Origin of the sequence: Reyranella sp. (assembly GCF_017305915.1) — a bacterium.
In the GTDB taxonomy this organism is placed as follows: domain Bacteria; phylum Pseudomonadota; class Alphaproteobacteria; order Reyranellales; family Reyranellaceae; genus Reyranella.
Genome location: NZ_JAFKJN010000014.1, coordinates 169,644 through 210,429, shown reverse-complemented (window position 1 = coordinate 210,429; position 40,786 = coordinate 169,644). Strand labels below are relative to the sequence as shown.

Sequence of the window (40,786 nt, the reverse complement as noted above, 5' to 3'; positions counted from 1 at the left end):
CGCGATTGCCCTCCGCACCGCCATCCCGCGGCCAACGGCGCACGGCCAAAACCAGCTTCCGACAGACGCCTTCGGCACGCCTGCTCAACCTCCGCATACCGCTCTCGCGCCGCCTGCCAATCTACCTCTCGGTGAGAAATGCAGGCTAGAGCGATTTCCGGGCAGATGGAACCGCCCGCGGTTCCATCTGCCCGGTAATGCGCGCACGGGCGTTGTTGTTGCAGCAGGCATATTCCGTTCGGCTGATTCCAGCCGAACGGAATATGCTCTAGGGAATCAGGGGCGCGAATCGCATTCCATTGCCCAGAATGAGCTTCGCCCGCACGGGCTTATCCACAGCCGAACAGGCTACTCGGGCTTGATCCCGCGCTCGCGGATGATCCGGCCCCAGCGCTCATGCTCGCCGCGCATGAAAGCGACGAACTCGGCAGGCGAGTTGCCGACCGGCTCGGCGCCGAGCTCGGCGAGCTGCGCCTTGAGCTCCGGCGTGGCGATGATGCCGACCAGCGCGTCGTGCAGCTTGTCGACGATGCGCGGCGCCGTGCCGGTCGCGACGAAGACGCCGTTCCAGCCGATCATCTCGTAACCCGCGACACCCGCCTCGCCCATCGTCGGCAGGTCGGGCACCAGCGGCGAGCGATGGCGGCTGGTGATCGCCAGCGCCTTCAGCCGGCCGTCGCGCACCAGCGGCACGCTGCCCGGCACGTTCTCGATCATCACCGAGACCTGGCCGGCCGCCAGGTCGGCGAGCGCCAGCGCGCCGCCGCGGTACGGCACGTGCACGAGGTCGATGCCGGTCATCGACTTGAACAGCTCGGTGGCGAGGAACGGCGTGCTGCCGATGCCGGCCGAGCCGTAGTTCAGCATGCCCGGGTTGGCCTTGGCGTAGGCGATCAGCTCCTGCACAGTGCTCACCGGCACCGAGGGATGGGCCACCAGGATCAGCGGCGCCGAGTTGACCTGGGTCACCGGCAAGAGGTCGGACATCGGCTTGTAGCCCAGCCGCGCATAGAGATGGTCGGCCACCGCCAGCGAGCTGTTGCACATCAGCAGCGTATGGCCGTCGGCCGGCGCGTGGGCGACGAACTCGGCACCGACATTGTTGGCGGCTCCCGGCTTGTTCTCGACCACGACCTGCTGGCCGAGCTTGCGCGCGAGGTGCTGGGCGAGCAGGCGGCCGATGATGTCGAGGATGCCGGCTCCCGGTGCTGCCGGCACCACGAAGCGCAGCGGCCGGTTCGGCCAGGCCTGCCCCAGGGTCTGCGGCGGCAGCAGCGCCAGCGGGCTCGCCTGCAGCAGGTGGCGCCGGGTCAGGGTCGTCGTATTCATTTGTTTATGGTTCCCCGAGGCGGACTATGACGAACCAGCAACCAGGGTGCCACTGCCGATGACAGCCATGCGGCCGCTGATGCAAGCCGGCCTGCTCACGATCGTCGCCGGCATGGCCGACGCGGTGGGCTACGTCGCCATGGGCGGCGTGTTCGCGGCCAACATGACCGGCAACACCGTGCTGGCCGGCATGGCGCTGGGCCAGGGCGACGTCGCGCTGGCGGCCAAGCGCATGGCGCCGCTCGGCACCTTCTTCCTGGGCGCGATGCTGGCGCGCCTGCTGCTCCGGCTGGGGCGCAGGCAAGCGGTGCCGCTGCTGCTCGAGGCGGTCGTGCTGGCGGTCGTCGACTTCCTGCCGATCGGCCGCGAGCCCGCGCTGCTGCTGGTCGCGCTGGCGATGGGCCTGCAGGCCTCGGCGATCACCCACTTCGCCGGGACCGCCGTCAGCACCGTGGTGGTCACCAGCACGCTCGCCCGCATCGCCGAGGCGACGCTCGATCGCGCCTGGCCGGCCCGCCACCCGCCGCCCTCGGTCGTCATGGGGCCGCGGCTGCTGGCGCTGACCTGGACCGGCTACCTGGTCGGCGCGGTCGCGGGCGTGCTGCTGATTGCGGTGCTGCCCTGGCCCTTGATCGTGCCGGCGGCGCTGCTGCTGATGGTTGTTGCGACCCTGTGACAACAGAAACCCGAAATCGGGTGCAGCGCAGCAAGCGCCTCCTATAGTTTCATCCTCAGAGGCGACATGAGGAGCGGCGGCCAAACATCGGAACCGACCCACGATCTTGTGAACGCAACAAACTGCACCACTGTGTAAAAAACAACCTCGAATGGAGAACGGCAGCAAGATGCGCCATCTGATGTGGATCCTCACCTGGATCGCCGTCGGTATCGGCGGCGCCCTCGGGGCGGCGAGCGTCATCATGCTGAGCGCCTCCCGGTCCACCCCGCCGGCGCAGACACCCGAGGTTGTGGCACCCGCAAAGGACCAGGATCCCGTCCTGGTCACCAAGCCCCGGCCCGGCAGCCCCGGCCGCAGCCTGATCCGCTACCGGCCCGGCCACGATCTGGCCGACTAATCTAGGCTTCCGGCGCGATCGCCTTCTCGACGAACATCTTGCGATCGAAATCCTCGGCGACCTGGCCGTCCTTGGCGAGCTGCTCGCCGACATCGATCCGGGCGTAGTCCATCACCCCCATCTCGGCGAAGGCCTTCTGCACCCGGGGACCCCACAAGCCAATATCCTTGACCGTCGGCACGACGCGGCTGAACAGCCGGCCGCGGAACGAGTTCATCTGCTTGGAATTGTAGTGGATCTCGTCGAGCACCTGGGCCGGCAGGCCGAGCCGCTCCCACACTTCCGACTGGTTGAAGCGGTCGCGCATGAAATGCAGCGCCTCGACCGTGAACTCCTCGCGCTCGTCGCGCTCGGCATCGCTGAGCTGCGGATAGAACTCGCGCAGCGCCAGCCGGCCGAACGACACATGGCGCGATTCGTCCTGCATCACATAGGCGTTCACCGCCGAGGCGAGCGTATTGCCCGCCTTGTCGCGGATCGACTGGAAGGCAGCCAGCGCCAGCCCCTCGATCAGCACCTGCATGCCGAGATAGGTCATGTCCCAGCGCCGGTCGGTCAGCGTCTGCTCGAGCAGCGTCTTCAGCGCCTGGTTGATCGGGTACGCGACCTTGAACTTCTCGTGCAGCAGCCGCTTGTAGCTCTCGACGTGGCGCGCCTCGTCCATCACCTGGGTCGCGGCATAGAACTTGGCGTTGATGTCGGGCACGGTGGCGACGATCTTGGCGGTCGCGATCAGCGCGCCCTGCTCGCCGTGCATGAACTGGCTGATCGAGTTGGCCTGAAGCTCGCGACGCAGCCAAGCCCGCTCCTTCTCGCTCATCTTGCGCCAGACGTCGGTGTCGTGGATCGACAAGGCCTCGTCCTTGAGCTGCATCGGATTGTCTTCGTCGAGCTCGAGCGACCAGTCGAGCCGCGTGCTGGCGTCCCACTGCTGCTTCTTGCCCTTCTCGTAGAGCTCGAGCAGCGCATCCGAGCCGTCGTCGTATTCCCAGTTGAAGTGGATGTCGGTCTGGCCGTCGAACTTCCAGTCGGTGATGTCGACGGGGAGCGAGTAGATGCGCTGGGTGGACATTTACCGAGGCCCTATGGTTGCAGCCGGTAGCCGCCGCGATCGGTGATCAGGATCGCGGCGCTGGTGGGATCCTTCTCGATCTTCTGGCGCAGGCGATAGATGTGGGTCTCGAGCGTGTGCGTCGTGACGCCGGCGTTGTAGCCCCACACCTCGTTCAGCAGCACGTCGCGCGCCACCGGCCGGTCGCCGGCGCGGAACAGGTATTTCAGGATCGAGGCCTCTTTATCGGTCAGGCGGATTTTCTTCTTGCCGCCTTTCTCCACCAGCATCTTGCCGGCCGGATGGAACTCGTAGGGCCCGATGGTCATCACCGCGTCCTCGCTGCGCTCGTGCTGGCGCAGATGGGCGCGCAGCCGGGCCAGCAGCACGTTGATGCGGAACGGCTTGGTGACGTAGTCGTTGGCGCCCGACTCCAGCCCGAGGATGGTGTCGGCATCGGAATCGGCGGCGGTCAGCATGATCACCGGCGCGCGCACGCCCTGGCGGCGCATCAGCTTGCACAGCTCGCGGCCGTCCATGTCCGGCAGGCCGATGTCGAGCAGGACGGCGTCGTAATGGGCGAGCTTGGCCTTCTCGAGCCCCTCGGCGGCGGTCCCGACCTGGATGGTCGTGAAGCCGTCATAGAGGTCGAGTTGCTCGGCCAGCACGGTGCGCAAAGCCTGGTCGTCGTCGACCAGGAGGATCTTCTTGCCGCGATTGTTGCCGGTCATGCCGCTGCCCGATGCATCCATGAGTTCAGTGTATCCGGTACGCTCGCCCTGCAAAAGCGGTTCACTTTCAACCGGATGGCCCGCTCCGTGCTAGACTTATATAAGGAGCCCCGATAGGACCTATGGCCGCCGCCCCCAACTCATCCCGCACTGCCACTGCGCAAGCCGCCGTCGAGCGCGCCATGGCGGAATTGCGCCGGGGCGGCATCGTCGTCCTGCGCGACGCGCAGGGCCATGGCGGGCTGGTCATCGCCGCTGAATCCTGCGGCCCGCAGGCCCTGCAGCACCTGCAGGGCCTGGCCCAGGACGCCCCCGTCCTGGTCACCACCCGCCGCCGGGCCGAGGCGATCGGCATGGAGATCCCGCCGCACATCGCGGGCGGCATGGGCGACCGCAACAAGCCGATCACCATCGACCTGCCGCAGGGCGTGCCGGTCGACATCATCCTGCGGCCGCACGAGAGCGAGACCGCCGGCCGCCACATCGCGCTCAGCCACCTCTCCCGCCCCGTGGCCAGCCACGCGCCGCAGGTCGCCGAGGCGGCGATCGAGCTCGCCAAGCTGTCGCGCCTGCTGCCGGCGGTGGTGCTGGGGCCGCTGACCAGCGACCGCGGCGACAAGCGGCGCGACTGGGCGCGCGAGCAGGACCTGGTCTATGTCGACGCCGAAGACGTCCGCGCCTACGAGGAGACGGCGGCGCGCAACCTGCAGCAGGTGGCGCAGGCGCACGTGCCGCTGGAGGGCGCGGAGAACGCCCGCATACTCGCGTGGCGGCCGAGCGACGGCGGCAAGGAGCACCTCGCCATCGTGGTCGGCGAGATCGACCCGACCGAGCCGGTGCTGATCCGGCTCCATTCCGAATGCTTCACCGGCGACCTGCTGGGCTCGCTGCGCTGCGATTGCGGCGTGCAGCTCCGGGGCGCCATCGAGCAGATCGCCAAGCAGGGCTCGGGCGTGCTGCTCTATCTCGCGCAGGAGGGTCGCGGCATCGGCCTGGTCAACAAGCTGCGCGCCTACGAATTGCAGGATGACGGCTTCGACACGATCGACGCCAACGAGCAGCTGGGCTTCGACGCCGACGAGCGCCTCTACGCCCCGGCCGCGACCATGCTCCAGCGCATGGGCATCAAGCGGGTGCGGCTGATGACCAACAACCCCGAGAAGATCGCCCAGCTCGCGCGCTACGGCATCGAGGTCGCCGAGCGCGTGGCGCACGCCTTCCCGTCGAACGGCCACAACGAGAATTATCTCCGCACCAAGGCCGAGCGCGCGGGGCACCTGCTGTAGGCATCCGCGGAATGCGCACCCCTCACCCTGAGGAGGGCGCGAAGCGCCCGTCTCGAAGGGCGAGCCCCCGCACCTTGCCTGTTGCCCACCCTTCGAGACGCGGCCCGACGGGCCGCTCCTCAGGGCGAGGTAATGGACTTGCGCGCCGCAGCTACCCACAGACCTGACCAACGCAGTTACGCGTGCTGGCGGCGCTTCAGGGAGCGCAGGTCGATGATCTCCGACAGGGTGCGCGGATCGGTCCCGGCCGGGTAGATGCTGTGCTTCTGGATCTTCTGCGTGCCCGTCGTGGGCAGGCTTTGCACGATGTGGATCCAGCCCGGCGGCTTGTAGTAGGCGAGGCGCTCGTTGCAATGGTGAAACAGCGCCGTCGCCGCCTCCTTCTCCGCCATCGCGCGCTTGAGCACCACGCAGGCCAGCACCTCCTCGTCACGAAGCTCGTCCTTCACCGCCATCACGGCCACCTGCTGCACATCTGGATGGGTGAGCAGCACGGCCTCGACCTCGGCCGCCGCGATGTTCTCGCCCGAGCGGCGGATGATGTTCTTCTTGCGCTCGACGAAATGCAGCATGCCGTCCGGCCCGCGCCACACCACGTCGCCGGTATGGAACCAGCCGCCCTGCCAGGCGGTCTCGGTGGCCGCCTCGTCCTTGAGATAGCCGGAGAAGCAGCCGCGGCGCGGCGTCTCCGACGAGTGGCGCACCAGCATCTCGCCGGGCTGGCCATCGGCGACGTCGCGATCGGCATCGTCGACGACGCGAACCTCGACGCCCGGCACGGCCCGTCCGAACGCGCGGGTGCCCACCTGGCGGGGCTCGGCGGTGTCGCCCAGCACGCGGACCATCTCCGTCATTCCCCAGAGCTCGATCATGGGAAAGCCGAAGCGCTGCTCGAACGCCGCGTGCAGCTCGGGCTCGATGCCGGCGCCGATGCCGAACCGGACCTTGTGGCGGCGTTCGTGCTCGCCAGGCGCCAGCTTCAGCAGCACCGGCGCGATCACCCCGAGATAGTGGACGACGGTGGCGCCGGTCTCGGCCACCTCCCGCCACCAGCGCTGCGGATGGAAGCGATCGGGCTGGATCTGGCAGTTGCCCGTCACGATGGCGCCCATCAGCGAGACCACGCCGGCGTTGGCGTGATAGAGCGGCAGCGGATTGTAGATGCGATCTTCGGCCCGGCGCAGGCCGGCCATCCCGCCGAGCGAGGCGTACCAGGCGCCGGACGCCATCACATAGCCATGGGACAACACGCAGCCCTTGGGCCGGCCGGTCGTGCCGGAGGTATACAGGATGCTGGCCGGCGTCTCGGGGACGGGCCGCGTGTCGCGTGCCGCGTGCGACACCTTCTCCAGCGATCCCGGGAACGACTCCGATACGACCACGCGGGGCCGGTGCGCCGCCTGCGCCAGGGCTTCGGCGATCGACGCCTGCCGCTCGCCGAGGGTCAGGACGAGGTCGGGTTCGCTGTGGTCGATGAGATAGGCGATCTCGGCGGCGCGGTAGTCCGGATTGATCGGCACGCAGCACACGCCGATGCTGTTGAGGGCCAGCGTGTGAAGCACATGCTCGGGCCGGTTCTCCAGCAGCGTCGCGACGCGATGGCCGATGCCGTAGCCCGCCTGCCGGTAGAGTCCCGCCAGCTCCTCGACGCGCTGCCCGGCCTCGCCGTACGACATCTCGAAGCCCGCCGGCAGATAGGCGCGGTCCTGATTGGCGGGCACGGCCAGGAACGGGCGACCGGCATGCGCGGAGACCGCAGCCGCAAACGCTGCAGCGATGGTCGTATCGTCCATGATCTCGGGCATGACTTCCTCGTTGCAGCGCGGGCGCGCGCGTCGCCGCATAGTAGAGCACGTTCCGCTTCGGCAAAATCCACCTCACCCTGAGGAGGCGCGAAGCGCCGTCTCGCTTCGTGCGGCTCGCTCATACCGTCAAGAACTGTTGCACGATGCTCTTGTCGGCCTGCAAGTTGGCGGGTGTGCCGGTGAAGCGCACCTCGCCCTTCTCCAGGATGTAGACGCGGTCGGCGAGCGCCATGACGAACTGCAGGTTCTGCTCCGCCAGCACGATCGACAGCCCGGTCGCCTTGAGCTCAGCCACACGCTGGCGGAGCTGCTCGACGATCAGCGGCGCCAGTCCCTCCGACGGCTCGTCGAGCAGCAGCAGCTCGGGATTGCCCATCAGGGTGCGCGCGATGGTGAGCATCTGCTGCTGCCCGCCCGACAGCACGCCGCCGCGGCGGTCGCGGATCTCCTTGAGGTCGGGGAACAGCGCGAACACCTGCTCCTCGCGCCAGGTCGTCCGGCCGTCCGGGCCGGCGCGCCGCGCGATGTCGAGGTTCTCCCAGACCGTGAGCTCGGGAAAGATGCGCCGGTCCTCGGGCACGAAGCCGATGCCCAGGCGGCAGATGCGGTGCGGCCCGAGCCGGGCGATGTCCCGCCCCTTCCACATCACCCGGCCGCTGGCCGGCGGCGTCAGGCCGATGATCGAGCGCATGGTCGTGGTCTTGCCGACGCCGTTGCGGCCGATCAGGGCGATGCACTCGCCGGCATGGACCTCGAGCGACACGCCGAACAGGACGCGGCTCAGCCCGTAGGCGGTGTGGATGGCCTCGACCTGGAGGTCAGCCCCCTGACCGGCCCCCCGATTAGCCATGACCGCCGTGCTCCCCGAGATAGACCCGCCTGACCTCGGCATCGTTGCGCACGGTATCCGGTTCGCCGGAGGCGATGATCTCGCCGTGATGCAACACCGAGATGCGCTCGGCGATGCCGAACACCACGGCCATGTCGTGCTCGGTGAACAGCAAGGTGAGGCCGCGTGCCTTCACGATGTCGCGCACCGAGGCGATGGTCGCGGCCGTCTCCTGCGGCGACATGCCGGCGGTCGGCTCGTCGAGCAGCAGCAGGCGCGGCTGGGAGGCGAGCGCGATCGCCAGCTCGAGCTGCTTCTGCTTGCCGTAGCTCAGCTCGCCCGCGGTCTCCGCCGCCTCGGCCGCGAGGCCCACGAGCTCCAGCAGCTCGGCCGTTCCCTCGCGGTGCAGCGAGCGGCCGGGGCGGAACAGGTTCCATTGCTGGCCCTCGTGCGCGATCAGCGCCACCTGCACGTTCTCGAACACGGTGAGCCTGGGATAGATGTTGATGCGCTGGAACGAGCGGGCGATGCCCAGCCGCACGATCTTCTGCGGCGGCAGGCCGATCAGGTCGCGGCCCTCGAACGACACCGCGCCCTTGTCGGGGCGCAAGTGACCGGTGATGAGATTGAAGAAGGTCGTCTTGCCCGCGCCGTTGGGCCCGATCACGGCGTGCAGCTCGCCCGCCGCGAGGTCGAGCGACACGTCGCGCGTGGCGACGAAGCCGGCGAACGACTTCCACAGGCCCGCGATGCTCAGCATGGCGGTCATGTCCTGCCTCGACGGGCCCCTCGATGGGCCTTGAAGCGAGCCGCCAGGCCGATCAGCCCGTCGGGCAGCACCAGCACGATCACCAGCAGGATCAGCCCCAGCACGGTCGGCCAGTAGGGCGTATACTGGTTGGTGAAGGTCTGCAGCAGATGAAGCGCGGCGGCGCCGAAGATCGGGCCGACGAAGGAGTAGATGCCGCCCAGCAGCACCATGATCAGCACGTTGGCCGATTCGGTCCAGAAGGCGTTCTCGATGTACATGCCGCGGTGGTACATGCCGAACAGCGCGCCGGCGAGGCCGCCGAACGTGCCGGCGACGGTGAAGGCGGCCCAGCGCATGCGCCGCGTGTCGACGCCGATGAAGCCCGCCCGCACGGCGTTCTCGCGCACCGCCACCAAGGTCAGCCCGAACGCCGAATGACAGATCACCCAGAGCGCCGCCACGCCCGCGGCGACCACGGCCAGCGTGAAGTAGAAGTAGCCGACATGATGGGCCAGCATTGCCGGCAGCTTGATGCCGGTGAAGCCGTCGTCGCCGCCGGTGACTTCCTTCCACTTGAAGGCGACGCCCCACACCAGCATGGCGAAGGCGAGAGTCAGCATGGCGAAATAGATCTGCGTCAGCCGCACGCAGAAGTAGCCCACCGCCGCGGCCACCAGCCCGGCCAGCACCACCGCCGCCGGCAGGCTCACCGCCAGCGGCCAGTCGTAGGTGGTGAGCAGGATGGCGCAGGCATAGCCGCCGATGGCGAAATAGGCGGCATGGCCGAACGAGATGTTGCCGGTGAAGCCGATGACGACGTTGAGGCTCAACGCGAACAGGGCATAGATCAGGACCTCGGTCGCGAGATCGACGGCGTAGCGGCTGCCGCTGAGCGGCAGCAGCGCCAGCAGCAGCACGACGATCGCGGAGGCGACCAGGGTGCGACGCTGCGGCATGCTCAGCACCTCGCCCCGCTCAATTGGTCTCTGGCCGGCCAAGCAGCCCCCACGGCCGGATGAGCAGCACCACCAGCATCAGCAGGTAGGGCAGCACGTCCTGCCAGTTGGGCGCCAGCACCGTGCCGAACTGCACGACGAAGCCGAAGGCCAGCGCACCCAGGAAGCTGCCCCACAGGTTGCCCAGCCCGCCGATGATGACGATGATGAAGCACTCGTTGATGACGGTGGCATCCATGCCCGGCACCAGCGCGATCCGGGGCGCGGCGAGCGCGCCGCCGACGCCGGCCAGCGCCGAGCCGATGGTGAACACCGCAGCATAGACCATCGGCACGTTGACGCCGAGCGCCGACAGCATCTCTCGGTCCTGGGTCGCCGCCCGAACGACGCGGCCCCAGCGCGTGCGGTCGACCAGCAACCACATGGCGACGGCGATCAATGGCCCGACCGCGCAGAGGAAGAGCTGGTACTGCGGCAGGGCAACGAAGCCCAGGTTCACCGCGCCGCCCAGCCCCGGCGGATAGCCGACCGAGTACTGGTCGGTGCCCCAGATCATCTTCGCCGCATCGCTCATCAGCAGCACCAGCGCGAAGGTGAACAGGAGCTGCATCAGGTGCTCCTTGTCGTAGAGGTGGCGCAGCAGCAGCCGCTCAATCGCGAAAGCGATGACGCCAAGTGCCGCCGCCGCCGCCAGCACGCCCACGAAGAACGGCGCGCCCCAGCTCTTGGCCACGGTGAAGGTGATGTAGGCGCCGAACATGTAGAACATGCCGTGCGCGAAATTGATCACCCGCAGCACGCCGAAGATCAGGTTGAGGCCGGAGGCGATGATGAACATGTTCATCGCCAGCGCGAGGCCATAGAACGCGTTCAGCGTGAACATGGTGAGGGTCATTCGGTCGGTCTCTCCCCTACCGTCGTCCCGAGCGTAGTCGAGGACCTGTTCTTGCCGGCCTGGCGACAAGAAGAGATCCTGCGGCTTCGCTCGGGATGACGACGGCGCGTCGCTCCGTCGTCACTTCGGCTGGATGTATTCCGCCGGCTCCATCATGCGGTAGGCACGATCGGGCTTCTTGACCATCGGTCCCCAGAACTGGCCGATATTGGCCTGGTGGGTCTTGGCGTCGATGGTGAGCTTGCCGACCGGTGTGCCGATCGACAGCCCCTCGAGGGCTTCCGCGACCTTGTCGGCCTCGGTCGACTTGGCCTTCTCCATCGCCGCCGCGGTGTACATCACGCCGATATAGCCCAGCGCCGCCCATTGCGGCGTTTCCTGGGTGTTGAGCTTCTTGGCGAGCTTGGCCTGGAAGGCCGCGTGCGAGGGATCGTTGCCGTGGTACCAGAGCTCGTAGGTGTTGGAGATGACGTTGTCGGGATACTCGCCCTTCAGCTCGCCGGCGATCTCGTGGCTGCCGACCTCGCCGCCGGAGATCCACTTGATCTTGTTGAAGAAGCCGAGCGGAGCGGCCTGCTTGACCCACGACACGAAGTGCGGCCCCCACAGGCCCGAGAGCACGCCGTCGCAGCCGGCGGCCATGACCTGCGGGATGAACGGATTGAAGTCGGTGGCGCCGAGCTTGGGCTTCAGCGTCAGCACGATCTTGGCGTCGGGCGCGTACTTCGGCATCGCCTTCAGGATGCCGACCTCGAGGTCGTTGCCGTAGGCATAGTCGAGCTCGAGATGGCAGATCTTGCCGAGCTTGTTCCTGCCGGCCAGCATCGCCATCGTGTCGCCTTCCTGGTCGGTGTTCGCCGAGGTCCGGAAGACGTACTTGTGCAGCTTGTCCGTGGTGATCTGGATGCTCTTGGGGACGGTCGAGATGTAGACGACCTTCTCCTGCTTCGACACTTCCGACATCGCCAACCCGACCGACGAGGCCAGCCCGCCCAGCACGATGTCGACTTTGTCCTTGGTGATCAGCTCCTTCATCGTCGAGGAGGCCGTCGCCGGATTCAATTTGTCGTCGCGCTCGATCGATTCGATCTTGCGGCCCATGATACCGCCCTTGGCGTTCAATTCCTCGATGGCGAGCTGGTGCCCGGCCAGCGCCGGCACGCCATAGACGGCGCCGCCGCCGGTGAGAGGATAGAGGACGCCGATCTTGATCGGCGGCTGCTGGGCAACCGCCGATCCGGCGCCGAGGACGCCCAGGGCGGCAAGAATCACGCTGTATTTCATGTTTTGTTTCCTCCCGGTTCGAGCACACGCGACTACGCGGGACGCAACAAACGGTAATCTGCACAGTGGAACCGGCATATTGCAAGTCGTGTCGACGGCGGCCGGCATCGAAGACGCCCCCGCGCGGCGGCATGAAATCAAATCGGGCCCGCCCCAACCGTCCGCCCTGTTAGGCTCGCTCGCAAAGGAGTGCGGCCATGCGCGTCGGTGTGCCCAAGGAGATCAAGGACCACGAAGACCGCGTCGGCCTGGTGCCCTCCTCGGTCGCCGAGCTGGTGCGGCACGGGCACGAGGTGACGATCCAGGCGGGCGCGGGCGTCGGCGCCGGGCTGGAAGACGCGCTCTACGTCGCCGCCGGCGCGCGCATCGTGGCCGATGCCGAGACGATCTTCCGCGACGCCGAGCTGATCGTGAAGGTGAAGGAGCCGCTGGCCCCCGAGCGCAAGCGGCTCAAGCCCGGCCAGGTGCTGTTCACCTATCTCCATCTCGCGCCCGATCGCGAGCAGACCCGGGACCTGCTGAAGAGCGGCGTCACCGCCATCGCCTACGAGACCGTGACCTCGCCGATCGGCACCCTGCCGCTGCTGACGCCGATGTCGGAGATCGCCGGCCGCCTCGCGCCGCAGGTCGGCGCGCGCTATCTCGAGAGCACCTCGGGCGGCCGCGGCGTGCTGCTGGGCGGCGTGCCGAGCGTACCGCCGGGCGAGGTCGTGGTGCTGGGCGGCGGCGTCTCGGGCACGCACGCCGCCACCATCGCGCTCGGCATGGGCGCCACCGTCACCGTGGTCGACCGCTCGGCCGAGGTGCTGCGCCGCATCGCCGTGCAGCTCCCCGGCGCGCGCACCATCTTCTCGACCCACGATGCGCTGGTCCAGGTGGTGCGCCGCGCCGACCTGCTGATCGGCGCCGTGCTGGTGCCGGGCGCCGCCGCGCCCAAGCTGATCACCAAGGAGATGGTGAGCACGATGAAGACCGGCAGCGTGCTGGTCGACATCGCCATCGACCAGGGCGGCTGCAGCGAGACCTCCAAGCCGACCAGCCATTCCGATCCGGTCTATGTCGTCGACGGCGTGACGCATTTCTGCGTCACCAACATGCCGGGCGCGGTGTCGCGCACCTCGACCTTCGCGCTCAACAACGCGACGCTGCCGTTCGTGCTGGCGCTCGCCGACAAGGGCTGGCGGCGCGCCATCGCCGAGGACCCGCACCTGCGCAACGGGCTGAACGTCCATGCTGGCAAGCTGACCTGCAAGCCGGTCGCCGAGGCGCAGGGCTTCGCCTTCACGCCGCCGGAGCAGCTCGCGGCTTGACAAAAGTGCCCCGCCGACGTTGAGAGTGCGAACCATTCTCAATTGATCGCCATCAGGCGAGGGCCGGATAATCATTACCCCGTTGGCCATTCTCGGCCTCGCCCATCGGCTCACCGGATTCGCCGTGTCGTTGTGGCTGCTGCTGCTCGGCGCGACCGGGAGCCTGCTGGCCTTGCAGGAAGACTGGCTGCCGCTCGTGCAGCCGGCGATCACCGGTCCGTTGCCTGGCGCCGGAGACGAGTCTGCGGCTGGTCTCGCCCGTCGCGTTCGTGCCGCCGAAGCCGGCTTCGGCAAGGATCGCGTGTGGGCGCTGGTGCTGGCGGGCCCCTCGAACGCGCTCGATCAGATCTACCTGCGCGACCAGACGGGCGGTGGCTTCCTCGACCCACACAGCGGTGCCGTGATCGCGCGCTGGCGGGGCAACGAGCGTTTCGTGGATGTGCTGTTCGAGCTGCACCGCTCGCTGCTCCTCGGGCAAGGCGCGAAGAAGGCCGTCGGCATCGTCGGCTTGGCGGGACTCGTGCTGGTGCTGTCGGGCCTGGTCCTGGCCTGGCCCGCGATCCGGCGATGGCGGGGGGCGGCGTGGCCGAGGAGCGCGACGCGGGCGGCGATGGTTGTTGCCCACCGCGAACTCGGGCTCATCGTGGCGCTGCCTCTGCTGGTGACAATGACGACCGGAGTGGCCGTCGTCTTTCCCGCGACGACCAAGGCCCTGCTGCGCGCCGTCTCGGGACTGCCGGCTCCCTCGGCATCGATCTCAAAGCCAGTGGACGCAGCGGCAGACATCGCCTGGCAAGCCGTGTTCACGGCGGCCCTCGAGCGCTTTCCCGACGCGTCGCCCCGCGTCGTCATATTGCCCGCCGCGCCCGGATCGCCCATCGCGGTGTGGCTGCGCCAGCCGGCGGAATGGCATCCCAACGGACGAACGACCGTCGACGCGACGGCGGACGGCACGGTGATCCAGACGCGCGATGCCGTGGCCGTGCCGTTGACCGACCGGCTGGTCAGCGAAGCCTACGCCGTCCATGCCGCCAAGGTCGGCGGGCCGATCTACCGGTTCGCCCTCGCCCTGACGGGCTTGGCGCTCGCCCTGCTCGCGTCGTACGGCGCGATTGCCTACGCCCGCCGCCTGTTCGGCCGTCGGTAGCGCCAACAGTTCTCTTCCGAAGTGCAATTAATAATCATTTTCATCACCTTGGATCGCAGCTATGTCACTTCCCGCGATTGCGAATCACTTGCACTTGAGTTGACGTTGGGGAGTTGGGGTCTTGGCCTACAAAACAAAGGAAAGCCGTGGATCGCGTTGGCTGCGCGCGGTTCTGACGGCAGCAGCGTTCGCCCCCTTGGCAGCCCCGCAAGCCGGCGCCGAACCCGAGGCCGCACAGGCGACCGGCGGCGACCCCGCCGCCCCGACGATGACGCCGGTGCAGGTCTTCGGCCGGCGGACGAACCCGAATGCGACCATCGACAACCTGCCGCCGGAATATGCCGGCGGCCAGGTGGCGCGCGGCGGCCGCCTCGGCGTGCTCGGCAATCGCGACATCATGGATGCGCCGTTCAGCATCACCAGCTTCACCTCGAAGAAGATCGAGGACCAGCAGGCGGTCACCGCCGCCGACGTGGCGAGGAACGATCCGTCGGTGAAGTTCTCCGCCCAGACCGGCGGCACGCTCGATGCCTTCTTCATCCGCGGCTTTCCCGTCGCCGAGGGCAACTCCGGCGAGGTCGCCTTCGACGGCATCTTCGGCGTCGCGCCGAACTACCGCGTGTTCACCGACTACGCCGAGCGCATCGAGATCCTCAAGGGCCCGTCCGCCTTCCTCTACGGCATGTCGCCCAATGGCAGCATCGGCGGCACCATCAATGTCGTGCCCAAGCGCGCCGAGGCCGATCTCGCGCGCTTCACCGCCGAGTACACGTCGAACCTTCAGGCCGGCGGCCACGTCGACTGGAGCCGGCGGTTCGGCGACCAGCGCGAGTTCGGCGTCCGCCTCAATGCCAGCTATGGCGGCGGCAACACGCCGATCGACAAGCAGTCGCGCGGCGCTTTCGTCGGCTCGCTGGCGTTCGACTATCGCGGCGAGCGTTTCCGCGCCTCGATCGACGCAATCGCCCAGGAGGAGAACATCATCGCGCCGTCGCGGCCCTTCCTGGTCTCGGCCGGTGTCGCCGTGCCGGCGGCGCCCGACGGCCATCGCAACGTCACGCAGTCCTGGGAGAACTCGAAGATCGGCGACCAGGGCGGGCTGCTGCGCGCGGAGTACGACCTCGCTGACGGCCTGACGATCTTCGGCGACCTGGGCGGCGCCCACACCCGCGTCGACCGCGTGTTCGGCACACCGACCATCGTCAATGCCAACGGCGACACGACCAACACGCCGGCGAGCTTCATCTTCGACATCAACCGCTTCACCTACGACGGCGGCCTGCGCGCCTCGTTCGCGACGTCGGCGATCCGGCACATGATCACCTTCCAGGCGCTCAGCTATCGCGAGGATCTGTCGCGCGGCTCGACCAACGGCACGGCGATGACATCCAACATCTACACACCGATCGACCGGACGGCGCAACGGATCGCCACGCCGCTGTCGGTGCCGAAGATCTCGCAGACCAGCCTCGTGGGCTTCGCGCTGTCCGACACGCTGTCGGCGTTCGACGAGCGCCTGCAGCTGATGCTTGGCGGCCGCCAGCAGCGGATCGTGTCGGATAATTTCAGCCCCGCCGGCCTGACGACGTCGTCGTACGACAAGAGCGCGCTCACGCCGATGGTCGGTCTGGTCGTGAAGCCGCTGAGCAACGTGTCGGTGTACGGAAACTACATCCAGGGCCTGAGCAAGGGCGACATCGCGCCCGGCACGGCGTCGAATGCCGGCGAGGTGCTGGCACCCTACGTCGCCAAGCAGTACGAGGTCGGCATCAAGGCCGACTTCGGCAAGATCGCCGCCACGCTCGCGGCTTTCCAGATCGAGAAGCCGTTCGGCCAGCTCGTCGGCAACGTGTTCAGCGCCGGCGGCGAGCAGCGCAATCGCGGCCTCGAGTTCGCGGTGTTTGGCGAGATCGTGCCCGAGCTGCGGGTGCTCTCGGGCCTCACCCTGCTCGACGCCGTGATGACCCAGACCAACTCGCCGGCGACGGTCGGCAACCGGCCGATCGGTGTCGCCGCCGTCCAGGCCAATCTCGGCCTCGAGTGGGACACGCCGTTCCTGACCGGGCTGACGCTGGGCGGCAACGTCGCCTATTCGGGCCATGCGTATGTCGATGTCGGCAACACGCAGAGCATCCCCGCGTGGACACGCTTCGATGTCAGCGCGCGCTACCGGACGACGATCGCCGATCGCCCGGTCAGCCTGCGCGCTGCCGTGCAGAACGTGTTCGACCTCAACTACTGGAGTGCGGTGGCGAGCTACGGCGCGCTGATGCAGGGCGCACCACGCACTGTGCAATTGTCGCTCTCGACCGACTTCTAGGGCTCGCGGCGTGACCGCGTTCAACGGCAGTCGGGGCGCCGCGCCGAGCTGCGCACCCGGAGAGTCCAGTCTTCGTCACTCCGCATGGGGATGCATTCCGCCTGCTCGGCGGCGCTGACGAAGCGCAACCGGCGTTCTCTTCCCGGCAGCGACTCATAGTCGAAGGCGCCGAGATAGATCCAACCGTCCGCTGCCGTGCCCGTAATCGATTGGCTCTTCAGGGGATCGAGCGATGTCAGATAGTCATCGTCCATGGGGCCCAGCACGGCGATTTCACGTCGAGGCGTGAGATAGAGGCTCGCACGACCGTTATGCGCCCAATCGAAAGCGGTCATCGCCATCCGGATCGTCGCCTTCGGCGTCGTCACCTGGCGATATCGGCCGGAGTCGATGTTTTCGTCCCATGTGTAATAGAAGCGAAGCGCAAGGATCACAGGCATATCCGTTAGCGTCACACCGGCTGAATAGACCGGCACGAACGTGCCCCAAACGATCAAGGCAGCGATAGGAGTCAGCGGGATCGCAACGACAATCGCCGTAAACAGACTCAGTGAGTGGCGCAGAGACCGCATAGCGCTCTGCTATGGGCCGACGACGTTGAAAATTCGTGGAGACGCGCGACAATTCCCGACGATCCCGTTGAAACGGGACGCGCAGGAGGAAACGCCATGTCCAGGATCACCCGCCGCGGCGTCGTGGGCGGCACTGCCGCCGCTTTCGCGTTCGCCCCCGCCATCGTCGGCGCGCAGAAGAAGTACGATCCGGGCGTCACCGACAAGGAGATCAGGCTCGGCCACACCAATCCCTATTCGGGGCCGCTCTCGGCCTACGGCGTGATCGGCAAGGGCATCGCCGCCTACTGGCAGATGGTCAACGATGCGGGCGGCATCAACGGCCGCAAGATCAACTTCATCACCTACGACGACGGCTTCCAGCCGCCCAAGACGGTCGAGATGGTGCGCAAGCTGGTCGAGGACGACCAGGTCTTCGCGATCTACCAGCTGCTCGGCACGCCGACCAACACGGTGGTGCAGAAGTACCTGAACCAGAAGAAGGTGCCGCAGCTGTTCGTCGCCACCGGCGCGTCGAAGTGGGGCAACCCCAAGGAGTTCCCGTGGACGATGGGCTGGCAGCCCGACTACGCCACCGAGGCGGCGATCTACGCCAAGCACATCATGGCCAACCATCCCGACGGCAAGGTGGCCATGCTCTACCAGAACGACGATTCGGGTAAGGACTACCTCAACGGCTTCATCGCGGGCTTCGGGACCGCGAAGGACAAGTACCTGATCAAGACCGCGAGCTACGAGGTCAGCGATCCGACGGTCGACAGCCAGATCATCCAGCTCAAGGACTCCGGCGCCGACGTGCTGTTCAACGATGCTGCGCCCAAGGCGGCGGCGCAGGCGATCCGCAAGGTCGCCGATCTCGGCTGGAAGCCGGCGCACTATCTCGCCAACGTCGCGGCCTCCGTCGCCTCGACGTTGAAGCCGGCCGGGCTGGAGAACAGCAAGGACATCATCACCGCGGCCTACCTCAAGGATCCGACCGACCCGCAATGGGCCAACGCACCGGACTTCCTCGAATGGAAGGCGTTCATGGCCAAGTACATCCCGCAGGGCAACCTGGCCGATGCGTCGTACACCTACGGCTATGCCGTGTCGTCGACCATGCGCCACGTGCTGACGCAATGCGGCGACACCCTCACGCGCGCCAACCTGATGAAGCAGGCGGCGAGCATGCAAAAGCTGGTGGTGCCGCTGCTGCTGCCCGGCATCAGCATCAACACCAGCGCGAGCGATTTCTATCCGATCCAGGCGGTCCAGCTCGCCCGCTTCGACGGCGAGACCTGGAAGCTGTTCGGCGACGTGCTCAGCAACGAAGGCAGCTGAGCCTCTTGCCGCCTCCCTAGAAGCCGAACACGGCGAAGCGGATCAGCACCGCGGTCACGCCGACCGCCAGCAAGCCGATGCCCAGCCCGACCGGCGAGCCCCAGCCGTGCCAGCTCATCACCGCCTGCTCCATGGCGGGATCGCGTTCGTCGAGGCGGGGAAGAGAGGCGGATGGGGTCATGGACGGCTCCTGTGGCGGGTGGCATCATCTCCAAGACTAATTATCTTGGTAAAAGAGATATATGGCCACGAAGAGACCGAGTCAAGCCGGCAAGGGCTCCGTCGCCGAGCGGCTGATGCTGGCGCTGCGCCGGGCTTCGGCAGCGGGCGTGCTGCACGGCCAGACGATCGCGCGCCGGGCCGGCCTCAACCCGACCGACATGGAGTGCCTCGACCTGATCCTGATGAGCGGGCCCTCGACCGCAGGCGAGATAGCGCGCCACACCGGGCTGTCGAGCGGCGCCGTCACCGGCCTGATCGACCGGCTGGAGAAGCTGGGCCTGGTCGAGCGCGCGGCCGATCCGAACGACCGGCGCAAGGTCCTGGTAGAGGTGCGCCAGGACCGCATCAGCCCGCTGGCATCAGCCTTCCGGCCGCTGGAGAAGCGGATGCAGGCCCTGCTGGCGCGCTACAGCGAGGCCGAGCTGAAGCTGCTGCTCGATTTCAGCGAACGGTCGGGAGAGATCATGCTGGCCCGGGTCGCCGAGCTCGAGCGGGAGTAAGGCAGGTCAGGCCGCGACGGCGCGCGTAGGCTTGGTCGGCGCGGGCTTGGCCGGCCGGTCGGGCAATGTCTCGGGGCGCTGGCTGGCGTGGCGCTTCATCCGGGCGCGCAACGAATTGGTGCGCAGGCCCTTGCTCATCAGCTTGAGCTGCCGCAGCTCATCCGAGATCCGCTGCCGCTGCTTGCCGTCGTTACCGTATACCTTCTGCGCTTTCATCACCCCTCCGTCTTTCCCAACGCTGGATGAACGACCCATCTTTCGATTCGGTTCCAAAAAATGTCACAGCTCGGCCTTTTCGCATCCCAACTGTCCGCAACCGCACCCGCGGGCTTTGCGTATCGTGCCGACGCCTTCACCCCGGCCGAGGAGCGCGCGTGGCTCGCGCCGCTACAGGCCCTGCCGTTCAAGCCCTTCGAATTCCACGGCCATCTCGGCAAGCGCCGGATCGTGTCGTTCGGCTGGCGCTACGACTATGCCGGCCGGCGTCTGCGCGAGAGCGAACCGATGCCGGCGTTCTTGTTGCCGTTGCGTGAACGCGCGGCAGCCATCGCGGGCCTCGATGCCGCGAACCTGGCTGCGGCTGCGCCGCCGGCGCGGCGAGGGCTGGCAGCGCTGGGCGGCGGAGGTCGCGCCGCGCTCGCTGTATCGCCTGAGCCGCGCCGCGCGCCACGCGTGGGAGCACAGCATCCCGCCGGTCGAGACCAAGCGCTACTCGGTCACCTTCCGAACCTTCGTCTGTGATTTGGGCGTCGAGGCCTTGAGCTCGATCCACACCGGCGCGTGATCGCTGGTCTTGTCCCAGCCGCGCACCTCGCGGTCGACGCCGGCCGCGACCAGCCGCCTGGCGACGGCCGGGTTGAGCAGGAAATGGTCGATGCGCAGGCCGGCGTTCCGCGGCCAGGCGTTCCGGAAATAGTCCCAGAAGGTGTAGACGCGCTCGTCCGGATGCAGCTTGCGCACCGCGTCGACCCAGCCCTGCTTCACCAGCTTCGCGAACGCCGCCCGCGAGTCAGGAAGGAACAGCGCGTCCTTGGCCCAGCTCTCGGGCTTGTAGACGTCGAACTCGGTCGGGATGACGTTGTAGTCGCCCGCCAGCACCACCGGCGTCTTGCTCTTCTGCAGCCTGGCCGCGTGCCTGGTCAGGCGCGCGAACCATTTGAGCTTGTAGTCGAACTTCGGCCCCGGTGCGGGATTGCCGTTGGGCAGATAGAGGCAGCCGATCGTGACGCCGCTCGCCGTCGCCTCGAGATAGCGGCTGTGCAGGTCGGCCGGATCGCCCGGCAGGCCCCGCCGCGTCTCGACCGGCGCGCCGCCCCTCGCCAGGATCGCAACGCCGTTCCAGCTCTTCTGGCCGTGCCAGATCGCGCCGTAGCCGGCGTCGCGCAGCGCCAACGCGGGAAACTTCTCCTGCGGCGCCTTCAGCTCCTGCAGGCACACCACGTCCGGCTGCGCCTGCTCCAGCCAGCGCAGCAGCACCGGCAGGCGGCCATTGATGCCGTTGACGTTGTAGGTCGCGATCTTCATGCGGCGGGGACCCGCACCCAACCCTCCATGAGCCGCCGCGCCGAGCGGCTCATCATCACCTTCTTGACCGCCCACCGGCCCGCTTCCTCGCGAGCCTCGGCGCCGACGCTCAGAATGCCAGAGGGATGGCCGAAGCGGACGCGGCCGTCGGCGCCCATCGGCGCCAGGCGACTGACCACCGTGCCCGGGATCGCCACGGCCGCGGCGATCGCCACCGCGCCGGTGCCGGTCATCGCATGGTGCAGAACGCCCATCGAGAAGATGCGTGCCAGCAAGTCGATCGACTCGGGCGTCACGCTCTTGCCGTCCGACGCGGTGTAAGCCGCGGGCTTCGCCACGAACGCGAGCTTGGGCGTGTGCTGGCGCTTCTCGGTCGCCTCCTGTGGAGTCTTCACCAGGCCCATGGCGACGGCGCCGTGCGATCGCACCGCCTCGGCGAGCGCCAGGATCTTCGGATTGCCGTTGATGTCCTTCTGCAGCTCCGCGCCGATGAGTCCGAGCCGCGCGGCATCGACGAACACCGTCGGGTTGCCGGCATTGATCAGCGTCGCCTCGATGGCGCCGACGCCCGGTACGTCGAGCGTGTCGATGCGGTTGCCGCTCGGGAACATCGCGCCGCCTTCTCCACCCTCTTCGTCCGCCGCCGGATCGAGGAACTCGAGCCTGACCTCGGCCGCGGGGAAGGCCACGCCGTCGAGCCCGAAGTCGCCCAACTCCTGCACCGCGCCGTCCTTCATCGGCACATGGGAGACGATCCGCTTCTGGATGTTGGCCTGCCAGATGCGCACCACGGCCGTGCCGTCGGCCGGCGCTGCGACGTAGCCGGCATCGATCGCGAACGGCCCGACGGCCGTCGTTAGGTTTCCGCAATTGCCCGACCAATCGATCACCGGCGCATCGATCGCTACCTGGCCGAACAGATAGTCGACGTCGCTGTCGGGCCGCGTCGACTTCGACAGGATCACGATCTTGCTGGTGCTCGAGGTGGCGCCGCCCATGCCGTCGGTGTGCTTGCCGTAGCGGTCGGGGCTGCCGATCACCCGCAGCAGCACGCGCTCGCGCTCGGCTTCATCGGACGGCAGGTCCTCCTTGCGGAAGAACACGCCCTTGCTGGTGCCGCCGCGCATGTACACGGCGGGGATGCGGAGCTGCTTCATTCGATCTTGATATTCGCGGCCTTGATCAGGGGCCACCATTTTTCCGCGTCGGCGCGATGGCGCGCGCCGAACCCTTGCGGCGTCTGCTCGGCGGCGGACGGGATCTCCTGGCCGAGATCGGTCAGGCGCTTCTGCAGCGCAGGATCGGCGAGGCTCTCGACCAGCGCCGCGTTCAGCCTCGCGATCGCCTCGAGGGACGTGCCCTTGCGCACGAACAGGCCCGTCCAGAACGGCATCTCGTAGCCCGGGAAGCCGGCCTCGCCCATGGTCTGGATGTCGGGCGCGATCTTCCAGCGCTTGGCGCTCAGCAAGGCATAGGCCTTCATCTTGCCGGCCTGCACGTGCGGCAGCAGGTTCGAGGCTTCGAGCGCAGTGAGGTCGATGCGGCCGGCCAGCATGTCCTGGATGGACGGCGCGGCGCCGCGATAGGGCACGAGCTGGAAACGCACGCCGGTCGTGTTGCCGAAGCCGAAGGTCCAGACATGCGCCGGGCTGCCCGAACCGACGGTGGCGAAGGTCGCGGGCTCGGGCCTGGTCTTCATCCAGGTCACCAGCTCGGCGAGCGTGCCGGGCGGCAGATCGGCGCGGCCGACCATCATCAGGGCGGAGATCGAGATCATGCCGATCGGCTCGAAATCGTTCAGCACATCATACGGCGGGTTGTAGACCGCGGCGCCGAAGACGTGGCTGTTGAGCTGGCCCACGCAGAGCGTGTAACCGTCGGCCGCGGCGCGCGCGACCTTGGCGGTGCCGACCGTGCCGCCGGCGCCCGAGGCATTGTCGACGATCACCGACTGGCCGAGCGACCGGGTCATGCGCTCGCCGACCAGCCGGCCCAGCGCATCGGTCGGCCCGCCGGGCGGGAACGGCACGACGAGCGTGACGGGGCGCGAGGGATAGGGCTCGGCCGCGGCGACAGGCGCGTGCAACAACGCGAGCAACGCGAGAACCAAGCTACGGGCAGTCATGAGGTACTCCGTGGCGGGAATACGCGGGACACACGCCGGAACTGCCGCCAGACTAGCGACTTTCTCGGGAGGAAACGATGGCGCTCACCCTCAGCAGCAGCAGCTTCAAGGACGGCGGGACCCTCGCCATGGATCACATCCTGTCGGCGGACTACGGCTTCGGCTGCGGCGGCGGCAACAAGAGCCCGCCGCTTTCCTGGTCGGGCGCACCGGTGGGCACCAAGAGCTTCGCCGTCCACTGCTTCGATCCCGACGCGCCGACCGGCTCGGGCTTCTGGCACTGGGTGGTGGTGAACATCCCGGCCGACGTCAGCGAACTCAAGCTCGATGCCGGCAACCCCGCCGCGAGCCTGCTGCCCAAGGGCGCGCTGCAGACCCGCACCGACTTCGGCAAGCCGGGCTATGGCGGTCCCTGCCCGCCCGAGGGCCACGGCCCGCACCGCTACGTCTTCACGGTGTTCGCCGTGAAGGAAGCGAGCCTGCCGGTCGCTGCTGACACCTCGGCCGCGATAGTCGGCTTCCAGCTCCACTTCAACACGCTCGAGAAGGCGACGCTGACCGGCACGTTCCAGCGCTAGGGTCGTCCGGGGCGTCCACGCCCGAATCCGGCCGGTGACGGACGCGTCCGATGCCGATTACATAAGGGCTTCTTCAGGGATCCGGGAATCCGGCACCACCCGTCAGGCCGGACGAGTCCGGACGCGCCGGACGAGAAAGTGCAATTACCCCGGATTAACCCTAGTACGCCTTGCCCGTTGGGTAGGTTGCGAATCTCGGCCCCGTGGCATCCATGTGGTCCCACGGCTGGGCACTCTTGGCGAAGATGTTGGCTTCGGGCCTGAACCAGCCGGATCGTCGAAGGTGCAGACGCGCACGCCGACGATGTCGGGCCGGGTCGACACCTGCACATAAAGGGGCGTGCCGCAGTCGCCGCAGAAGACGCGCGTGATATCGTTGCCGGAATCGGCCTTGGCGATGTAGCGCTTCGGCGTGCCGCGCACGATGCGGAACGCCGCCGACGGCACGCGCACGGCGGCGACGTGCGGCGCGCCGCTCTGGCGCTGGCAGTCGCGGCAGTGACACTGCAGGGAGAACTGCGGCTCGCCTCCCGATTCGTAGCGCACCGCGCCACACAGGCACCCGCCCACTCGCAGGATCATTGCCTCCTCCTTCCGGCGATAGTATCCGCCGCGATTCAAACGCCCCGTCCGACGCCAGCAAGCCAAACACCGCGGATTCGCTCCTGCAAAATTTGCCGGACAATGTTTTCGACAAACGCACCAGTCTTTGACGAATCGATGGTAAATAAATAATGGACTAACGCCTTGAATTAATTGACTGCCGCTCCATATACATTCTATGAGCAAATACCCTCTGGAATGGGGCTGGCACCATCAGCCCGAACTCGAAAAGACTTCCGCGACTTCCTTCCCGCGAGACGCTTCTCGGACGGGGACCTCAAGAAGAGGACGTCCAGGAAGCAGCCTTGGGCGACCGCCTCTGCGTGAATCATCCGAGGAAGAACGGCAAAACCGCCACACATGCGATTGGAGGACAAAATCTTTGCCGTGACTGCGCTGTTAAGAAGTTGGGATTTGAAGACTTGCCCAGTGACGAGCAGACTGAGGCGATGAAACGTTGGTGCCTCCAACCTGAATGACCGACCGCGAAGCCGCACTTCGAGCGATCTCCGTCGGCGACATCTTCCACGCCAGCGATGGCCTCAAAGACGGGCCGAGCTATCCCTGTCTTGCGCTTCAGGTGCAGGATGACGCCATCTTTGCCCGCCGCATGACGACTCAGTCAGTGCACTGGTTCGACCGCACGACGGGCGCGGAGATCGATGACGATAGAGTCGTCATCGACTCCGTTGAACCGCTACCCGACGACATCCGCGAGATCATGCTCAGCATCGATCGCCTTTTCCGCGAAGCCGAGCACCGGCGCGCCGAGGAGCCGGACTGGGTGCCGGCAGAGAATCATTTCCACCAGTCCAAGGACCAGATCCGCGCCATCCTCTTCATCGCCAAGTTCTACCCGGCCCATCCGCTGCCGCCGCGACAATAGTTCCCGGCTGTTTGCACAGTCTGCGCTGGCACGCGGGCTGCTAAACTCCGGGCGTGACTCAGCCCGCGCTTTCCCGCCGCGCGCTGCTGGCGGCGGGTTCTTTCGCGACTCTCGGTGCGTTCGCGTCCGGTCGTGACCTCGCTGCCCGCACATTCGCCGTGGACCAGCCATCGGCGTTGCGCTTCCCCGACGGCTTCCGCTGGGGCACCGCGACGTCGGCCTACCAGGTCGAGGGCGCGGCGCGCGAGGACGGCCGCGGGCCGTCGATCTGGGACACCTTCTCGCAGACGCCGGGCCGCATCCGCGACGGCTCGACCGGCGATGCCGGCGCCGACCACTATCACCGCTACAAGGAAGACGTGGCGCTGATGAAGGCGCTCGGCACCAAGGCGTACCGTTTCTCGATCGCCTGGCCGCGCCTCTTCCCCGACGGCACCGGCGCGCTCAACCCCAAGGGCCTCGCCTTCTACGACCGGCTGGTCGACGAGCTGCTGGCGGCCGGCATCGAGCCCTACGCCACGCTCTATCACTGGGACCTGCCGCAGGCGCTGCAGGACAAGGGCGGCTGGCAGGCGCGCGACACGGCGCTCGCCTTCGGCGACTACGCCGCCGAGGTGGCGCGCCGGCTGACCGACCGGGTGCGCCACGTCTTCACCCTCAACGAGATGCTGACCTTCGTCGAGCACGGCTACGAAAGCGGCGTGTTCGCGCCCGGCCTGAAGCTCGAGCCGGCGGCGCTCCACCAGGTGCGGCACCACGCGGTGCTGGCGCACGGGCTCGCCGTGCAGGCGGTGCGCGCGCAGGGCCGCAGCGGCACCGAGATCGGACCGGCCGAGAACATGATGATCGCGCTGCCCGCGGTCGAGACGCCGGCCCATGTCCGCGCCGCCGAAGCCGCGACGCGCGAGATGAACGCGCCCTATCTCACGGTGATGCTGGAGGGCCGCTACACCGACGCCTATCTCGCCGAGGCTGGCGCGGCCGCGCCCAAATTCACCGCGCGCGACCTCGAGATCATTGCGAGCCCGGTCGACTTCGTCGGCCTCAATGTCTACACGCCCGGCCACTACGTGCTGGCGAGCGAGGCAGAGCCCGGCTGGGCGGTGGTGCCGATGCCGGCCTCCTATCCGCGCATGGCGTCGGACTGGCTGACGATCGGTCCCGAATCGCTGTACTGGGCGCCGCGCCACGCCGCGCGGCTGTGGGGCGTGAAGGACATCTACATCACCGAGAACGGCACCTCGGCCGCCGACCGGCCGGGACCCGACGGCGTGGTCTACGACATCGACCGCGTCATGTACCTGCGCAACTACCTGACGCAACTGCAGCGCGCGACCGCCGAGGGCGTGCCGGTGCGCGGCTACTTCCTGTGGAGCCTGCTCGACAATTTCGAATGGGCCGACGGCTACGCCACGCGCTTCGGCCTGGTCCATGTCGACTATGCCACCCAGAGGCGCACGCCCAAGCTCAGCGCCTCGTTCTACCGCGAAGTCGTCGCGCGAAACGCCGTGGTCTGAACTCCTCCCCATTCATATGGGGAGGTGTCAGCGTCTTACGCTGACGGAGGGGTCATGAGCTGCAGTCGTGTTGCTGCTCATGACCGCTCCGTCGCGGATTACCGCGCCACCTCCCCATATGAAAGGGGAGGATTGCTAAACATGCCGCCTCTCTGGTCAACTTCGCCACATGAAGATCAGGACGCACGCCGACATCGTCGAACTGGAAAAGCAGCCGGCAACCGAGCGCATCCGGCACACGAACGTGCGCGAGCTGCTGGAGGCGAGCGGCACCGCTTACGCCGACCGTGTGGCGTTCCGCTTCCTCTCCGGCACCACGCCCGGCGACCCGGCGCGCGATGTCACTTACGCCGAGACGCTGCGGCGGGTCATCCAGACCGCCAACCTGCTGCAGTCCTCGGGCATCGGCCCGAACGACACGGTCACCATCCTGATGCCCGGCGTGCCGGAGACCTTCTTCGCCCTGTGGGGCGCGGAGATCGCGGCGGTCGCCAATCCGGTGAACTACTTCCTCAATGCCTCGCAGATCGCCGGCATCATGACGGAGGCCGGCGCCAAGGCCCTGATCGCCGCCGATCCGTCGCTCTTCCCCGACATCTGGCCGAAGGTCGAGGAGATCCGCGCGGCGATGCCCGGCCTCAAAGTCTTCCGTGTCGGCGGTACGGGCACAATTCCTGGCGTCGTCGACTTCGAGGCCGCGCTCGACCGCCAGCCCAGCGACAAGCTGCTGTCGCCCAAGCCGCTCGAGCGCGACACGGTCGCCGCGCTGTTCCATACCGGCGGCACGACGGGACTGCCGAAGCTCGCGCGCCATACCCACGGCGCGCTGGCGCTGGCCGCCTGGACCAACACGCTGATCTTCGATCTCGGGCCGGGCACGGTGATGATCAACCCGCTGCCGCAGTTCCATGTCGGCGGATCGATCGCCGGCGGCCTGGCGCCGCTGGGCAGCGGCTGGACGGTGCTGCTGCCGACGCCGCTCGGGGCGCGCAATCCCAACGTCGTGCGCAACTGGTGGGGCATCATCGAGCGCAACCGGGTGGCGATCGCAGGCGCCGTGCCGACCTCGCTGGCGGCGGTGATGAACGTCTCGCGCGAGGGTCACGACCTCTCGTCGCTCGAGGTCTTCCTCTCCGGCGGCTCGACCGTGCCGGTCGAGCTGATCCGCCGCATCGAGGGCGAGCTCGGCGTGCCTGTGGTCGAGGGCTACGGCATGACCGAGGTGCACTGCTACTCGACCATGAACCCGATGCACGGCGAACGCCGGCCAGGCTCGGTCGGCCTGCGCCTGCCCTACCTCGAGGTGCGCATCGCCGACGTCGCGCCCGACGGCACGATCCGCAGCGACAGCGCGCCCGGCACCATCGGCCATGTGCTGATGCGCGGCCCGCAGGTGACGCCGGGCTATCTCGACAAGCGCCACGACACGGGCGCGATGCTGGCCGACGGCTGGCTCGACAGCGGCGATCTCGGCCGGCTCGATGACGACGGCTATCTCTGGCTGACCGGGCGCTCGAAGGACCTGATCATCCGCGGCGGCCACAACATCGACCCGATCGTGATCGAGGAGGCGCTGGTGCGTCACCCGGCGGTCGAGACCGCGGCGGCCGTCGGCTTGCCCGACCTCCATGCCGGCGAGCTGCCGATGGCCTTCGTGCAGCTCCGCCCCGGCGCCGAGGCGACGCCCGACGCGCTGCGCGAATTCTGCCGCCAGGAGATCGCCGAGCGTGCCGCCGTGCCGGTGCAGGTGGTGCCGATTCCCCAGATGCCGCTCACCGGCGTCGGCAAGATCTTCAAGCCGGCGCTGCGGCTCGATGCAGCGCAACGCGCCTTCGAGGCAGCGCTGGCGCCGCTCAAGGCCGAAGGCGTGAGCGCCGAGGTGATCGTGCGCAACGATGCCACGCACGGCACGCTGGCCGTTGTGCGGATCGACGGCGGCGCGCGCGATGCCGTGGTGAAGCGCTGCGCCGATCTGTTGGGCGGCTTCCAGATCCGCCACGTCGTGCAGTGAAGAAGCGCAGCGCCGGCATCCTTGCCTGGCGCCGGCGCGGCGGCGCGGTCGAGCTGTTCCTCGTCCATCCCGGCGGACCGTTCTGGAAGAACAAGGACGATGGCGCCTGGTCGATCCCCAAGGGCGAGATCGATCCCGACGAGGAGCCGCTGAAGGCGGCGCAACGCGAGTTCGCGGAGGAGACCGGCCAGACGATCGACGGCACCTTTACGCCGCTCGATCCGGTGAAGATCGCCAGCGGCAAGACAATCGAGGCTTGGGCGATCGAGCACGATCTCGATGCGTCATCGATTACCAGCAACACCTTCGAGATCGAATGGCCGCCGCGCTCGGGCAAGCGACAGGCCTTCCCTGAGGTGGATCGCGCGGCGTGGTTCGACGGGCCGACAGCGCTCCGGAAGATCACGCCGGGGCAGGTGCCCCTGCTGGTCCAGCTCCTGGAAAGGCTCGGCGTGCCTACTCCGCCGGTGCCACCGCCGCGCTCGCGGACTCGCTCCGGAACAGCAGCCAGGCGAACAGCAGGACCGACGCGAAGACGATGAGCGAGCCGATCGCGGCAAAGGGCTCGCCCGCCATCGTGCCGGTGTGCACCAGACCGACGCCGATCGCCATCACGACCGTGCCGACCAGCCAGCTCCAGACCTGCACGTGAGCGCGCTTGTCATGCTCCAGCGCCGGATGCAGGCGGTAGTAGAGGCCGAACAGGAACAGACTGACCCAGCCCAGCAGGTTGAGATGGGCATGCGCCGGATGCGCCGAATGATCCTGGCTGATCGCCATGTGCAGGCCCCACAGCATGCCGGCGATCAGGCACAGCACCGCCATCCGGAAACTCAACACTGATGCTTTCATGGTCGCTCCCGCTCTATTCGGCGGCGACCTTCGTCCTGAGGCGCGCCGTCTCGGCATGGTCTATCACGCCGTCCTGTGAAACCGCGACACCGTAGAGATCGCGCGCGGCCGTCACCGAGACCAGGCCCAGCATCACGTCCTCAGCGACCTTGTCGGCCGGGCGCTTGTGCGGGTCGCCATAGCCGCCGCCGCCCGGCATCGAGACGCGCAGGCGCTCGCCGGCCGGGATCGAGGAATGCGCCTTGGGTGGCAGGGTCTTGCCGTCCGCGATCTCGATGTTGCCGTTGGCGCCGGGTTGGCCGCCCAGTCGGCCGCGCGCCGGGAAGACGACGCGGTCGAAGGTCGGCGAGATGCCGAACGGCATGTTCTCGGCGCTGCCGATCTCCATCACCTGGCCGAGGCCGCCGCGATGCTCGCCGGCGCCGCCCGAATCCTGGCGGTACTCCTTCGACCAGATGACCAGCGGCGCCAGCGTCTCGGTGATCTCGACCGGCACGTTCTTCACGCCGCTGGGGAACGCCGTCGCGCTGAGGCCGTCCGACTGCGGCCGCGCGCCGGTGCCGCCGGAATGGAACGACATCACGTTGTAGGGCGTCGCCGTCTTCATCTGCTCGGGCGTCAGCTCGGCGCGGCCGAGCCCGCCCATCAGCCGCAGGTTCCACAGGCACGAGGTGCCCTCGGCCGGCACACCGTCAGGCAGCGCCTGGATCAGGCAGCCGAACATGATGTCGGGCAGCATGTGGCCGATCGTCGAGCGCGCCGCGACCGCCGCGGGATGCTTGACGTTGAGGATGCTGCCCTCGGGCGCCGTGGTGCGGATGGTGGCGAGCGAGGCGTAGTTGTTCGGCACCTTGGGCGCCACGATGCACTTGATGCCGAACGCGGTGTAGGCGTCGGTGTAGCACATCGGCACGTTGAGCCCGAGCGCGACCGTGCCCGGGACGTCGTAGTACTCGACGTCGATGCCGTCCGGTCCGACCGTCAGCCTGGCCTTGAAGGTCATCGGCTTGCCGTTGATGCCGTCGACCGTCATCTCGTTGTGGTAGGTGCCGGGCTTCAGCCGGTTGATCGCGGCGAGGCTCGCGGCGCGCGAATTGTCGAGGATGTGGCTCGCGAGATCGTCGAGATGCTCGAGCTCGAACTCGTCCATCATCGCGGCGAGGCGGCGGCCGCCGACCTCGTTGCTCGAGATCAGCGAGTAGATGTCGCCCAGCACCTGGATCGGCTCGCGCACGTTGGCGGCGATCAGGTCCATCAGCCACTGGTTGACCTTGCCCTTGTCGATGATCTTGGTGATGGGGATGTAGATCCCCTCTTCGTAGACCTGCTGCGCGGCGCCGACGATGCCGCGGCCGCCGATATCGACCACGTGCAGGGTGTCGGCGAAGAAGCCGACCGCCCTCTTCTGTCCATCTGGCCCGCGCCGGAAAGTCGGCGTGACGATCACGATGTCGTTGAGATGGCCGGTTCCCTGCCAGGGATCGTTGAGGATGAAGACGTCGCCCTCGCTCATCTCGGCCAACGGGATCTTGTTCAGCACGTGGCTGACGCTGACCGCCATCGAGTTGACGTGGCCCGGCGTGCCGGTGACCGCCTGGGCGAGCATCCGGCCCTGGCGGTCGTAGACGCCGGCCGAGAGGTCGCCCGCCTCGCGCGTCGGCGTGCCGAAGGCGGTGCGGACCAGCGTCTGGGCCTGCTCCTCGACGACGGCGATCAGGCGGTCCCACATGACCTGATTGGCGATACGGGAAAGCGGATGATTGGGTCTCATGCCCGGCACGTTACCCTCGCCTCGCCCGGGATGACAGGGGCTGTCGAGCCCTGCCAAGATACCCGCCGGGTTGGAGGAAATTCATGACACTGCCGGTGCCGACGCTCGACCACGTGGTGATCAACGCGCGCGACGACATGGACCGCGCTGCGGACATCTACCGCCGGCTGGGATTCACCCTGACCGCGCGCGGCTATCACTCGCTGGGCTCGACGAATCACCTGGCGATGTTCGGCACCGACTATCTCGAGCTGATCGCTGTTCCGAAAAACGCAACATCGGGCCGGCTTGACCTGCTGACCTACTCCTATGGGCTGAACGGTCTGGTGTTCGGCTCCGAGGATTCGGCGATCACCTACGCCGCGCTGGCCAAAGCCGGCCTGCCGTTCGATCCGCCCAGCGAATTCACGCGGCCCGTGCAATACACTGGCGGCCCCAATGGTACCGAAGAGCGCGATGCCCGCTTCCGCACCATCCGCATGAAGGCCGGAGTCGTGCCCTACGGCCGCATCTACTACTGCCACCATTTCACCCGCGACCTGGTCTGGCGCGACGAGTGGCGCCACCATGCGAACGGCACCGTCGCGGTCGAGCGCGCAGTCATCGTCGAGCCCGATCCTGCCGCGGGGGCCAAGCTCTATGCCGACATGTTCGGACCCGAGGCAGTGCGCGACATCCGGAACGGCAAGACGGTCGTGATCGGCAATTCGCGCTTCGACATCGTCACCGAAGCCGAGATGAAGGCCCAACTCGGCGGCGCGGCGCCCGATTCCGATGGCCGCAAGGCGTATATGGCCGCGCTCACCTTGCGCACCACCTCGCTCGCCAAGGCGGCCGCGGCGCTGGAGGCCGGCCAGATTCCGTTCATCCAGAAAGACGACCGCCTCATCGTGCCCGCCAAGGAGGCGATGAACGCGACCCTGGAGTTCACCGAGTGATCGGCGGCATCAGGTACGACAACCAGGGCGACGCTCTATCGCGCGACGTGCCGGCCGAGGCGCTGGCGCTGATCGACGAGGGCGGCAACGGCAGCGAGCGGCGCTACAGCTACGGCGACCTGATGCGGCTGAGCGGTGCGGTCGCGCGCGGCCTGCTGAAGCGCGGCCTGCAGCGCGGCGACCGGGTGGCGATCCTGTCGGCCAATCGCGCCGAGCTCCTGATCACCTTCCTCGGCACCATGCAGGCCGGCCTGGTCTCGGTGCCGGTGAACTGGAAGCTGCCGGCCGAGACCATCGCCTATGTCGTGAACGACTGCGACGCCAAGCTCGCGATCGGCGACGACGCACGGCTCAAGCTCGCGCCCGACTCGGTGCCGAAGCTTTCCTTCGACGGAGATTGGGACGCCTTCATCGCCGACGCGCTCCAAGGAGGTCCGTTCACGCCGCTGGTCATGAAGCCCGCGGAGTCCGCGCTGTTCCTCTACACCTCGGGCTCGACCGGCAAGCCCAAGGGCGTGGTGCTGTCGCACTATTCGCATCTCTGGGTGATGGCCCAGCGGCCGCGCCGGCCGGGGCCGCGAGGTGCCCGCTCGCTGGTGGCCGCGCCGCTCTATCACATGAACGGGCTGGCGATGTGCCAGACCACCTTCAGCCACGGCGACACCGTCGTGCTGCTGCCGCAGTTCACGACCAGGGGCTACATCGAGGCGGCCGCCAAGCACCGGGTCGGCTTCCTCACCTCGGTGCCGACCATGATCGCCATGATGCTGCGCGAGAAGGAGCTGCTGGCGAAGACCGACCTCAGCGCCGTCGAGGCGGTGCGCATGGGCTCGGCGCCGCTCACCCAGGCGCTGATCGACCAGGTGCGCGCGGTCTTCCCGAAGGCTGCGATCAGCAACGGCTACGGCACCACCGAGGCCGGGCCGGTCGTGTTCGGCCCGCATCCCCAGGGCCTCAAGCAGCCCGAGCTGTCGCCGGGCGCGGCCCACCCCGCGGTGCAGCTCCGGTTGGTGCACGACGGCCGCGAAGCCGATGAAGGCGAGCTCGAGATGAAGTGCGGCGCGCTGATGACGCACTATCACAAGCTGCCCGAGACGACGGCCAAGGTGATGACGCCGGACGGCTACTACCGCACCAGCGACGTCTTCCGCCGCGACGACAATGGTTTCTTCTTCTTCGTCGGCCGGGTCGACGACATGTTCGTGTGCGGCGGCGAGAACATCTATCCCGGCGAGGTCGAGAAGATGCTGGAGAGGCACCCCGGCATCGACCAGGCTGCCGTCATCCCGGTGCCCGACACGCTCAAGGGCTACAAGCCCGTGGCCTTCGTGGTGCGCGCCAGCGAGGCGGCGCTCGACGAGCAGGCAGTCAAGACATTCGCGCTCGCCAACGCGCCGGCCTATCAGCATCCGCGCCGCGTGTTCTTCGTCGACGAGATGCCGCTTGCCGGCACCAACAAGATCGACAAGCGCGTGCTGGCCAAGCAAATTCCCGAAGAACTCATGTCATCCCGAGCGGAGCGAGGGATCTAGGATCCATGCACCGCCATAGATCCCTCGCTGCGCTCGGGATGACATCAAGCAGGAGATCACAATGAAAGCAGCTGTCGTTCGTGCCCATGGCGGGCCCGAAGCGCTCACCTTCGACGCCCACTTTCCCGATCCGACGCCCGGCGAGGGCGACGTGATCGTGGCGGTGAAGGCCGCGTCGCTGAACTACCACGACGTCTTCACCCGCCGCGGCATGCCCGGCATCAAGGTGCCGATGCCGGCAATCATGGGCCTCGACGTCGCAGGCGAGATCGCCGAAGTCGGCCCGGGCGTCACGGGCTGGAAGAAGGGCGACCGCGTGCTGGTCGACCCGATCAACCGCGTCGAAGGCGGCTTGATGGGCGAGACGGTGCATGGCGGCCTGGCCGAGCTGTGCCGCGCGCGGGCGCACCAGCTCGTGAAGATCCCCGAAGGCGTGAGCTTCGCCGACGCCGCCGCCCTGCCGGTCGCCTACGGCACGGCGCTGCGCATGATGGTGACCAACGGCCATGTCGCGAAGGGCGAGAAGGTGCTGATCCTGGGCGCCTCGGGCGGCGTCGGCGTGTGCTGCCTGCAGCTCGCCAAGCTGGCCGGCGCCGAGGTGGTCGCCTGCGCCGGCACCGATGCCAAGGCCAAGCGCCTGATGGAGCTCGGCGCCGACAAGACGATCAACTACATCGAGAAGGACTTCGTGAAAGAGGTCTACGCGATGCACGGCAAGCCGACGCGGCGCGGCGCCGGCACCGATCTCGGCATCGACGTGGTGGTGAACTACACCGGCGGCGACACCTGGGTGAAGTCGCTGCGCGTGCTCAAGGTCGGCGGCCGGCTGCTGACCTGCGGCGCCACCGCGGGCTTCGATCCCAAGGAGGACATCCGCTTCATCTGGACCTTCGAGCTCAAGGTGCTGGGCTCCAACGGCTGGATGCGCTCCGACATCGAGAAGCTGCTCGAGCTGGTGCAGAGCGGCAAGCTCAAGGTGCTGGTCGACAAGACCTTCAGGCTCGAGGAAGCGCGCGAGGCGCTGCGCGTCATCGAGGACCGCGAAGTGTTCGGCAAGATCGTGGTGACGCCGTGAGCGACGAGGTGAAGCCCCTGAGCGGCGAGGAGATCCAGAAGTACCTCGACGCCTCGCCCTTCATCGCCTTCATGGGCCTGAAGGTGGTCGAGACCGACCCGGCGCACGAGCGCATCACCATGCGCTGCGAGATGAAGCCCGAGTTCGAACGCGGCAAGGGCACCGGCCAGTGGCACGGCGGACCGATCGCGGCGATCATCGACACGGTCGGCGACTATGCGCTGATCATGGCGCTGCGCCGCGGCCTGCCGACCGTGAACTTCCGGGTCGACTATTTGCGGCCGGCGATCAAGACGGCGCTGATCACAACCGCCACGGTCCGCCGCAGCGGCAAGAGCGTGGGCGTGGTCGATGTCGATGTCTTCAACGAGCAGAAGGCCCTGCTGGCGATCGGCCGCGCAACCTATTCGACCCTGAGCAGTTAGCGTCCCTTAGCAGGGAGACCGATGACCTCAGTTTCGCGCCGCGTATTCGGCGCCGGCGCGCTCGCGACCGGCCTGACGATCGGCAGACCGCTACTTGCAGAGGAACCGCGACGCGGCGGTACCCTCGTTGCCACTTGGGGCGGCGGCGAGCCGCAGGCCTGCTACGTGCCGTCGGGCGGCGGCCCCGGCCCGACCTTCTCCTCGTCGAAGCTGCTCGAGCGGCTGGCCCGCCGCCAGAGAGATGGCGCGTTCGCCGGCGAGCTGGCCGAGAGCTGGAAGCCGGCCGACGACTTCAGGTCCTACACCGTCAAGCTCCGCGAGGGCGTGAAGTTCCATGACGGCAAGCCGATGACCGCCGACGACGTCGCCTATTCGGTCGACGAGGTCTGGAAGAAGTATGCCGCGACCGCCTCGATGGCCGACTACAGCGGCGTCGAGACGCCGGACGCCGGCACGGTGGTGATCAGCTACTCCCGCCCGATGCCCGAGTTCACCTTCGCTTCGCTGCTGAGCGGCAGCGTGAACTACGTGCTGCCCAGGCATGTCTATGCCGGCAGCGATGCGCTCGCCAATCCGGCCAACGACGCGCCGATCGGTACCGGGCCGTGGAAGCTCAAGCAGTGGGTGCGCGGCAGCCACATCGAGCTGGTGCGCAACGACGACTACTGGCGCCCGGGCTTCCCCTACATGGACCGCCTGGTGCTGCGCTTCGTGCGCGATCCTGCCGGCCGCGCCGCGGCGCTGGAGGCGGGCGAGATCCAGGTCGGCGTGTTCAATCCGGTGTCGCCGACCGAGATTAAGCGGCTGACCAACGGCAAGCTCGTCGCCACGACGGAGGGCTACGAGGAAGCGGTCTGGGCGACCACGATGGAATGCAACTGTCGCAAGCCGCTGTTCGCCAAGCGCGAGGTGCGGCAGGCGATGTTCCTCGCCATCGACCGCGGCCAGATCGCCAGGACGGTCTATTACGGCTATGCCCGTCCCGGCACGGGCCCGATCTTCTCGCCCAACACGGCGTTCTACACGCCCGACATCTACAGCACCGCGTTCGATCCCAAGAAGGCGGCGGCGCTGCTCGACGCGGCGGGCTACAAGCGCAACGGCAAGGCGTCGCGCTTCACGGTCAACCTCGTGGCGGGCGGCTGGTTTCCCGAGAACGCCAAGGTCGGCGCCCTGGTCAAGCAGGCGCTGGAAGACATCGGCGTGGCGGTCAATCTCGCAGCGCCTGACCGCGCGGCCGCGATCAAGCGCCTCTACACCGACTACGACTTCGACCTCGCGATCTCCAACCAGGCCAACCCGTCCGAGCCGGTGCCGACGACGACGCAGTACTACACCAGCGACGGCATCAAGAAGGGCGTGCCCTTCCGCAATGCCTCGGGCTTCTCCTCGCCCGAAACAGACGCGCTGGTCGACCGGATCAGGGTCGAGACCGATCCCGCCACGCGCAAGGCGATGGTGGTCGACTTCCAGAAGACGGTGGCCGAGGAGGCGTTCGACCTGCCGCTGGTCGAGCTCGACACCTTCACCGTCGCTGCGGCGAAGGTGCAGAACCACACCACCGACCCCAATATCCTCGCGACCAGTTGGCACGATATCTGGCTGGCAGCCTAGTCCTCCGCTAAATGCGCGCACGGGGTTGTTGTTGCAGCAGGCATATTCCGTCCAGCTGATTCCAGCCGAACGGAATATGCTTTAGGGTGCGCCCCGACTTCGGGGGCAGCGAGAAGACGGTCTTGGCGCGGCAGCACATCCTGGGAGCGATCGGCGTGGTTGCGGTCGCCATCGTTGCGCTGCTCGCCGTCGCCTGGCGGCCGGCCTTCCCGCCGATCGCGCCGCCGCCGCCGACCGCCTTCCCGCGCGAGCTGGTCGCCCGCGGCGAGGTGCTGGCGAGCGCGGCCAATTGCGACGATTGCCACACCAAGCCGGGCGACCCGGCCGGCGCCGGCGGCAAGCCGCTCTTCACCCGCGTCGGCTTCTTCTATTCGCCCAACCTGACGCCCGATGCGGAAACCGGCATCGGCGCCTGGTCGGAAGGCGCCTTCTTCCGTGCCCTGCGCGAGGGCGTGTCGCGCGACGGCCGGCATCTCTTCCCGGTCTTCCCCTACACCCACTACTCGCGGCTCGAGGACGCCGACATCCGCGCCCTCTACGCCTACTTCATGACCCGGCCGGCGGTGCGGGCGCCGAACCGGCCCAACGAGCTCAGCTTCCCGACCGACGTGCGGCCGCTGCTGGCGCTGTGGAAGATCCTGTTCTTCAGGCCCGGGCCCTACCGGCCGGACCCGGCGCACGATGCGCTGTGGAATCGCGGCGCCTATCTCACCGAGGGGCTGGCGGCCTGCACTAACTGCCACACCGACCGCAACGGCTTCGGCGCCGAGCAGGTCGGTCATCCCTATGCCGGCGCGATGGCCGACGGCTGGTTCGCCGAGGCGCTCGACATCAACCCGGCGCCGGCGCGCTGGACCGAGGCCGAGCTGTTCGCCTACCTGCGCCGCGGCGACAGCCCGCCGCACGGCGTGCCGGTCGGGCCGATGCGCCGCGTCGTGCGCGGCCTCGCCAAGCTGCCGGACGACGACCTGCGGGCGATGGCGGCCTACCTGGCCAGCCTCAACGCCCCGTTCGCCGCGCCGGTCGAGCCGGCGCTGGCCCGCGCCACGACCCCCGCGCCACCCAAGACCGACCAGCAGCGGCAGGGCCAGGAGATCTACCTCCAGCATTGCGCGAGCTGCCATGGCGCGCCGGGCAGCCCACCGACCGTGGCGCGCTCGCCGCTCGGCCTGAACGCCGCACTGTGGAACCGCTACCGGCCGTACAATCTGTTGCTCACGATCCTCGACGGCATCGACGCGCAGGGCGGCCTGCCCGGCGCCATGCCGGCCTTCCGCGACAAGCTCTCGGACCACGAGCTCGCGGCGCTGGCGACCTACCTGCGCACCGCCTACACCACCCTGCCGCCGTGGGACCAGATCGAAGAGCTGGTGCGCTCGACGCGCAACGATCCACTGCGGCTGCGCTGAGAATTCGACTATAAGATGCCGAGCATGCTGCGCGCGCTTTCTCTCGCCTTCGGCTTGGCCGCCCTGTCGACGGTCGCCGCCGCCCAGACCATGGAGTTCGGCTGCCCCAAGCCGGGGACGACCTTCGCGTTCGACAGCGGCGCCAACCTGGTCGCGCGCGGCCAGGAGGGCATGGACTGCGTCATGCAGAACGTCGGCGGGCCGACCTTCAAGGTGCGCGCCCTGCTGTTCGACAATCCCGGCCCCGACGGCAAGGACACGTCGGCCTTCATCGCCGCGATCAAGCCGGAGCGGCTGTGGCCGCTGCAGGTCGGCAAGAAGATCGAGGCCTCCTACAGCGCCGGCGGCCGGACCTGGACCTACATCCTGACAGTCGCCCGCTTCGAGCAGCGCCCCGGTCCCGGCGGCGCGCTGTTCGACGCCTTCGTCATCGAGATGAACGAGCAGGGCGACAAGGGCCAGCGCTCGGTCTCACGCTGGGGGGTGTCGACCGCCGAGAAGTACATGCTGTGGTTCGACTACAGCGACGGCGGCGGCAAGGCCAACCGCGCCCGCGTCGACAGCATCAAGCATTAAACCTGTCGTCCTGAGCGAAGCGAAGGACCTGAGGGTTCGACCAACGATTCTGCCGCCGCGCGAGATCCTTCGCTTCGCTCAGGATGACAAGAAGGCTGGGTCGGTGTTGGCGCCGCACACCAGAGTCGCCACGCGCTCGCCCGCGGCGGGCTTGTAGGCGCCGGCCATCAGCGCCGCGAGGCCGGTCGCGCCGGACGGCTCGGCGACGACCCTGAGCTCGTCCCACAAGGCGCGCTGCGCGGCCCTCACCGCGTCGTCGTCGACCAGCACGGCCTCACGCACCCACTTCTGGGCCACCTCGAAGTTGGGCGCGCCGATGCGGCTGGCGCCCAGGGCGTCGGCGGCGATGCCGGAGATCTTCACCTCGACCGGCTTGCCGGCGCGGCGCGCCTCGTAGAGCGTCGGCGTGCCCTCGGTCTCGACGGCGACGATCTTCACCGTCTCAGCCACCGCCGCGGCGCAGCCCGCGATCAGGCCGCCGCCGCCGACCGCGACCAGCAGGGTGTCGAATTTCGCCTGCTCGGCGAACTCCAGCGCAGCACTGCCGGCGCCGGCGAACACGACCTCGTCCTCGTAGGCCGGCACGATCAGCGCGCCGGTCGACGCGGCGTGCTTCTCCGACGCGGCGCGCGCCTCGGCATAGACGGTGCCGACCTGGTGCACGATCGCGCCGTAGCTCTTGAGCCGCGCGACCTTGGTCGGCGACGACGTGGTCGGCACGAAGATCTCGGCCTTGTGGCCCAGCGCCCGCGCGGCATAGGCGGCAGCGACGCCGTGATTGCCGCCCGAGGCGGCGACGATGCCGGCAGCGGGAACGTCGCTCGCCAGCAGCTTGTGGAAGGCGCCGCGCGCCTTGAACGAGCCGCCGGGCTGCAGCGATTCGAGCTTGAGCGCGAGCGGCGCGGCGACACCGAACGTGCCGGCGGGCAGCTCGATGGAGGGTGTGCGTCGAACGTACGGCCTGATCCGTGACCAGGCCGCCTCCACTTCCGGGCGGCCGATCATTTGAGCTGACAGGCCTCGACGTGACGCAGGTAGTAGTCGAAGTCCGGCGTCGAGGCGCGCGGATCCTTGGCCGCCTCGTCGAAGCGGCGCACGCGCACCGCTTCGACGTGCTGCGGATGGGCGCGGAAGGTCTCGAGCTGCGCCGCCGACATTAGCCCGCCCTGCAGCTTCAGGCTGCGCACCGAATCGGGCGCGAGCTTGCCGAAGTAATCCGGCTCGACGGTGCAGAGATAGCGCTTGGCGGCGACGTGCAGGCGGACCGGCTCGCTGACCTCGGGGCCGAAGCGCTGGGCCAGCCAGTCGGCGCCAAGCTGCTCGTGCGCGTCGTCGATGCCGCGGCCGGCGGGATTCTCGCCCAGCGTATGGATCATGTGGCCGACATCGTGCAGCAGCGCGGCGAGCACGGTGGCGGGCGGCGCGCCGTCGGCCTCGGCATGCGCAGCGCATTGCAGCGCATGCTGCAGCTGGTTGATCTCGCTGAGGCCGTAACGGCGCGTGGCGCGGCCGACGAAGATATCGAGGAGTTCCTGGCGCAGGATGTCGCTCATGCGCTCTTCTTACCATGAACCGGCGGAGGCCGGACCATCGGATAGCCGGGAATCATCGCCAGTGCCTGCTTCAACGGATCGGATGCCCATGCGCGTGTCATAAAATCGCCATGCATGTCCAATGAACCGCACGGCACGAAGGCGAAGGTGCCCGGCGTCAGCGTCTTGGGCAGCGCGTCGGCGAGCGGGACGCGCCGCTTGTCGAGCAGGCCGCGCAAGGTCGTGTTCGAGTCCCTGGTCGACTCGCTGTAGGCGCTGAGCAGGAAGGCGAGCCGACGGCGCGCGGCGGCCCAGGCGGCGAACTTCTCCTCATCGCCGTAGATCGAGTCCATCAGGATCACGCCCTTCACGCGATGCGCGGCGCCGCCATACATCAGGGCGTAGGCGGTCGAGAGATAGCCGCCGCTATAGGA

At 67.9% G+C, this 40,786-nt stretch carries 42 protein-coding genes (1 of these 42 running past the window's edge); 21 read left to right on the top strand and 21 right to left on the bottom strand.

Features of this window, described 5'->3' with window-relative positions; genetic code table 11:
- Window positions 1-348: 348 nt before the first annotated feature.
- The gene (locus tag J0J01_RS13415) at window positions 349-1,329 is read right to left on the bottom strand and encodes a tripartite tricarboxylate transporter substrate binding protein (RefSeq protein WP_296381333.1); all 981 of its coding nucleotides are present in this window, start codon (window positions 1,327-1,329) and stop codon (window positions 349-351) included.
- A 79-nt stretch (window positions 1,330-1,408) separates the two neighbouring features.
- On the opposite strand from J0J01_RS13415, the gene J0J01_RS13410 reads away from it, so the two are divergent.
- Together J0J01_RS13410 and J0J01_RS13405 are read left to right on the top strand one after the other, a co-directional pair.
- Complete coding sequence (locus J0J01_RS13410; protein ID WP_296381331.1) at window positions 1,409-2,005, top strand: YoaK family protein; 597 nt, start codon at window positions 1,409-1,411, stop codon at window positions 2,003-2,005.
- Between the two features lie 151 nt (window positions 2,006-2,156).
- Window positions 2,157-2,405, top strand: coding sequence for a hypothetical protein (locus J0J01_RS13405; RefSeq protein WP_296381330.1), 249 nt, complete (start codon window positions 2,157-2,159; stop codon window positions 2,403-2,405).
- 1 nt (window position 2,406) lies between these two features.
- Here the strand turns inward: J0J01_RS13405 and J0J01_RS13400 are convergent, their stop codons facing one another.
- Complete coding sequence (locus J0J01_RS13400; RefSeq protein ID WP_296381328.1) at window positions 2,407-3,477, bottom strand: ferritin-like domain-containing protein; 1,071 nt, start codon at window positions 3,475-3,477, stop codon at window positions 2,407-2,409.
- Window positions 3,478-3,488: 11 nt separating this feature from the next.
- The gene (locus J0J01_RS13395) at window positions 3,489-4,208 is read right to left on the bottom strand and encodes a response regulator transcription factor (RefSeq protein WP_296381326.1); all 720 of its coding nucleotides are present in this window, start codon (window positions 4,206-4,208) and stop codon (window positions 3,489-3,491) included.
- Between the two features lie 101 nt (window positions 4,209-4,309).
- Between J0J01_RS13395 and ribA the strand changes: the two genes are divergently transcribed.
- On the top strand, window positions 4,310-5,473 hold the full coding sequence (ribA, locus tag J0J01_RS13390; RefSeq protein ID WP_296381324.1) for a GTP cyclohydrolase II: 1,164 nt from the start codon (window positions 4,310-4,312) through the stop codon (window positions 5,471-5,473).
- 176 nt (window positions 5,474-5,649) lie between these two features.
- Here ribA and J0J01_RS13385 read toward each other — a convergent pair whose 3' ends face one another.
- The 6 genes from J0J01_RS13385 to J0J01_RS13360 form a co-directional block, all read right to left on the bottom strand.
- A complete protein-coding gene (locus J0J01_RS13385; RefSeq protein ID WP_296381323.1) occupies window positions 5,650-7,278 on the bottom strand; it encodes an AMP-binding protein in 1,629 nt (542 codons plus the stop codon).
- 118 nt (window positions 7,279-7,396) lie between these two features.
- Window positions 7,397-8,128 carry an ABC transporter ATP-binding protein gene (locus J0J01_RS13380; protein WP_296381321.1) on the bottom strand — a complete coding sequence of 244 codons (732 nt, stop codon included), beginning with the start codon at window positions 8,126-8,128 and terminating at the stop codon, window positions 7,397-7,399.
- The gene (locus J0J01_RS13375) at window positions 8,121-8,876 is read right to left on the bottom strand and encodes an ABC transporter ATP-binding protein (protein ID WP_296381318.1); all 756 of its coding nucleotides are present in this window, start codon (window positions 8,874-8,876) and stop codon (window positions 8,121-8,123) included. The genes J0J01_RS13380 and J0J01_RS13375 overlap by 8 nt, the downstream gene beginning before the upstream one ends.
- A complete protein-coding gene (locus J0J01_RS13370; protein WP_296381316.1) occupies window positions 8,873-9,814 on the bottom strand; it encodes a branched-chain amino acid ABC transporter permease in 942 nt (313 codons plus the stop codon). Before J0J01_RS13370 ends, J0J01_RS13375 begins: the two co-directional genes overlap by 4 nt.
- Window positions 9,815-9,833: 19 nt before the next feature.
- Window positions 9,834-10,709, bottom strand: coding sequence for a branched-chain amino acid ABC transporter permease (locus J0J01_RS13365; protein ID WP_296381314.1), 876 nt, complete (start codon window positions 10,707-10,709; stop codon window positions 9,834-9,836).
- Between the two features lie 120 nt (window positions 10,710-10,829).
- Entirely contained in the window at window positions 10,830-11,993 is a 1,164-nt protein-coding gene (locus tag J0J01_RS13360) for an ABC transporter substrate-binding protein (RefSeq protein ID WP_296381312.1), read from the bottom strand.
- Window positions 11,994-12,190: 197 nt separating this feature from the next.
- On the opposite strand from J0J01_RS13360, the gene ald reads away from it, so the two are divergent.
- The 3 genes from ald to J0J01_RS13345 all read left to right on the top strand — a co-directional run bounded on the left by ald (window position 12,191) and on the right by J0J01_RS13345 (window position 16,770).
- Complete coding sequence (ald, locus tag J0J01_RS13355; protein ID WP_296381311.1) at window positions 12,191-13,303, top strand: alanine dehydrogenase; 1,113 nt, start codon at window positions 12,191-12,193, stop codon at window positions 13,301-13,303.
- Window positions 13,304-13,385: 82 nt separating this feature from the next.
- Window positions 13,386-14,450 carry a PepSY-associated TM helix domain-containing protein gene (locus J0J01_RS13350; RefSeq protein ID WP_296381306.1) on the top strand — a complete coding sequence of 355 codons (1,065 nt, stop codon included), beginning with the start codon at window positions 13,386-13,388 and terminating at the stop codon, window positions 14,448-14,450.
- A 196-nt stretch (window positions 14,451-14,646) separates the two neighbouring features.
- A complete protein-coding gene (locus tag J0J01_RS13345) occupies window positions 14,647-16,770 on the top strand; it encodes a TonB-dependent siderophore receptor (RefSeq protein ID WP_296381304.1) in 2,124 nt (707 codons plus the stop codon).
- Window positions 16,771-16,790: 20 nt separating this feature from the next.
- On the opposite strand, the gene J0J01_RS13340 is transcribed toward J0J01_RS13345, so the two are convergent.
- Entirely contained in the window at window positions 16,791-17,342 is a 552-nt protein-coding gene (locus tag J0J01_RS13340) for a hypothetical protein (protein ID WP_296381302.1), read from the bottom strand.
- A 96-nt stretch (window positions 17,343-17,438) separates the two neighbouring features.
- Between J0J01_RS13340 and J0J01_RS13335 the strand changes: the two genes are divergently transcribed.
- Window positions 17,439-18,662, top strand: a complete 1,224-nt coding sequence (locus J0J01_RS13335) for an ABC transporter substrate-binding protein (RefSeq protein WP_296381300.1) — start codon at window positions 17,439-17,441, stop codon at window positions 18,660-18,662.
- Window positions 18,663-18,678: 16 nt separating this feature from the next.
- Here J0J01_RS13335 and J0J01_RS13330 read toward each other — a convergent pair whose 3' ends face one another.
- On the bottom strand, window positions 18,679-18,843 hold the full coding sequence (locus J0J01_RS13330) for a hypothetical protein (RefSeq protein WP_296381298.1): 165 nt from the start codon (window positions 18,841-18,843) through the stop codon (window positions 18,679-18,681).
- Window positions 18,844-18,904: 61 nt separating this feature from the next.
- Between J0J01_RS13330 and J0J01_RS13325 the strand changes: the two genes are divergently transcribed.
- Window positions 18,905-19,384, top strand: a complete 480-nt coding sequence (locus J0J01_RS13325; RefSeq protein WP_296381296.1) for a MarR family transcriptional regulator — start codon at window positions 18,905-18,907, stop codon at window positions 19,382-19,384.
- 6 nt (window positions 19,385-19,390) lie between these two features.
- Here J0J01_RS13325 and J0J01_RS13320 read toward each other — a convergent pair whose 3' ends face one another.
- Entirely contained in the window at window positions 19,391-19,600 is a 210-nt protein-coding gene (locus J0J01_RS13320; RefSeq protein ID WP_296381294.1) for a hypothetical protein, read from the bottom strand.
- 60 nt (window positions 19,601-19,660) lie between these two features.
- Here J0J01_RS13320 and J0J01_RS13315 point away from each other — a divergent pair, with 60 nt between their 5' ends.
- Complete coding sequence (locus J0J01_RS13315; RefSeq protein WP_296381291.1) at window positions 19,661-20,125, top strand: hypothetical protein; 465 nt, start codon at window positions 19,661-19,663, stop codon at window positions 20,123-20,125.
- Here the strand turns inward: J0J01_RS13315 and xth are convergent.
- Genes xth through J0J01_RS13300 form a run of 3 tightly spaced genes read right to left on the bottom strand, consistent with a single transcriptional unit; the run spans window position 20,093 to window position 23,033 of the window.
- Window positions 20,093-20,908, bottom strand: a complete 816-nt coding sequence (gene xth, locus J0J01_RS13310) for an exodeoxyribonuclease III (protein WP_296381289.1) — start codon at window positions 20,906-20,908, stop codon at window positions 20,093-20,095. The two genes, J0J01_RS13315 and xth, sit on opposite strands and share 33 nt — an antisense overlap.
- Window positions 20,905-22,065 carry a 2-methylaconitate cis-trans isomerase PrpF gene (gene prpF, locus J0J01_RS13305; protein WP_296381286.1) on the bottom strand — a complete coding sequence of 387 codons (1,161 nt, stop codon included), beginning with the start codon at window positions 22,063-22,065 and terminating at the stop codon, window positions 20,905-20,907. Before prpF ends, xth begins: the two co-directional genes overlap by 4 nt.
- Window positions 22,062-23,033, bottom strand: coding sequence for a tripartite tricarboxylate transporter substrate-binding protein (locus tag J0J01_RS13300; RefSeq protein WP_296381284.1), 972 nt, complete (start codon window positions 23,031-23,033; stop codon window positions 22,062-22,064). Before J0J01_RS13300 ends, prpF begins: the two co-directional genes overlap by 4 nt.
- Before the next feature lie 77 nt (window positions 23,034-23,110).
- On the opposite strand from J0J01_RS13300, the gene J0J01_RS13295 reads away from it, so the two are divergent.
- Complete coding sequence (locus J0J01_RS13295) at window positions 23,111-23,611, top strand: YbhB/YbcL family Raf kinase inhibitor-like protein (protein ID WP_296381282.1); 501 nt, start codon at window positions 23,111-23,113, stop codon at window positions 23,609-23,611.
- A 144-nt stretch (window positions 23,612-23,755) separates the two neighbouring features.
- Here the strand turns inward: J0J01_RS13295 and J0J01_RS13290 are convergent, their stop codons facing one another.
- Window positions 23,756-24,193, bottom strand: coding sequence for a GFA family protein (locus tag J0J01_RS13290; protein WP_296381280.1), 438 nt, complete (start codon window positions 24,191-24,193; stop codon window positions 23,756-23,758).
- A 496-nt stretch (window positions 24,194-24,689) separates the two neighbouring features.
- On the opposite strand from J0J01_RS13290, the gene J0J01_RS13285 reads away from it, so the two are divergent.
- From J0J01_RS13285 to J0J01_RS13270, 4 genes are all read left to right on the top strand, one after another.
- Window positions 24,690-25,100 (top strand): hypothetical protein, encoded by a 411-nt coding sequence (locus tag J0J01_RS13285; protein ID WP_296381278.1) that lies wholly within the window; start codon window positions 24,690-24,692, stop codon window positions 25,098-25,100.
- An 83-nt stretch (window positions 25,101-25,183) separates the two neighbouring features.
- A complete protein-coding gene (locus tag J0J01_RS13280; RefSeq protein ID WP_365736949.1) occupies window positions 25,184-26,617 on the top strand; it encodes a GH1 family beta-glucosidase in 1,434 nt (477 codons plus the stop codon).
- Between the two features lie 169 nt (window positions 26,618-26,786).
- Window positions 26,787-28,628: an acyl-CoA synthetase gene (locus J0J01_RS13275; RefSeq protein WP_296381274.1), complete on the top strand. Its 1,842-nt coding sequence runs from the start codon at window positions 26,787-26,789 to the stop codon at window positions 28,626-28,628.
- A complete protein-coding gene (locus J0J01_RS13270; RefSeq protein WP_365736929.1) occupies window positions 28,625-29,170 on the top strand; it encodes an NUDIX domain-containing protein in 546 nt (181 codons plus the stop codon). The genes J0J01_RS13275 and J0J01_RS13270 overlap by 4 nt, the downstream gene beginning before the upstream one ends.
- Here the strand turns inward: J0J01_RS13270 and J0J01_RS13265 are convergent.
- Both J0J01_RS13265 and J0J01_RS13260 read right to left on the bottom strand, forming a co-directional pair.
- Window positions 29,085-29,480 carry a hypothetical protein gene (locus J0J01_RS13265; RefSeq protein ID WP_296381272.1) on the bottom strand — a complete coding sequence of 132 codons (396 nt, stop codon included), beginning with the start codon at window positions 29,478-29,480 and terminating at the stop codon, window positions 29,085-29,087. The two genes, J0J01_RS13270 and J0J01_RS13265, sit on opposite strands and share 86 nt — an antisense overlap.
- Window positions 29,481-29,493: 13 nt before the next feature.
- Complete coding sequence (locus J0J01_RS13260; RefSeq protein ID WP_296381270.1) at window positions 29,494-31,251, bottom strand: hydantoinase B/oxoprolinase family protein; 1,758 nt, start codon at window positions 31,249-31,251, stop codon at window positions 29,494-29,496.
- An 83-nt stretch (window positions 31,252-31,334) separates the two neighbouring features.
- Between J0J01_RS13260 and J0J01_RS13255 the strand changes: the two genes are divergently transcribed.
- The 7 genes from J0J01_RS13255 to J0J01_RS13225 all read left to right on the top strand — a co-directional run bounded on the left by J0J01_RS13255 (window position 31,335) and on the right by J0J01_RS13225 (window position 38,820).
- On the top strand, window positions 31,335-32,189 hold the full coding sequence (locus J0J01_RS13255; RefSeq protein ID WP_296381268.1) for a VOC family protein: 855 nt from the start codon (window positions 31,335-31,337) through the stop codon (window positions 32,187-32,189).
- A complete protein-coding gene (locus J0J01_RS13250; RefSeq protein WP_296381265.1) occupies window positions 32,186-33,721 on the top strand; it encodes a class I adenylate-forming enzyme family protein in 1,536 nt (511 codons plus the stop codon). Before J0J01_RS13255 ends, J0J01_RS13250 begins: the two co-directional genes overlap by 4 nt.
- A gap of 61 nt (window positions 33,722-33,782) precedes the next feature.
- Window positions 33,783-34,796 (top strand): zinc-binding dehydrogenase, encoded by a 1,014-nt coding sequence (locus tag J0J01_RS13245; RefSeq protein ID WP_296381263.1) that lies wholly within the window; start codon window positions 33,783-33,785, stop codon window positions 34,794-34,796.
- Entirely contained in the window at window positions 34,793-35,221 is a 429-nt protein-coding gene (locus tag J0J01_RS13240; RefSeq protein WP_296381261.1) for a PaaI family thioesterase, read from the top strand. The genes J0J01_RS13245 and J0J01_RS13240 overlap by 4 nt, the downstream gene beginning before the upstream one ends.
- Before the next feature lie 21 nt (window positions 35,222-35,242).
- Entirely contained in the window at window positions 35,243-36,835 is a 1,593-nt protein-coding gene (locus J0J01_RS13235; protein WP_296381259.1) for an ABC transporter substrate-binding protein, read from the top strand.
- Window positions 36,836-36,921: 86 nt separating this feature from the next.
- Entirely contained in the window at window positions 36,922-38,244 is a 1,323-nt protein-coding gene (locus tag J0J01_RS13230) for a cytochrome c (protein WP_296381258.1), read from the top strand.
- A gap of 24 nt (window positions 38,245-38,268) precedes the next feature.
- Window positions 38,269-38,820 carry a hypothetical protein gene (locus tag J0J01_RS13225; RefSeq protein ID WP_296381255.1) on the top strand — a complete coding sequence of 184 codons (552 nt, stop codon included), beginning with the start codon at window positions 38,269-38,271 and terminating at the stop codon, window positions 38,818-38,820.
- A gap of 78 nt (window positions 38,821-38,898) precedes the next feature.
- On the opposite strand, the gene J0J01_RS13220 is transcribed toward J0J01_RS13225, so the two are convergent.
- The 3 genes in view from J0J01_RS13220 to J0J01_RS13210 are tightly spaced (each overlapping or abutting the next) and all read right to left on the bottom strand, a layout consistent with a single transcriptional unit that may run on beyond the window.
- Window positions 38,899-39,825, bottom strand: a complete 927-nt coding sequence (locus J0J01_RS13220) for a threonine/serine dehydratase (protein ID WP_296381253.1) — start codon at window positions 39,823-39,825, stop codon at window positions 38,899-38,901.
- A complete protein-coding gene (locus J0J01_RS13215) occupies window positions 39,822-40,373 on the bottom strand; it encodes an HD domain-containing protein (protein WP_296381252.1) in 552 nt (183 codons plus the stop codon). The genes J0J01_RS13220 and J0J01_RS13215 overlap by 4 nt, the downstream gene beginning before the upstream one ends.
- On the bottom strand, window positions 40,370-40,786 hold the 3' end of the coding sequence (locus tag J0J01_RS13210; RefSeq protein WP_296381250.1) for an alpha/beta hydrolase. 636 nt of this gene lie beyond the right edge of the window; the window shows 417 of its 1,053 coding nt (coding positions 637-1,053); its start codon lies off the right edge, out of view; the stop codon is at window positions 40,370-40,372. The genes J0J01_RS13215 and J0J01_RS13210 overlap by 4 nt, the downstream gene beginning before the upstream one ends.

Excerpts from the sequence above, each read along its gene's own strand:
- prpF (WP_296381286.1), bottom strand. The coding sequence starts at position 22,065 with ATGAAGCAGCTCCGCATCCCCGCCGTGTACATGCGCGGCGGCACCAGC.
- J0J01_RS13395 (WP_296381326.1), bottom strand. The coding sequence starts at position 4,208 with ATGGATGCATCGGGCAGCGGCATGACCGGCAACAATCGCGGCAAGAAG.
- J0J01_RS13320 (WP_296381294.1), bottom strand. The coding sequence starts at position 19,600 with ATGAAAGCGCAGAAGGTATACGGTAACGACGGCAAGCAGCGGCAGCGG.
- J0J01_RS13410 (WP_296381331.1), top strand. The coding sequence starts at position 1,409 with ATGCAAGCCGGCCTGCTCACGATCGTCGCCGGCATGGCCGACGCGGTG.
- J0J01_RS13365 (WP_296381314.1), bottom strand. The coding sequence starts at position 10,709 with ATGACCCTCACCATGTTCACGCTGAACGCGTTCTATGGCCTCGCGCTG.
- J0J01_RS13370 (WP_296381316.1), bottom strand. The coding sequence starts at position 9,814 with ATGCCGCAGCGTCGCACCCTGGTCGCCTCCGCGATCGTCGTGCTGCTG.
- J0J01_RS13380 (WP_296381321.1), bottom strand. The coding sequence starts at position 8,128 with ATGGCTAATCGGGGGGCCGGTCAGGGGGCTGACCTCCAGGTCGAGGCC.
- J0J01_RS13225 (WP_296381255.1), top strand. The coding sequence starts at position 38,269 with ATGCTGCGCGCGCTTTCTCTCGCCTTCGGCTTGGCCGCCCTGTCGACG.
- J0J01_RS13290 (WP_296381280.1), bottom strand. The coding sequence starts at position 24,193 with ATGATCCTGCGAGTGGGCGGGTGCCTGTGTGGCGCGGTGCGCTACGAA.
- J0J01_RS13330 (WP_296381298.1), bottom strand. The coding sequence starts at position 18,843 with ATGACCCCATCCGCCTCTCTTCCCCGCCTCGACGAACGCGATCCCGCC.
- J0J01_RS13385 (WP_296381323.1), bottom strand. The coding sequence starts at position 7,278 with ATGCCCGAGATCATGGACGATACGACCATCGCTGCAGCGTTTGCGGCT.
- J0J01_RS13255 (WP_296381268.1), top strand. The coding sequence starts at position 31,335 with ATGACACTGCCGGTGCCGACGCTCGACCACGTGGTGATCAACGCGCGC.
- J0J01_RS13265 (WP_296381272.1), bottom strand. The coding sequence starts at position 29,480 with ATGAAAGCATCAGTGTTGAGTTTCCGGATGGCGGTGCTGTGCCTGATC.
- J0J01_RS13275 (WP_296381274.1), top strand. The coding sequence starts at position 26,787 with ATGAAGATCAGGACGCACGCCGACATCGTCGAACTGGAAAAGCAGCCG.
- J0J01_RS13325 (WP_296381296.1), top strand. The coding sequence starts at position 18,905 with ATGGCCACGAAGAGACCGAGTCAAGCCGGCAAGGGCTCCGTCGCCGAG.
- J0J01_RS13245 (WP_296381263.1), top strand. The coding sequence starts at position 33,783 with ATGAAAGCAGCTGTCGTTCGTGCCCATGGCGGGCCCGAAGCGCTCACC.
- ribA (WP_296381324.1), top strand. The coding sequence starts at position 4,310 with ATGGCCGCCGCCCCCAACTCATCCCGCACTGCCACTGCGCAAGCCGCC.
- J0J01_RS13220 (WP_296381253.1), bottom strand. The coding sequence starts at position 39,825 with ATGATCGGCCGCCCGGAAGTGGAGGCGGCCTGGTCACGGATCAGGCCG.
- ald (WP_296381311.1), top strand. The coding sequence starts at position 12,191 with ATGCGCGTCGGTGTGCCCAAGGAGATCAAGGACCACGAAGACCGCGTC.
- J0J01_RS13260 (WP_296381270.1), bottom strand. The coding sequence starts at position 31,251 with ATGAGACCCAATCATCCGCTTTCCCGTATCGCCAATCAGGTCATGTGG.
- xth (WP_296381289.1), bottom strand. The coding sequence starts at position 20,908 with ATGAAGATCGCGACCTACAACGTCAACGGCATCAATGGCCGCCTGCCG.
- J0J01_RS13235 (WP_296381259.1), top strand. The coding sequence starts at position 35,243 with ATGACCTCAGTTTCGCGCCGCGTATTCGGCGCCGGCGCGCTCGCGACC.
- J0J01_RS13285 (WP_296381278.1), top strand. The coding sequence starts at position 24,690 with ATGACCGACCGCGAAGCCGCACTTCGAGCGATCTCCGTCGGCGACATC.
- J0J01_RS13340 (WP_296381302.1), bottom strand. The coding sequence starts at position 17,342 with ATGCGGTCTCTGCGCCACTCACTGAGTCTGTTTACGGCGATTGTCGTT.
- J0J01_RS13335 (WP_296381300.1), top strand. The coding sequence starts at position 17,439 with ATGTCCAGGATCACCCGCCGCGGCGTCGTGGGCGGCACTGCCGCCGCT.
- J0J01_RS13315 (WP_296381291.1), top strand. The coding sequence starts at position 19,661 with ATGTCACAGCTCGGCCTTTTCGCATCCCAACTGTCCGCAACCGCACCC.
- J0J01_RS13215 (WP_296381252.1), bottom strand. The coding sequence starts at position 40,373 with ATGAGCGACATCCTGCGCCAGGAACTCCTCGATATCTTCGTCGGCCGC.
- J0J01_RS13375 (WP_296381318.1), bottom strand. The coding sequence starts at position 8,876 with ATGACCGCCATGCTGAGCATCGCGGGCCTGTGGAAGTCGTTCGCCGGC.
- J0J01_RS13405 (WP_296381330.1), top strand. The coding sequence starts at position 2,157 with ATGGAGAACGGCAGCAAGATGCGCCATCTGATGTGGATCCTCACCTGG.
- J0J01_RS13415 (WP_296381333.1), bottom strand. The coding sequence starts at position 1,329 with ATGAATACGACGACCCTGACCCGGCGCCACCTGCTGCAGGCGAGCCCG.
- J0J01_RS13400 (WP_296381328.1), bottom strand. The coding sequence starts at position 3,477 with ATGTCCACCCAGCGCATCTACTCGCTCCCCGTCGACATCACCGACTGG.
- J0J01_RS13360 (WP_296381312.1), bottom strand. The coding sequence starts at position 11,993 with ATGAAATACAGCGTGATTCTTGCCGCCCTGGGCGTCCTCGGCGCCGGA.
- J0J01_RS13300 (WP_296381284.1), bottom strand. The coding sequence starts at position 23,033 with ATGACTGCCCGTAGCTTGGTTCTCGCGTTGCTCGCGTTGTTGCACGCG.
- J0J01_RS13295 (WP_296381282.1), top strand. The coding sequence starts at position 23,111 with ATGGCGCTCACCCTCAGCAGCAGCAGCTTCAAGGACGGCGGGACCCTC.